This is a genomic window from Bradyrhizobium sp. LTSP885, from assembly GCF_000938305.1.
Taxonomy (GTDB): domain Bacteria; phylum Pseudomonadota; class Alphaproteobacteria; order Rhizobiales; family Xanthobacteraceae; genus Bradyrhizobium.
Genome location: NZ_JYMT01000014.1, coordinates 1 through 56862, shown reverse-complemented (window position 1 = coordinate 56862; position 56862 = coordinate 1). Strand labels below are relative to the sequence as shown.

The 56862-nt window shown below is 64.1% G+C and carries 46 protein-coding genes; 26 read left to right on the top strand and 20 right to left on the bottom strand.

The genetic code is table 11. The annotated features are described in order from the left end of the window. Positions 1-19 precede the first annotated feature (19 nt). Positions 20-1123, top strand: a complete 1104-nt coding sequence (locus tag UP09_RS09325) for an IS4 family transposase (RefSeq protein ID WP_044535962.1) — start codon at positions 20-22, stop codon at positions 1121-1123. Between the two features lie 902 nt (positions 1124-2025). Here the strand turns inward: UP09_RS09325 and UP09_RS09320 are convergent. The 3 genes from UP09_RS09320 to UP09_RS09310 all read right to left on the bottom strand — a co-directional run bounded on the left by UP09_RS09320 (position 2026) and on the right by UP09_RS09310 (position 6171). Further along, a complete protein-coding gene (locus tag UP09_RS09320) occupies positions 2026-4014 on the bottom strand; it encodes a carbohydrate porin (RefSeq protein ID WP_044537840.1) in 1989 nt (662 codons plus the stop codon). A 283-nt stretch (positions 4015-4297) separates the two neighbouring features. Then, the gene (locus UP09_RS09315; protein ID WP_044537839.1) at positions 4298-4531 is read right to left on the bottom strand and encodes a hypothetical protein; all 234 of its coding nucleotides are present in this window, start codon (positions 4529-4531) and stop codon (positions 4298-4300) included. Continuing rightward, a complete protein-coding gene (locus UP09_RS09310) occupies positions 4528-6171 on the bottom strand; it encodes an NRAMP family divalent metal transporter (protein ID WP_044537838.1) in 1644 nt (547 codons plus the stop codon). Before UP09_RS09310 ends, UP09_RS09315 begins: the two co-directional genes overlap by 4 nt. A 794-nt stretch (positions 6172-6965) precedes the next feature. Here UP09_RS09310 and UP09_RS09300 point away from each other — a divergent pair. Next, positions 6966-7235 carry a metal-sensing transcriptional repressor gene (locus UP09_RS09300; protein ID WP_044537836.1) on the top strand — a complete coding sequence of 90 codons (270 nt, stop codon included), beginning with the start codon at positions 6966-6968 and terminating at the stop codon, positions 7233-7235. 177 nt (positions 7236-7412) lie between these two features. Here the strand turns inward: UP09_RS09300 and UP09_RS09295 are convergent, their stop codons facing one another. Both UP09_RS09295 and UP09_RS09290 read right to left on the bottom strand, forming a co-directional pair. Next, entirely contained in the window at positions 7413-7688 is a 276-nt protein-coding gene (locus tag UP09_RS09295; protein WP_044537835.1) for a hypothetical protein, read from the bottom strand. Positions 7689-7836: 148 nt separating this feature from the next. After that, positions 7837-8658, bottom strand: a complete 822-nt coding sequence (locus tag UP09_RS09290; protein WP_044537834.1) for a creatininase family protein — start codon at positions 8656-8658, stop codon at positions 7837-7839. 127 nt (positions 8659-8785) lie between these two features. Between UP09_RS09290 and UP09_RS09285 the strand changes: the two genes are divergently transcribed. From UP09_RS09285 to UP09_RS09250, 8 genes are all read left to right on the top strand, one after another. After that, the gene (locus UP09_RS09285) at positions 8786-9844 is read left to right on the top strand and encodes an ABC transporter substrate-binding protein (RefSeq protein WP_044537833.1); all 1059 of its coding nucleotides are present in this window, start codon (positions 8786-8788) and stop codon (positions 9842-9844) included. Positions 9845-9861: 17 nt separating this feature from the next. Continuing rightward, on the top strand, positions 9862-10674 hold the full coding sequence (locus UP09_RS09280) for an ABC transporter ATP-binding protein (RefSeq protein ID WP_044537832.1): 813 nt from the start codon (positions 9862-9864) through the stop codon (positions 10672-10674). After that, a complete protein-coding gene (locus tag UP09_RS09275; protein ID WP_044537831.1) occupies positions 10671-11459 on the top strand; it encodes an ABC transporter permease in 789 nt (262 codons plus the stop codon). The genes UP09_RS09280 and UP09_RS09275 overlap by 4 nt, the downstream gene beginning before the upstream one ends. Further along, a complete protein-coding gene (locus tag UP09_RS09270; protein ID WP_044537830.1) occupies positions 11459-12442 on the top strand; it encodes a 2-hydroxyacid dehydrogenase in 984 nt (327 codons plus the stop codon). The genes UP09_RS09275 and UP09_RS09270 overlap by 1 nt, the downstream gene beginning before the upstream one ends. Continuing rightward, the gene (locus tag UP09_RS09265; protein WP_044537829.1) at positions 12442-13137 is read left to right on the top strand and encodes an AprI/Inh family metalloprotease inhibitor; all 696 of its coding nucleotides are present in this window, start codon (positions 12442-12444) and stop codon (positions 13135-13137) included. The genes UP09_RS09270 and UP09_RS09265 overlap by 1 nt, the downstream gene beginning before the upstream one ends. 283 nt (positions 13138-13420) lie before the next feature. Further along, positions 13421-13792, top strand: coding sequence for a YciI family protein (locus UP09_RS09260; RefSeq protein WP_044537828.1), 372 nt, complete (start codon positions 13421-13423; stop codon positions 13790-13792). Positions 13793-13808: 16 nt separating this feature from the next. Next, positions 13809-14159: a YciI family protein gene (locus UP09_RS09255; RefSeq protein WP_044537827.1), complete on the top strand. Its 351-nt coding sequence runs from the start codon at positions 13809-13811 to the stop codon at positions 14157-14159. A gap of 16 nt (positions 14160-14175) precedes the next feature. Then, a complete protein-coding gene (locus UP09_RS09250; RefSeq protein ID WP_044537826.1) occupies positions 14176-15480 on the top strand; it encodes an RNA polymerase sigma factor in 1305 nt (434 codons plus the stop codon). 352 nt (positions 15481-15832) lie between these two features. Here UP09_RS09250 and UP09_RS09245 read toward each other — a convergent pair whose 3' ends face one another. Beyond that, entirely contained in the window at positions 15833-17512 is a 1680-nt protein-coding gene (locus UP09_RS09245) for a methyl-accepting chemotaxis protein (protein ID WP_044537825.1), read from the bottom strand. An 886-nt stretch (positions 17513-18398) separates the two neighbouring features. Here UP09_RS09245 and UP09_RS38755 point away from each other — a divergent pair. Next, positions 18399-18527: a hypothetical protein gene (locus UP09_RS38755; RefSeq protein ID WP_283806000.1), complete on the top strand. Its 129-nt coding sequence runs from the start codon at positions 18399-18401 to the stop codon at positions 18525-18527. Here the strand turns inward: UP09_RS38755 and UP09_RS09240 are convergent. Genes UP09_RS09240 through UP09_RS09225 form a run of 4 tightly spaced genes read right to left on the bottom strand, consistent with a single transcriptional unit; the run spans position 18524 to position 22120 of the window. Further along, positions 18524-19279 (bottom strand): GntR family transcriptional regulator, encoded by a 756-nt coding sequence (locus UP09_RS09240; protein WP_044537824.1) that lies wholly within the window; start codon positions 19277-19279, stop codon positions 18524-18526. The two genes, UP09_RS38755 and UP09_RS09240, sit on opposite strands and share 4 nt — an antisense overlap. 6 nt (positions 19280-19285) lie before the next feature. Further along, positions 19286-20254, bottom strand: coding sequence for a Gfo/Idh/MocA family protein (locus UP09_RS09235; RefSeq protein WP_044537823.1), 969 nt, complete (start codon positions 20252-20254; stop codon positions 19286-19288). After that, the gene (locus UP09_RS09230; protein ID WP_044537822.1) at positions 20251-21138 is read right to left on the bottom strand and encodes an NAD(P)-dependent oxidoreductase; all 888 of its coding nucleotides are present in this window, start codon (positions 21136-21138) and stop codon (positions 20251-20253) included. The genes UP09_RS09235 and UP09_RS09230 overlap by 4 nt, the downstream gene beginning before the upstream one ends. Positions 21139-21160: 22 nt before the next feature. Further along, a complete protein-coding gene (locus UP09_RS09225) occupies positions 21161-22120 on the bottom strand; it encodes a Bug family tripartite tricarboxylate transporter substrate binding protein (protein ID WP_044537821.1) in 960 nt (319 codons plus the stop codon). Positions 22121-22257: 137 nt separating this feature from the next. Between UP09_RS09225 and UP09_RS09220 the strand changes: the two genes are divergently transcribed. The 3 genes from UP09_RS09220 to UP09_RS09210 all read left to right on the top strand — a co-directional run bounded on the left by UP09_RS09220 (position 22258) and on the right by UP09_RS09210 (position 25440). Next, a complete protein-coding gene (locus tag UP09_RS09220; protein WP_052833044.1) occupies positions 22258-22647 on the top strand; it encodes a carboxymuconolactone decarboxylase family protein in 390 nt (129 codons plus the stop codon). Between the two features lie 61 nt (positions 22648-22708). Beyond that, complete coding sequence (pcaB, locus tag UP09_RS09215) at positions 22709-24070, top strand: 3-carboxy-cis,cis-muconate cycloisomerase (protein WP_044537820.1); 1362 nt, start codon at positions 22709-22711, stop codon at positions 24068-24070. 113 nt (positions 24071-24183) lie between these two features. Continuing rightward, the gene (locus UP09_RS09210) at positions 24184-25440 is read left to right on the top strand and encodes an aminopeptidase (RefSeq protein WP_044537846.1); all 1257 of its coding nucleotides are present in this window, start codon (positions 24184-24186) and stop codon (positions 25438-25440) included. A gap of 3 nt (positions 25441-25443) precedes the next feature. Here UP09_RS09210 and UP09_RS09205 read toward each other — a convergent pair whose 3' ends face one another. The 6 genes from UP09_RS09205 to UP09_RS09180 all read right to left on the bottom strand — a co-directional run bounded on the left by UP09_RS09205 (position 25444) and on the right by UP09_RS09180 (position 31471). Continuing rightward, positions 25444-26376, bottom strand: a complete 933-nt coding sequence (locus tag UP09_RS09205; RefSeq protein ID WP_044537819.1) for a GNAT family N-acetyltransferase — start codon at positions 26374-26376, stop codon at positions 25444-25446. Between the two features lie 11 nt (positions 26377-26387). Continuing rightward, entirely contained in the window at positions 26388-27437 is a 1050-nt protein-coding gene (locus tag UP09_RS09200) for an amidohydrolase family protein (protein WP_044537818.1), read from the bottom strand. 83 nt (positions 27438-27520) lie between these two features. After that, a complete protein-coding gene (locus UP09_RS09195) occupies positions 27521-28912 on the bottom strand; it encodes an MFS transporter (RefSeq protein WP_044537817.1) in 1392 nt (463 codons plus the stop codon). Between the two features lie 27 nt (positions 28913-28939). Then, a complete protein-coding gene (locus UP09_RS09190) occupies positions 28940-29398 on the bottom strand; it encodes a MerR family transcriptional regulator (RefSeq protein ID WP_197082650.1) in 459 nt (152 codons plus the stop codon). Continuing rightward, positions 29398-30393 (bottom strand): aldo/keto reductase, encoded by a 996-nt coding sequence (locus UP09_RS09185; RefSeq protein ID WP_044537815.1) that lies wholly within the window; start codon positions 30391-30393, stop codon positions 29398-29400. Before UP09_RS09185 ends, UP09_RS09190 begins: the two co-directional genes overlap by 1 nt. A gap of 157 nt (positions 30394-30550) precedes the next feature. Beyond that, a complete protein-coding gene (locus tag UP09_RS09180) occupies positions 30551-31471 on the bottom strand; it encodes an EamA family transporter (RefSeq protein ID WP_044537814.1) in 921 nt (306 codons plus the stop codon). A gap of 90 nt (positions 31472-31561) precedes the next feature. Here UP09_RS09180 and UP09_RS09175 point away from each other — a divergent pair, with 90 nt between their 5' ends. Then, the gene (locus UP09_RS09175; protein ID WP_052833043.1) at positions 31562-32182 is read left to right on the top strand and encodes a CGNR zinc finger domain-containing protein; all 621 of its coding nucleotides are present in this window, start codon (positions 31562-31564) and stop codon (positions 32180-32182) included. Positions 32183-32194: 12 nt separating this feature from the next. Here the strand turns inward: UP09_RS09175 and UP09_RS09170 are convergent, their stop codons facing one another. Further along, positions 32195-33010, bottom strand: a complete 816-nt coding sequence (locus tag UP09_RS09170; RefSeq protein ID WP_044537844.1) for an MBL fold metallo-hydrolase — start codon at positions 33008-33010, stop codon at positions 32195-32197. A 167-nt stretch (positions 33011-33177) separates the two neighbouring features. On the opposite strand from UP09_RS09170, the gene UP09_RS09165 reads away from it, so the two are divergent. Together UP09_RS09165 and UP09_RS09160 are read left to right on the top strand one after the other, a co-directional pair. After that, a complete protein-coding gene (locus UP09_RS09165; RefSeq protein WP_044537813.1) occupies positions 33178-34116 on the top strand; it encodes an alpha/beta fold hydrolase in 939 nt (312 codons plus the stop codon). 4 nt (positions 34117-34120) lie between these two features. After that, on the top strand, positions 34121-35140 hold the full coding sequence (locus tag UP09_RS09160) for an alpha/beta fold hydrolase (RefSeq protein ID WP_082070072.1): 1020 nt from the start codon (positions 34121-34123) through the stop codon (positions 35138-35140). A gap of 7 nt (positions 35141-35147) precedes the next feature. Here UP09_RS09160 and UP09_RS09155 read toward each other — a convergent pair whose 3' ends face one another. Then, positions 35148-36668, bottom strand: a complete 1521-nt coding sequence (locus UP09_RS09155; protein WP_044537812.1) for a hypothetical protein — start codon at positions 36666-36668, stop codon at positions 35148-35150. Further along, entirely contained in the window at positions 36665-37417 is a 753-nt protein-coding gene (locus tag UP09_RS09150; protein WP_044537811.1) for an ABC transporter ATP-binding protein, read from the bottom strand. Before UP09_RS09150 ends, UP09_RS09155 begins: the two co-directional genes overlap by 4 nt. Before the next feature lie 295 nt (positions 37418-37712). On the opposite strand from UP09_RS09150, the gene UP09_RS09145 reads away from it, so the two are divergent. The 6 genes from UP09_RS09145 (at position 37713) to UP09_RS09120 (ending at position 44542) form a co-directional block, all read left to right on the top strand. Further along, the gene (locus UP09_RS09145; RefSeq protein WP_044537842.1) at positions 37713-38588 is read left to right on the top strand and encodes a branched-chain amino acid ABC transporter permease; all 876 of its coding nucleotides are present in this window, start codon (positions 37713-37715) and stop codon (positions 38586-38588) included. Positions 38589-38597: 9 nt separating this feature from the next. Further along, positions 38598-39749, top strand: coding sequence for a branched-chain amino acid ABC transporter permease (locus UP09_RS09140; RefSeq protein ID WP_044537810.1), 1152 nt, complete (start codon positions 38598-38600; stop codon positions 39747-39749). Further along, the gene (locus UP09_RS09135) at positions 39746-40504 is read left to right on the top strand and encodes an ABC transporter ATP-binding protein (protein WP_044537809.1); all 759 of its coding nucleotides are present in this window, start codon (positions 39746-39748) and stop codon (positions 40502-40504) included. Before UP09_RS09140 ends, UP09_RS09135 begins: the two co-directional genes overlap by 4 nt. Before the next feature lie 10 nt (positions 40505-40514). Then, positions 40515-41294 (top strand): ABC transporter ATP-binding protein, encoded by a 780-nt coding sequence (locus UP09_RS09130; RefSeq protein ID WP_044537841.1) that lies wholly within the window; start codon positions 40515-40517, stop codon positions 41292-41294. Positions 41295-41410: 116 nt separating this feature from the next. Continuing rightward, on the top strand, positions 41411-43249 hold the full coding sequence (locus UP09_RS09125) for an AMP-dependent synthetase/ligase (RefSeq protein ID WP_044537808.1): 1839 nt from the start codon (positions 41411-41413) through the stop codon (positions 43247-43249). A 93-nt stretch (positions 43250-43342) separates the two neighbouring features. Beyond that, entirely contained in the window at positions 43343-44542 is a 1200-nt protein-coding gene (locus UP09_RS09120) for an ABC transporter substrate-binding protein (RefSeq protein WP_044537807.1), read from the top strand. A 143-nt stretch (positions 44543-44685) separates the two neighbouring features. On the opposite strand, the gene UP09_RS09115 is transcribed toward UP09_RS09120, so the two are convergent. Beyond that, the gene (locus UP09_RS09115; protein WP_044537805.1) at positions 44686-45435 is read right to left on the bottom strand and encodes a transglutaminase-like cysteine peptidase; all 750 of its coding nucleotides are present in this window, start codon (positions 45433-45435) and stop codon (positions 44686-44688) included. A 657-nt stretch (positions 45436-46092) separates the two neighbouring features. Between UP09_RS09115 and UP09_RS09110 the strand changes: the two genes are divergently transcribed. From UP09_RS09110 to UP09_RS09100, 3 genes are all read left to right on the top strand, one after another. After that, positions 46093-53118: a cadherin-like domain-containing protein gene (locus UP09_RS09110; protein WP_156164535.1), complete on the top strand. Its 7026-nt coding sequence runs from the start codon at positions 46093-46095 to the stop codon at positions 53116-53118. An 84-nt stretch (positions 53119-53202) separates the two neighbouring features. Continuing rightward, on the top strand, positions 53203-55437 hold the full coding sequence (locus UP09_RS09105; RefSeq protein WP_044537803.1) for a CHASE2 domain-containing protein: 2235 nt from the start codon (positions 53203-53205) through the stop codon (positions 55435-55437). A gap of 182 nt (positions 55438-55619) precedes the next feature. Next, positions 55620-56723, top strand: a complete 1104-nt coding sequence (locus tag UP09_RS09100; protein ID WP_044535962.1) for an IS4 family transposase — start codon at positions 55620-55622, stop codon at positions 56721-56723. The last annotated feature ends 139 nt before the right edge of the window (positions 56724-56862 follow it).

The window sequence follows — 56862 nt, the reverse complement described above, 5'->3', positions numbered from 1 at the left end:
CGTGTGATTCCAAGAAGAGATGAGAAACGAATCGCTTGTGAACGAAGACTGGGCGCGTGTTGTTTCGCGGCTGGGCGGAGCTGAGGCTCTGGAGGCTGGCGCGCGGGAGACGAAGGCGTTTGTTCGCCCGCGCGAGATCAGCAATGCAGTCGATCTGCTGCGGCTGATCCTTGCGTATTGCCTGGGCACGAGAGGTCTGCGGTTGACGGCGGCATGGGCGACTTCGGTGGGCCTTGTCGATATCTCCAACGTGGCTCTGTTATACCGGCTGCGTCAGTCCGGGGATTGGCTTGCACAGCTGATAGGCCGGGCACTTGCGAGCGGTGCGCCGAAGGCAAGCCGCGGTCGACTGATCCGCATCGTTGACGCCACGACGGTCCCAAAAGCTGGAACCGGCGGCAGGCAGAAGAATGCGGTGTGGCGCATCCACAGTGCGTTCGATCTTCCGCAAGAACGTTTTGGTCACTTCGAGCTGACCGACGAACGCGCGGGCGAGACGCTGGACCGGATCCCGCTGATTGCCGGCGAGATCCGTCTTGCCGACCGCGCCTATCTGCAGCCGGAGCGCATGGCGTATCTGGTCGAGGCCGGTGCGGACTTCGTGATCCGCTCGGGCTGGAAGAGCGCTTGTTGGCTGGATCGCAAAGGCAATCTGATCGATCTCGTCGCCGAACTGCGCAAGGCCGCGGCACGCGGCATCATCGACCGGCCGATCTGGGTAAAACGCAAGTCTGGTGGAGCACCGCTTGCTGTGCGTTTGGTTGCCGTCAAGAAACCTGCAGATGCGGCTCAGGCTGCACGGCGCAAGGCACGCAGGACGGCTCAGAAGGGAGGCCATCGTCTCTCCAGGCAAACGCTTGATGCTGCGGATTGGGTGATCCTGGTGACCTCGCTCAAGCCCGAGGACTTCACAACCGCTGATCTGCTTGCCCTTTACCGGCTGCGATGGCGGATCGAACTCGGCTTCAAGCGGCTGAAGAGCCTGATTGGCTTGAAAGGACCTCCAGGAACTGACGAGCGGTCTGCCAGACCCCATATCCTCGCTCACCTGCTGATCATTCTTCTGCTCGAGCCGCTTGTCGACGAACTCGAGGACTCTCCCCGCTTGGCCGAAGCCGCCTAACCAGACCTGCAGCATGGCGCCTGCTCCGTCAGCTCATCGCCTCCCTGCTCCAAGCCATCATTCCCCAGCCCACAATCGCGCGTCTGCGCAGAGCCAGCCTCGCTCTCCAACGACATCTGCGCGAGCCTCCCAGACGTAAACGCCGCTATCAGGCCATGATCAAACTATCTTAGCGCCTATGGGCTTTCGCCGGGACCCAACCACAGGACGTTGGGATTTCACTCGCTGTGGCCGAAGCCACCGCAACAACCGACGCAAGCCGTATCGATGTCTGGAGTTTCGAACGAATAGGCGGTGGAACCGTCCCTGCAATCGTTAACGAAGTCTCGCATCGTCCCTGTAAGCAACTGAAATTGCTTCATAAAATGGCTCAGTTGTAGTTAACAACTTTTAGGCAACTCCTTCCCCCTAGAGTCGGTGCGTTGCAGCTTACTGCTTCCGCAGTAAGCGTCACGCCGCGTTGCGTTCCTACGGTTGACGGGCCGAAGCATGTCCTAGGCTCACCTTAGCGCGGGCGATCGCGGCGCTCTAACTGCCCGATGGACCTCATGTCGGGTTAGGAGGCTGACTTGACTAGAAAGACTCTTTCTAGGCGGCTTTACACACAGCGGCGCGGAATTGATTTTGGTCCGCAGAAAATCCTAAGGGAAACGGGACATGTCGTAAGCGCTGTAGGGAAATGGCCTGGCATCGTAATCATATTGACGACACTCGCACTATGGTTCGGCGTCAGTGTTGTTAGCGTCCTCGCACTATCACATGGAGTGACATCGCTTCGGGATACGGTCGCGACCGTCATGCAAGAGCCTGTAGCCCGGATGAAGCGAAGCGAAATCCGGGTTCGCTCGCATGAGTGAAAACCCGGATTGCGCTGCGCTCCATCCGGGCTACGCTCCTCGCCGCTAAAACTCGCCGTGCACCCGCCCCGAGATGACGTGCGCCGGGCCGCGGTCGGCGTTGTAGGCGGGATTGGCGATGAACTGGTAATCCGCGGTCAGCGTCAGGTTCTTGTTCACTTGGTACGCGTAATAGGTCTCGAAGATGCCTTCGTTGCGGTAGTTGAGCGCGCCGTCGCCGATCAAGAGACCAAGGCCGCCGGCGGCGAGGAAATCGCGATGCGCGGCGGATAGCCCGTTGATCGCGCCGCCGACGCCGATCGTGTCGTTCGGCCGTCCCCAGTAGCTGCCCTTCACAGACACGCCGCCCGAGACGCTGCGGTCGATGTCGGTGAACGACAGGATTTCGGTCTGTCCGTCGTTCCAGCTCAGGCGACCGAACAATCCGACGTCGGTTGCGATCTGCTGCTCGGCATTGATGTAGAAGCCGTATTTCAGATTGTCCTTGCGGATGCCGGCCATCACGGCGTTGATGTCGAGCGCCGGATCCGCGCCTTCGATCGCCAGCGCCTGATTGTAATTGCCGGTGTTGCCGCGATTGCCGAATACGCCGACGCGCAATTTGCCGGGCTGGTCGAAGATCGCATAGCGGCCCTCGAACTCCACCACGGCGCCACCGGTGCTGAACACCAGCGTGTCGCTGTTCGGCGCATTCGGCACCTGGAACAGGCCGGCACGCACCGCCCAGTCCTTGCGGTTCAACTCGACCACCGCGCCGCGCGTATAGCCGGGCAGGTCGGCGGGGAAGTCGTAGGCCGCGGACGACCACATCGCCCAGTTCATGAAGTCGGCGCGCGGATCCTTGGCGTAGGAATTGCCGTCGAAGAAATCACCGACCGCGAAACGGCCGACGACGACGGTGAGGCGATCGATGTCACGCTTGCCCGCCAGTTGGTTGGCGCCATCGGCCACGTCCTCCTGCTCGCCGCCGAAGCCGAAGGTCTGCTTGAAGTAGTAGCGCTGCGGCCGGATCTTCGGATACTCCGCGCCGGCCTTCTGGGCTTCGCCGTTGGGGAAGCCGGCGATGCCGAGCGTGCCGTTGAGGCCAAAGCCCTGCGCGGTCTCGGCGTTGAAGTAGAACTCGCCGCCCTCCCAGAGCCGCACGCCGAGGAACGCCGTCGTGGTCCAGGTCTGCTGCACCTGGCCCCCGCCCGGAAGGCTGTCGGTGCCGGCATAGGGCGAACGAAACGCCGGGTAGCCTTGTCCGATGAACGTGGTCTGTCCGTGCAGGTTCCAGTCGTTGGACTCCGGCGGGACGCTTTGCGTCGGCGTCGCCGACCATGGCGCATCGCCCAACTGATAGTTCAGGCCGAATTTCAGCAGATGGATGCGCGGGTCGATGGTGACGCCGGGCATGCCGAAGTCGGCCAGGCCCATCGTCCGGCGCGACAGGTCGATGTAGTCGTATTCGAGCTTGGCGGTCCAATGGCCGCCCACCGCGAACTCGGCGCCGGCGCCAGCCGTCCACCCGGTTTGATACTGGCCCGGCTCCGACAGGACGTTGCCGGTCGCGTCGTTGACCCTGACCTCGCTGTGTCCCCAGGCGAAGCCGCCGGTGAGATAGGGCATCCAGGTGCCAAAGGCATAGCCGATGCGGCCGCGTACCGTGCCGACATAGTCGATCGATGCGTTGAAGGGCGCCAGCGCACGCCGCGGCAGGTCGACGGGGCTTGTGAAGGTCGCGTCGGCCTCGACACCGAGCACGAAGCGGTTGGCGAACTGCCTGTTATAGCCGGCCTGGAAGCCGCCGATCCCGCCTGTGATGGTCGACGGAAGGAAGACGCTCTGCTCGGGAAGCGGATTGGTGCCGGGGCCGAGGCTGCCGTCGCCGTAGCCGATATGACCGCCGATGTAAAAGCCGGTCCAGCCGTAGACCGCGCTGGTGGCAGGAGACTTGACGGCGATATCGGCCGCTGCTGCCGGCGTGCCGAATGCGGCCGCGCCGAGCGCGGCGCCGGCGGCGATCTGGACCCGGAAAAGGCGGACGCAGGTCATGACGCGGCGTTGTCCGGCGAGGTGGCGATACCGCCTGCCATCACTGCAGATTTGGCGGCCGCTTGCCACCCAAGATTTGAAGTCATCGCCCGCCGTCCCCGGTCTGATCTGGGTAGGTCCACTCGAAGTCAGATCAGCAACCACCGCCTCCAATTTCGTATTGCAAATAATTCGCAATAGCAATTGAACGCCGCCCCTTACCTCCTCGATTTGCACGCAACTATGACAACCGTGCAACAGCACCGGCCGCTTGGCTTCGGCGACCCGGCCGATTGCCTTCCGATCACTCAATCCGATCACCGTCGTCATCCTTCTTCGCCCTTTCGGGCTCCGGTCCTGATTTTGTCCCCAGTGCGACCGCCGCACCGGCGCGTTCGAAAAATCCTGCCGCCGCCAGCGCCGCCCGCAGCTCGGTGCCCGAGATGATGCGCCGCTGATACAGCGCGGTCGCGCTGCGCAGGATGACGCAGGCCAGCCTGAGCAGCAGGATCGCGCCCGATCGCCGGCCTCTGGTCACGCCCCCACCGTCGCCAACTGGACGATGCGGAGCAGCACGAGGCCGGCGGCGACGATCAGATAACCGCGCAGCACGATCATCCATATCCGGCTCAGCGGGCTGAGGCGCGCCGGCGGAAGCTGGCTAAGCGGAGGCATCCGCCATGTGTCGCGATCGAGCTGCGGCCGGGTGCGCGTGAAACGGAAGGCTGCGTTCCGGCGCGACGACATCCCGGTGAGCTTGACAGCCGCCGTGACCGCCAGAGCCAGCCCGCTGCCGCCTGCGAGGATGCCGATGATCCATTGCTCGCTGAGATCGGGGAACAGCACCGCGGCGGTCAGGATCACCGAGAGCATCACCAGTGCCGCGACCACCGCGCCGGTGAACAGGTTCAGCCCGACCGAGTTGACCCAAGGGCCGAGGATGTGGCGGTCGTTGCAGAGCAGCAGCAGGAACACGGTCGCGCTCGGCAACAGCACGCCGGCCAGCGTCTGCACCGCGTTGGTCAAGAGCCCAAGCGGCGTGCCCGGTGTCAGCACCAGCACGGCAGCGAGCACGATCAGGCCGCAATAGACGGCGTAGAAGCCCTTCGCATCCCACGGCTTGCGATGCAGCGAGTGCTTGACCGCAAACACGTCGCCGATCGCGTAGGCCGTCGCCAGCGAGACCGCCGCCGCGCCGATGATGCAGGCATCGAGCAGCGCGAGGGCAAACAGCACCGCCGGAAGCCGGCCGGCATATGTCTCGAGGCCCTTGGCGGTCCCCAGCGCGTCGGTGTAGTTGCCGAATTCGGGCCGTCCGCCGAAGATTTCCGCGCAGAAAGCGATCATCGCGACAGCACCGACGACGACAAGGACGATTCCGAAGCAGAGATCCAGCCGCTCGTAACGGATGAAGCGCGGCGTGATCCGCTTGTCGACGATGTAGCTCTGCTGGAAGAACAATTGCCATGGCGCCACCGTGGTGCCGACGATGGCGACGATCAGCAGCATGACCTCGCTCAGCTTGGCATCCTTCGGCATCTTCGGCACCAGGAAGTCGGTGGCGATCTGGCCGATCGGTGGATGCACCATCAGGATGATGGGCACCAGCAACAGGCTGCCGGCGACCAGCACGATGCCGAAGCGTTCGAAGCGGCGGAAATTGCCGGTCGACACCGCGATCATGACGATCGCAGCGGAGGCCAGCACGCCCCAGAACTGCGACAGGCCGAGATAGTTGAGCGCGAGCGTGATGCCGATGAATTCGGTCACGATCGTCAGCGCGTTCAACAGCAGGAGGTCGATGACGCTGAAGGCGCCCCAGAACTTGCCGAAGCGTTCGAAGATCAGCCGGGCGTGGCCGACGCCGGTGACCGCGCCGAGCCGCACCACCATCTCCTGGTTGACGTAGAGCACCGGGATCAGGAGCATCAGCGTCCACAGCAAGGTGGTGCCGTAGTTCTGTCCGGCCTGGGTGTAGGTGCCGAACGCGCCGGCATCGTTGTCGCCGACCATGACGATCAGGCCGGGGCCGACGATCGCCAGCAGGGTCTTCAGCCGCGCGAGGAATGTCGTGCGCGGCGCGATATCATCTTGCGCGATGCTGCCGAGTGCGCCGTGGATGTCGCCGGCATGGGCCGTATCAAGAATGGCCGTTGGGGTGGTGTTGGTCTCGGTCATGTCAGCGTCTCCTCGCCGCCCGTCGGGCACGGCGCGAGGAACGCGGGACGCGCTTTATGCGCTCACGCGACCTCCGCTGCCGTGAGCAGCGGCATTTCCAGATGTCATGTCGGTTTGGAGTCCCGTTGCTGTGCCGCGATGGCGCGCAACGGGACAACTAGGTCCTTCGTCCATGATCGCCTCCTAAGCGCGCGCCGCGGTCATCACGGCCCGACGCATGGTGATCGACCGCGGGCCGACAAGCCGGCCCGCGCGTCGCTGTTGATCGGGGTTATTGTCCTCGACGGACCACCGGCATTCCAGGCGGCCGTCGATCAGGATCCAATGACAGGCCGGGGTTGGACGCCGGCGGCGGCCCTCCGGGCGGCGAAAGCCCGGGAGGTTGTCATTGCAATGCGTGGCCGCGACAGTCGACGGCGTCATACACCGCGGCTTGAACGGCCGGAATTTTGCGAGTTTCGTGACATCGCTCACCTCCACGTCCGCTGGTCGCGGCAGGCCGGTGAGGATCGGATGGTCAGCCGAAGTGCTGCCGCCCATCCACGCGGCAACAGCCTGCGCGATCAGTGCTGATATCCTGCGGCGGCAGGAGTCCCGTCATCGTCGGGGTACTGTCGCCTGAGTTGCTACTGCCCATTTGCCTTCTTCTGGCGCGTGGCCGGGGCGAAAGCCCCGGTGTGGAACGGAATGTTCCGACGATCGGGCACTACGCCCGGCTCAGAATGCTGTCAAGTTGATTCCGCTATCCTCCCGGGAGGATCGCGATTATCCTCCCGGGAGGATAGGAGAACCGTATGTCCGACGACCACCCGCATGCTGCGATCGCCCGTCGCCTGAAGCGTGCCAACGGCCATCTCGAGACCATCGTCGAGATGATCGAGCAGGGGCGTCCGTGCGCCCAGATCGCCCAGCAATTGCAGGCCGTGGAGAGCGCGATCGAGAGCGCCAAGAAGGCGCTGATCCACGATCACATCGGCCACAGCCTGGAAGATACGCTTCGAGCCTCAGGCTCGAAGGGCCGGGCGGTGCTGCGGGACTTCAGGCTGATCGCAAAATATCTGTGATCGCAGAGCGTTTTCGAGCGAAGTGGATACCGGTTCGCGTGAAGAAAACGCGTCAAAACGAGAGTCTCGGAAAAGGTTGACCCGCCCGGGGGGACGACCGGGCGGGTCGGTGTGCGACACGGGGTGGATGAGGCCCCGCGCCGTACGCAGTATCCGCAGCCTTAAGATGTCACCTGATCAATAGCAGGAGCGCACGCGGCCGATGTAGTTGCCGTAGGCGTCGAACTGGCGAACCCAGCCGCAGCGGCGATAGCCGTCATTGTAGTAGCCGTCATTGTAGCTGTTCTGGGCGGCGATCGCGCTGCCGACGACGGCGGCGCCGACGATGCCCGCGCCGATGCCCCAACCCAGGCCGAACGGCTTGGCATCAGCTTGCGAGGTGGTGGACGCGATGGTGCCGGTCACGGCGAGCGCGGTGAGGGCGATGGCGGCAATCCTGGACTTGATCGACATTGAGAAACTCCATCCTGTGTGGGCGCGGCGCCGGTGTGGTCCGCATGCCCGTTGGACGGGGGCTGCTCAATTCCGGTTCGAAGCGGGTCCAGGAAATACGGTTTCGTGAATTGTTTCGTCGTGGCCGCCGAACGCAACAATTCAGGGTCTATCGATGGCCCAGAAATGTTTCGGGATCGACGCGGTCGAGCTCGTCGAGCAGCTCGCAGAAGGCGCGCGCGCCGTGCTCGAGCAGCGCCTCGCCCTTGTCGGCCGAGGCCTTGGTCGCATCGCCGATCGCGCCGCTCGGATGGAGGTCCTGGGCCTGCCAGGCGAATGGCGCCGGCCGCTGCGTCGACAGCCAGCGGTGTTTTTTCTCGATCGCGACGCTCGCCGGTCGAAAATCCGCGATCGCATCCCGCCGGACATGCTGCGGATATTTCGCCAGCATGATCGAGGTTTCGACGGCGCCGCCATGGATGCCGTGGCGCAGCTCCTCGGCGTCGAACAATCCGTCCGGAACGCCAAACCGCGACCAGCTCGTGGTGACGACAAGCATCCCCTGCTGTGCGCGCAAATCCTGTGCCACCAGCGACATCGCGGCCGAGTTGCCGCCATGGCTGGTCACGATCACGAGCTTCTTCACGCCGGCGAGCGCCACGCTTTCGCCGAGCGACATCCAGCTCCGCAGTGCAATCTCCGTCGGCAGCGTCAGCGTGCCGGGAAAGTCGACATGCTCGGTCGAGATGCCGACCGGTTGCAGCGGCAGAAAGGTCACCGGCACTGTGGCGGCGAGCCGTTCGCGGACCTGTGCGAGGTACGCCTCGCCGATCATGACGTCGGTTCCGAGTGGCAGATGCGGCCCGTGCTGTTCGGTCGCGGCCAGCGGCAGCACCGCGATCCAGCGCGTAGCCGCACCCAGGTCCGCATCTTGGGCGATGTCGGGCCAGTGGATGGCGGTCCAGTCACGGGGTGGAAGTTGAGAAGTCATCAAGCCAGACGTTTCAATACAGGCGTTTCATTGGATGAATTTGCAGGGTAGTTTGTTGGTCCATTTCGAGGGCGTTCCACGTCCCCCAGCTTCCATCATGGGCCAGAATGATCGACGGAGTCCAACCATGAACCGGGCCTTTTTGCCGCGAGCGTTAACCACAGGCCTGCTGGCCGTCGCTATGTCCGCCTTGATATCCGCCTTGGCAGCCCTGGCTGCCTTGGCGCCCGCGCCCGCGCACGCGCAGACCCTGGACAAGGTCTCGTTCGGGACCAATTGGGTCGCCGAAGCCGAGCATGGCGGGTTCTTCCAGGCGGTCGCCGACGGCACCTACAAGCAATACGGCCTCGACGTGTCAATCGTGCCCGGCGGCCCCAACGAGAACAACCGCATGCTGCTGATCGCGGGCAAGCTCGACTTCTTCATGAGCGCGAACTCGCTGCAGACCTTCGACGCCGTCACCAACAACGTGCCGCTGGTCGCGGTCGCCGCCATGTTCCAGAAGGACCCGCAGGTCTTCCTGACCCACCCCGAGGTCAAGGTCACCAAGATCGAGGACTTGAAGCCACTGACGCTGCTGGTCTCGAAAGAGGGCATCGTCACCTATTTCCAATGGATGAAATCCAAATACGGCTTCAGCGAGAGCAAGGTGAAGCCGTACACCTTCAACGCGCAGCCCTTCATCGTGAACAAGGATATCGCGATGGAAGGTTACGTCACCTCGGAGCCTTACGCGGTGGAGAAGGCAGCCGGCTTCAAGCCGAATGTCGTCCTGATCGCCGATTACGGCTTCAACGCCTATTCGACCCTGATCGAAACCCGCCGCGATCTCGTCGACAAGAAGCCGGACCTCGTGCAGCGCTTCGTCGATGCCTCTGTTGTCGGCTGGTATCATTATCTCTACGGCGACAACTCGGCCGGCAATGCGATGATCAAGAAGCTCAATCCCGACATGACCGACGAACTGCTGGCCTATTCGGTCACCAAGATGAAGGAATACGGCATCGTCGATTCCGGCGACACCGCCAAGAACGGCATCGGCGCCATGACCGATGAACGGATGGCGAACTTCTTCGACAAGATGGTGAGCGCCGGCGTGGTCAAGAGCACCATCGATTATCGGCAGGGATATACGCTGCGCTTCGTCAACAAGGCGGTCGGCGTCGAGCTCAGGCCGAAGAACTGACGGCCGGGACGCGCGTGATGGCGGAGCCTGCGTTGCCGGGAGCCGAGGCGGATGCCGCCGGCCTCGCCGTCCGCCTGCGCGGCGTCACCAAGATCTATGACAACGGCGTGACGGCGCTCGGGCCGCTCGACCTCGAGGTGAGGCGTGGCGAGTTCGTCTCGCTGCTCGGGCCGTCGGGCTGCGGGAAATCGACCGCGCTGCGGTTGATCGCAGGCCTATCAGCGCCGAGCGCCGGCTCGGTCGACGTGTCCCGCCATGGTGCACGGCAGCACGGCAGCCACGGAATCGGCTTCGTGTTCCAGGAGCCGACGCTGATGCCGTGGGCCAGCGTGCGCGACAATGTCCGCCTGCCGCTGAAGCTCGCGCATACGCCTGCGCGTGACGCCGACGCACGTATCGGCGATGCGCTCGATCAGGTCGGGCTCACGGAATTCGCCAAGGCCTATCCGCGCGAATTGTCCGGCGGCATGAAGATGCGGGTGTCGCTGGCGCGCGCGCTGGTCACTGACCCCGACATCCTGCTGATGGACGAACCGTTCGCCGCGCTGGACGAGATCACGCGTTTCCGCCTCAACAATGATCTGTTGTCGCTGTGGCGCAATCTGAACAAGACCGTGATCTTCGTGACCCATTCGGTGTTCGAGTCGGTCTATCTCTCGCAGCGCGTGATCGTGATGACCGCGCGCCCGGGCCGGATCGGTGCCGAGTTTCGCATCACCGCATCGGAGCCGCGCGGCGAGGAATTCCGCACCTCGGCGCAATACGCAGCCCACTGCCGCGAGGTCTCGACCGCGCTGGCGCCGTCCTATGCAGGGCAGGCGGGCGCATGAGGTCTCCGCAAGACATCGTCCGCATCCTGCTCCCCGTCGTGGTGTTTGCCGCCGGGCTCCTGGTCTGGGAACTGACCGTCCGGGCCTATGGCATCCAGCCCTATGTGCTGCCGAGCCCGCTATTGGTGCTGAAGACGCTGGTCGCGGATTGGCCGATCCTTGCGCAATCGCTCGGCGTCACGCTCTTGACCACGCTCGAGGGCTTTGTGGCGGCCGCGATCGGCGGCGTCGCGCTGGCGCTGCTGTTCAACCAGTCGAAATGGCTGGAATACTCACTGTTCCCCTACGCGGTCATCCTGCAGGTCACGCCCGTGATCGCGATCGCGCCGTTGCTTTTGATTTATCTGCAGCAGCAGACCGCCGTCATTGTCTGCGCCTGGATCGTCGCGTTCTTCCCGGTGCTCTCGAACACGACGCTCGGGCTCAGCTCGGTCGATCGCAATCTGGCCGGTCTGTTCCAGCTCTATGGCGCATCACGGCTGCAGTCGCTGTTGTTCCTGAAGCTGCCTGCCGCGCTGCCCTATATCCTTGGCGGATTGCGCATCGCCGGCGGGCTGTCGCTGATCGGCGCCGTGGTCGCTGAGATCGCGGCTGGCAGTGCCGGCGCCGGCTCGGGCCTTGCCTTCCGGATCGCGGAATCCGGCTACCGCCTCAATATTCCCCGCATGTTCGCAGCGCTGCTGCTGCTCTCGCTGGCCGGGATTGTCATCTATGGGGTGCTGGCGCTAATTTCGCACCTCATGTTACGACGCTGGCACGAAAGTGCGTTTGGAAAGGAAAGCTGATGGCCCCGATTTCTTCCGAAAAGATCGATCTGCTGGTTTACGGACCGATCCGGCCAATTATCGAGAACGGCTTTCCCGATCAATACGTTCTGCACCGGGCGGAAAGCCGTGGCGACCTCGAACGCCTGACGCCTGAAATCCTCGGCAAGATCCGCGGCATCGCCGTCACCTACCACACGATGGCGACCGACAAGACCGCGCTGGCGCAATTCCCCAAGCTCGAGATCGTTGCGAGCTTCGGCGTTGGCTACGACCACGTCGATTCCGCCTACGCGCGCGATCACAATATCGTGGTGACCAACACGCCCGACGTGCTGACCGAGGAGGTCGCCGACGTCGCGATGGGGCTCCTGATCGCGACCTTGCGCGAATTCGTCAAGGCCGACCGTTACGTGCGCTCCGGCCTGTGGCAGACCCAGAACTATCCGCTCAGCGTCGGCTCGCTGCGCGACCGCAAGGTCGGCATCGTCGGCATGGGCCGGATCGGCCAGGCGATCGGGCGGCGGCTGGAAGCCTCGCGCGTTCCGGTGTCGTACCACTCGCGCAATCCATCCAAGGACGTCTCCTACAAGCATTATCCCGATCTGATCGAGATGGCGAAGGCGGTCGATACCTTGATCGTCATCGTGCCGGGCGGCGCCTCGACGGCGAAGATGATCAACGCCGAGGTGTTCAAGGCGCTTGGGCCCCGCGGCGTGCTGATCAATGTCGCGCGCGGCTCCGTGGTCGATGAGCCGGCGCTGGTCGCGGCGCTGAAGTCGGGCACGATTCTGGCCGCCGGCCTCGACGTGTTCGCGGCCGAGCCGAACGTGCCGGACGAATTGAAGGCGATGCAGAATGTCGTGCTGCTGCCGCATATCGGTTCGGCGTCCGTGGTGACGCGCAACGCGATGGATCAGCTCGTGGTCGACAACATCAGGACCTGGTTCGCCGGCAAGCCGCCGCTGACGCCGGTCGCAGAAACCCCGGTGAAGGACCGCTGATGCAATTGTCCCGCTGCATCGTCGCACTTGCGCTGCTGCTCGCCGGCGGCCTGCCGGCGGTGGCGCAGGACGTCAGGACGTTGCAGAAGGACATGATCGGGCAGTGGGAGCTCGCCACCACCGACCGCAGCAAGACCTGCGTCGTGACGCTGAAGGGCGATGCGACGCCGCAGGGTTTCAAGCTCGAGCTCGAGCCGTCTTGCGCCACAGCCTTGCCCTACACCAAGGACATCGCGGCCTGGAGCATCAAGGGCCTCGGCGACATCGTGCGGCTGCAGAACGCCGGAGGCGACGCGGTGATCGACTTCACCGAGGTCGAGAGCGGCATCTTCGAGGGGCTGCGCACCAATGAGGGCGTCTACATCCTGCAAAACCTCGCTGCGGCCCGCTCGCTCGCCAAGTCGATGGACCAGATGATCGGCGACTGGTCGATGGTCCGCGGCAACGGCCAGGTGATCTGCGGCCTGACGCTGACCAACACCGACGCCGGCAACGACAATTTCCAGGTCTTCCTGAAGCCGAAATGCGACCCCGCGATCGCAGCCTTCAACCCGGCGCTGTGGCGGCTCGAGCACGGCCAAATGCTGCTGATGTCCGCCAAGGGCGAGACCTGGCAGTTCGAGGCCGACGACAACGCCCAGTGGCGCCGGGTTCCGGATAGCGCCGATCCGCTGATGATGCTGCGGGATCAGTAGGGGTGGTCCCGTAGCCCCCGCCAAAAAGCCGGTGTCGTCCCTGCGAAAGCAGGGACCCATAGCCACGATTGCCAATTGGTCTTGCACCGCTGTGGCCACAGCCCGCTTCAACAACTCGACCCTGTGGTTATGGGTCCCTGCTTTCGCAGGGACGACGATGGGGAGGGGACGCCTAAATAATCCCCTCGCGCCTGTCGATCCGGCAATTCCCGGATCGTCGTCTCCCATAGCGAGCCGATTTTGCGGCTATGATCGCCGCAGCTCGCCCAAACAGGAGCTTTTCATGCGTTTTATGTCGATTGTCACCTCGCCGCAGCCGGCGGCGCAGCCGACCCCGGCGCTGCTGGAGGCCATGCACAAGCTCGCCGACCGCGAGATCAAGGCCGGCCGCATGGTCGATACCGGAGGCCTGATGCCGCTCGCGACCGGCGCGCAGGTGCGCGTTGCCGACGGCAATCTCAGCGTCGTCGACGGCCCCTTTGTCGAGGCCAAGGAAGTGATCGGCGGCTACGCGATCTTCGAGCTGCGCAGCAAGGAAGAGGCGGTGGCGCTCGCGGTCGAGTTCATGCAGCTCCACAAGGACCACATGCCAGGCTGGGTAGGCACCTGCGAGGTTCGCGCGTTCGCCGGCTTCGCCGGTCAGTTTCCGGAATAGCAAGGGAGGACAGATAATGCGCTTCATGTATGTCCTGGTGGCCGAGAAACCGATGATGCCGAATCCTGCATTGCGGGAGGCGATCCAGAAGATGGCCGAGCGTGAGGTCCAGGCCGGCCGCATGCTCGACACCGGTGCGTTGCTGCCGCGCACCGCCGGTGCCGAGGTGCGGATCAAGGATGGCAAGCTCAGTGTCATCGACGGTCCGTTCCTGGAAACCAAGGAAGTCGTCGGCGGCTACGCCGTCTTCGAGCTGAAGGACAAGGAGGAGGCGGTGGCGCGCGCGGTCGAGTTCATGCAGCTCCATATCGACCACCAGCCGGATTGGGACCTGTCATGCGAGGTTCGCCCTTTTATCGGCCCCTGACCGGCGCATTCGCCGCATGCCGGTGGCGGCCGTGACGGACGACGACGTCCAGCGCACCATCCTCGGTGTCTGGCGCATCGAGCAGCCGCGGCTGATCACCAGCCTGTCGCGGATGCTGCGCGACGTGCCGCTCGCCGAGGATCTGACCCAGGAAGCCCTGATCGCGGCGCTGGAGCACTGGCCGGTCGCTGGCGTGCCGGACAAGCCGGGCGCCTGGCTGATGGCGACCGCCAAGCGGCGCGCGCTCGACCATTTGCGCCGCAACCGCATGCTCAGCCAGAAGCACGGCATGCTGGCGCACGATCTGGCGCAGGAGCAGCAGACCATGCCCGATTTCGATTCCGCGCTCGACGACGACATTGGCGACGAATTGCTGCGGCTGATCTTCACCGCCTGCCATCCGCGCCTGTCGCGCGAGGCCCGCGCGGCGCTGGCGCTCCGGATGATCTGCGGCCTCACCACCGAGGAGATTGCCCGCGCATTCCTGGTCGCCGAGGCGACCATCGCCCAGCGCATCGTGCGCGCCAAGCGCACGCTGTCGGACTCCGGCCTCGCCTACGAGACGCCGCGCGGCGAGGAGCTGTCGGAGCGGCTCGCCTCGGTGCTCGAGGTCGTCTATCTCATCTTCAACGAGGGCTATACCGCGGCGCGCGGCGACGAATGGCTGCGGCCGCAGCTCTGCAACGAGGCGCTCCGGATGGGCCGGGTGCTGACCTCGATCGCATCGCAGGAGCCGGAGGCGCACGGGCTGCTCGCGCTGATGGAGCTCAACGGCTCGCGGATCGCGGCGCGCACCGATGCCGATGGCGAGCCGATCCTGCTGATGGACCAGAACCGCGCGCTGTGGGACCTCCTGCAGATCCGCCGCGGGCAACTGGCGCTGGCGCGCGCCTGTGAGCTCGGCGGTGGCGGTGGATTCTACGCGCTGCAGGCCGCGATCGTCGCCTGCCACGCTGGCGCCGAGACGGCTGACGCGACCGACTGGCCGCGCATCGCTGCGCTCTATGGCGATCTTGCCGCGCTGGTGCATTCGCCCGTGATCGAGCTCAATCGCGCGGTCGCAATCGGCATGGCAGAAGGCCCGCAGGCCGCGCTCGCGATCGTCGACGGCCTCGCGGATGAGCCGGCGCTGAAATCCTATCATCTGCTGCCAAGCGTGCGCGGCGATCTGCTGCAGAAACTCAGTCGTTTTGACGAAGCGCGCGCCGCATTCGAGGACGCCGCCGCGCTTGCCGGCAACACGCGCGAGCGCGATCTGCTGCTGCGTCGCGCGGCCGTGGCCGCACGCGCTGTATCACGCGACGTGAGCACGCATAAGTGAGGTGAGCACGCAGCTCAGGCACCTTCTCCCCTTGTGGGAGAGGGTGGGGAGAGGGGTGGCCCCGGGCGAGATGATCGAAGGAAGTGCCCTCTACTCAAGAAGAGGGCAACGAAATGCAAAGCTCGGGCAAATCATGTCGCGAGAATGCGGACGTATGACTCACAAATCGCGCAACAAATTCGCTGTCGTCCCGGGCTTGACCCGGGACCCATAACCACAAATGCGAATTGTCTTGCGACGCTGGAGCCCCATCTCACTTCAACAACGCAACCCGGTGGTTATGGGTCCCGCCCTTCGCCGGGACGACATTGTGGGTGTGGCGCGTCGCGTGCCAATTCGTGCGCATTCCGCCTCACGCCGCGCGAATCTTGGCGAGGAAGCTGTCGACCTTGTCACGCAGCATCGCGGCCTGCGCGTTGAGCCCTTCCGCGGAGGTCCGCACCTGGCCGGCGGCGGTGCCGGTCTCGCCGGCGGCGCGGGTGACGATGCCGATATTACCGGACACTTCGCTGGTGCCGCGTGCGGCTTCCTGGACGTTACGCGCGATCTCCCGCGTCGCCGAGCCCTGCTCCTCGACGGCGGACGCGATCGCGACCGTGATCTCGTTGATGCCGCCGATCGTGCCGCCGATATGCTCGATCGCCTGCACCGCCTCGGTAGTGGCTTCCTGCATCGCCGCGACCTGGGCCGAGATTTCCTCGGTCGCCTTGGCGGTCTGGCTCGCCAGCGACTTCACCTCGCTCGCCACCACGGCAAAGCCGCGTCCGGCCTCGCCGGCGCGCGCGGCCTCGATCGTGGCGTTCAGCGCCAGCAAATTGGTCTGGCTTGCGATGTCGCTGATCAAATTGATCACATCGCCGATCTTCTGCGCGGCGGCGGACAGGCCCTGCACCGTGGTGTTGGTGCGGTTGGCCTCCTCGACCGCCTTGTGGGCGATCGCGGTCGATTGCGCGACCTGGCGGCCGATCTCGGAGACCGACGACGACAGTTCCTCGGTCGCCGCGGCTACCGTCTGCACATTGGCGGAGGCTTGCTGCGCCACCGCGGCCACCGAGGTGGCCTGCTGGCTTGCGGTGTCGGCCGCATCGGACATGCTGCTGGAGGTCGTGCGCAGCTCGACGGCTGCACCCGCCAGCGCATCGAGCGAGGCACGCACGCCGTTCTCGAAATCGTCGGCCATCCGGCCGAGCAGGCCGTGCTTGTCGGCTTCAGTGCGCTTCTTCATCGCGTCCTGCTCGCCGCGCAGCCGCACCGCCTCGATCATGCTGTCCTTGAACACCTGGACCGATTGCGCCATGGCGCCGACTTCGTCGCGGCGGTCCTGCGCCGGGATCACGGTCGCGGTATCGCCGGCGGCGATCTTGCGCATCGCCGCGGTCATGCCGGTGATCGGTCGAACGATACTGCGTCCGAGCAAGAGGCACATCGCGACCACCAGCAGCAGGGCGCCGGCGACCAGCGCGCCGATCCACTCGGCCTGGGTCCAGAAGATTGCGTCGATGTCGTCGAGATAGATGCCGCCGCCGATGGTCCAGCCATAGGGCTTGAACTCGACCGCATAGGAGATCTTCGGCATCGGTTCGGTGCCGCCGGGCTTCTGGAAACGGTAATTCACGAAGCCGCCGCCCTGGCCCGCGAGCTCGATCTGCCGCTTGGTGAACAGCACGCCGTCCGGGTCAGGCGAGTTGTAGAGATTCTGGCCCTCGACTTTGGGATTGGGATGCGACTGCACCAGGCCCTGCGAACTGAATGCATAGAAATAATCGCCCATGCCGAAGCGCAGCGTGCGCAACAGCGTCCGGCTGCGCTCGAAGGCTTCCGCGTCGGACAGCCCGGCGGCCTTCGAGGCCTGGTAGTTGAGGTCGACGGCTTGCCGGGCGAGCTGCACGACGTCCTGCAGCTTGGCCTTGCGGTCCTCGAGCAGGCTGTTGCGCAGCGTGGCCAACCCGACGCAAGCGACCGCGACGATGCCGAGCACCGCCACGCCGACCATGATCATGAGCTTGGACGAGATTCGCAGATTGCCGAGCATGGGATGCCTTCTTCGGGAACACGGCAGCCGCAGCGGGCGCCGATGATTCCGAAAGGCTTAACCGCAATTGATAAAAGCCACCCTAATGCTGATAGCCCGAGGCCGCGATCGGTGCACGCCAAGAGGCGCGGCGGCCATTGCGAACCGTCGCGTCATTCAGCAGAACTACGGAGGTTGAAGTCGCGGTCTGCGACCAAAGACTTAGAAACCGCGCATCTGATTCGCGGGCGGAGTCACGGCCACGGCCCTAGTTGGGCGCCTTCGTCCCGGTCCCGAGATCAAGGCCAAGTTGGAGCGCGCGTTCCCGGCGTTCTTCCGCCAACAGGCTCAATTCCCGTTCCAATGATCGCGCAACCTGCTCCTGTGATTCCTTGGAACTGCGGCGCTGGGCGCCGCGCGGTTTGGCAGGGGAGGCAGTCACGGGGGAAACCTTGTCATCGAACCGTCACAGCGCGTCTTGGCACGGCCGGACTCGAGGCGACAATCAAAAAGAATTCAGTGGGTCCGCCGGAACGTTTTCGAGCGAAGTGGATACCGGTTCGCGCTCGGAAAACTCGTCAAACCAGGAATCCAGAGCCCCGCTCCGATTTCATCGGAACGGAAACGGCTCTGGGGAATGATCGATGTGCATCTGATTCAGATTTAGGCAAAAAATTCTCCCGGTGCTGCCTCAAAAGGATCAAAAAATTCGCAGGCGCCGCGATCTCATCAATTTGGCTAAGAGAGCCGGTTCCGACGAAATCATTTCCGGATTCGCACGAAGGCGTCCTGAAACCGACAAGGTCTAACCTTAGTCGATCTTGCGAAGGACACGTGGCTGATGACACCCTGACCATGCCGGTCGTGAGGGTCGTCCGGTTAGCCACATCTTGGGGTGATGTTGGAAATGAAGAAGCCGAATGCTGTGCCTTACGTCTGGGCGGCTGCGCTGATCGCGGTCGCGATTTGGGGCGTGTCCGGCACCCCGCAGATGGCGCATACATCCGCCAACACGCATCTGGCTCGCGCGCATTAGAGCCGCGGGCGCTGCGAGCGCTGCATGTCCATCGTATAGGTGTAGCGCCCTTCGGGGTGCGTGGTGATGGTGACCTCGAACAGCTCCTCGCGCTGGCCGTAGTAGCGGCGCACCACGGTCAACGCCGGCGAGCCGGTCTTGACACCGAGCGCCTTCGCGATCGGCGCCGGCATGCCCCGCACGAATATCTCCATCTGCGCGTGCTCGGTGACCTGGCCGTACATCTTGGTGATCTGCTCGTGTACCGGGGTGCGACCGTGGTCGCTCCGCTTCACGACGTCGGCGAATTTGCGCAGCACGTAGATCTCGGTCCAGCCGAGCGGTGCTGCGAACTGATCCGAGCGGCGGACCGCCTCGATCAGGAACCAGCTCTTGCCGGGTTCGCATTTCAAGTGCGCTGCGAGCTTGCGGTCGGCGACGATGTCGCCACTCTGCACCACGTCGCGATAGGTCTCGTTGGAATAGCGCAGCCACTCGCCGAGCGATTTGACGCTGTGGGTGAACAGCACCGGCGGCTCGGCGGCGATCACCACCGAGCCGAGGCCGGCACGGCGCACGATCAGGCCCTGCTCGATCAGGATGCGCAGCGCCTCGCGCACGGTCTGGCGGCTCGCCTTGTAGCTCGCCATCAGCTCGGTTTCGGTCGGCAGCAGATTACCGACCGCGTAGGTGCCGAGCCGGATGTCCTTTTGCAGCCTGGCGGCGATGTCGCGGTAGCGGGACGATCTGGCCTTGCCCGGAGTATCAGCCATGCGAGGTCACTGGCATGCCACCGGATACCCTGTCAGCATCGACTGCAGCGCCGCCTCGAAGGCGGCCAAGGTGGCCAACACGTCCGCTTCCGGCACCGGGAACGGCTGTCTGCCCTCGACCGCGTCGGCAAAGGCCGACAGTTCCGCCGCGAGCGCGTCGCGTGCCGGATAGCGCGTCGTCGCGGGCAGCGCGCCGGACTTGCGCAGCACCATGGTCACCTCGTCGAGCACCTCAGCCGATCCCTTCGTCCCGAACACATGCACCCGCCAATAGAACGGTGTTGCGCGCACCGTCGCAAGGGTTGCACTGACGCCATTCACAAATTCAATTGCGAGTATTGCTGTATCGAGTGGCGGCGGGCCGGCCTCGCGTGCATTCAACCGGGCATAGACCTGGCGCGCCGGACCGAGCAGGCTGACGAAGCCGTCGAGCACATGCAGGCCGGCGCCGGTCAGCCCGCCGCCCGGCGATTCCTCGGGCGACAGCCGCCAGCCCTGGGTGATGCCCTGGGAGTTCTCGTTGCTGTTGTGGCCCTCGACATGCAGGATGGTGCCGAGTTCGCCGCTTGCGACGATCGCGCGCAGCGCCCGCATCGCGGGCCAGAATCGCCTATTGTGCCCGACCGCAAGCACCACGCCGGCCTTGCGGCAGGCCGCGAACATCTCGGCTGCATCGTCGCGCCCGAGCGCGAGCGGCTTCTCGCAGAATACCTGCTTGCCGGCAGCGGCCGCCGCGATCACCTGAGCCTTGTGCAGCGAATGCGGTGTCGCCAGCAGCACGGCGTCGATATCGTCGTCGGCGAGGACGGCATCCAGGGACGTCGCGGGGCTGAGGCCATGCGCCGCGCAAAAATCCTCGGCGTGCGCGATGTCGGGTTCCACCGCGCTTGCGATCCTCAGCCGTGGTTCGTGGCGCGCTGCCTCGACCAGCGCGCGGCCCCAGCGTCCGAGGCCTGCGATCGCACAGTTGATCATCCACGTCCCCCGCTTTGGCCGCGCTTGGCACGGATGGCCTCGATCACGGCGGCGCTGTCGCTGTCCGGGCCTTCCAGCGCGATCGCCGCGCGCAGCAACTCAGCCTGCGCCGCCGTCATCGGCAAAGGCAAGCCACGTTGGTTGGCCTCGCGCAGGATCAATTCGGCATCTTTCAGGGTCTGCGCGATGTGCGATTGTGGCGAGAAATCCCGCGCCAGCATCCTCTCGCCCTTGCTGTCCATCACGGCCGAATATGCCGCCGACTGTCGTGCAGTCGCAAGGAAGCTCGCGCCGTCGAGGCCGAGGCTCTCCGCAAAGACGATGCCCTCGGCCAGCGCGGCGCGGTTGTTCTGCAGGATCAAATTGATCGCAAGCTTGGTGCGGCTGGCATTGCCGATCGCACCGACATGGATCCGCTGCGGACACAGGATATCGAGCGTCTCCGCAGCTGTTGCGATGATGTCTGCGTCGCCCGCGACCAGTGCGGTGGCGGTTCCCGCGCGCGCTTCCACGCTGGTGCCAGAGATCGGTGCCTCGACAAAGGCGAGGTGCGACCGGGCGGCGAATTCGGCGATGGCCGCGATCTCGCCGGGCGCGCATGTCGTGGTGCAGATCACCAGCGGCGGCGGCTTCGCGTTCGCAATATCGGGCAGCAACGCCTTGACCTCGGCGCCGTCATACACCGCGACGACGATGATGCGGCATCGCGCCGCGACGTCAGCCGCGAAAGCCGCGAATTCGGTGCCGCTGGCTTTCAATGCGTCGTTCTTGGCCGCATCGATATCGAAGCCGATCACCGCGACTCCGGCGTCAACCAGGCGCGCGGACAGCGCTGATCCCATCAACCCCAGGCCAATCATTCCGATCGGTGTCTTGCGGTCCATGGCGCGGCCTCGCCAGTCCCGGTTACTGCGGCTCAATGCCGGCCGCCTTCACCTCCGCCGACCAGCGCATGACCTCGCTCTTGACGAAGGCGCCGAACTCGGCCGGTGCCAGCGGTGCCACGATCACCCCGACGTCGGCAAACGTCGCGCGGGTCTTCGGCATCGAGAGGTATTTCGCGCACTCGGCATAGATCTTGTTGACGATCGGTTCCGGCGTGCCGGCCGGCGCAAACAGCCCGTACCAGATTGTGGCCTCGAAGCCGGGCAGCGCTTCCGACAGCGCCGGCAGGTTGGGGAGGAGCTCATTGCGGGTCGCCGAGGTCACGCCGATGCCGCGCAGCGTGCCGCCCTGAATCTGCGGGATCGCGACCGAGAAGTCACCGAAGGTCAGGTCGATGACGCCGGCCATCACGTCGGTCATCGCCTGCGGCACGCCGCGATAGGATGCGGCGACCAACGATACCCCGCCGCGCGACTGCAATTGTGCGACCGAGATCTGCGACGCGCCCGAACCGTAACCCGCGGTCAGGTTGGGATGCGCCTTGGCGTAATCGAGGAACTGCGGCAGGTCCTTGGCGGTAGATGCCGGGTTGACCAGCAGCACCATCGCCGTCGTGGTAGTGCGGATGACCGGCGCGAAATCCTTCACCGGGTCATAGGGCAGCTTCTTGAACGTCGCGACGTTGCTGGCCTGCGTGGTGTTGGTGCCCATCAGCAGCGTGTAGCCGTCGGGCGCGCTGCGCGCGACTTCCAGGGCGCCGATGCTGCCGAGTGCGCCGGCGCGGTTCTCGACCACCACGGTCTGGCCGAACGCGTCCTGCAGATGCTGGGCGACCAGCCGCGCGACGTTGTCGGGACCGGCGCCGGGCGGGAAGGGCACGATGATCTTGATCGGCCGCTGCGGGAAATCGTCGGCAGCGGCGGGCAGCGTGGCGAGGCCGGAGAGCAACAGGGCAACAAGCAAGCCCAGGCGCAAATTCATCCCGATCCCTCCCGTGGCGATTTTGATCAGATTTATACGGACAAATGGATCGAGGACGCAAGCGAAGGATCGTTATCTGGATTGAGGCCGAGACAATTTGTCCGTATAAATATTCGAAACAAGGAGCCAGACACCAGATGGTGGATGTCAGCGATCTCCACGCGCGCGGCCTGCGCCGGCGTCAGAAGATGTTCGGCGAGGCCGATGTCGCCAAGCGAATGGCGGCCGCCGGCGATTTCGGTGCCCCCCTTCAGAACATCATCAACGCCTATGTCTATGGCGACGTCTGGGAGCGCAGCGGCCTCACCGACCCGATCCGCAGCCTCGTCATGCTCGGCATCACCGCGGCGAGCGGCAAGTCCGCCGAATTCAAGGTACACGCCAAGGGCGCGATGGCCAATGGCTGCACCGCCGCGCAGGTGCAGGACGTGCTGCTGCTGGTCGCGATGTATTGCGGCGTCCCGGCCGCGATCGAAACCAGCAAGATCGCGGCGGAGGTGTTCGGCGAGGTACCTGCGGAAGGGTAGGGCATCCGCGCGGGTCGTGATAGGGACGTTGCCGTGCTGTGACCGGCAACAGGATGCGCTCATGTCCGCCTTCCCGACCTCGACCACCGTTTTCGATTCCGTGCTGTTCCGCGACGCCTTCGGCACGCGCGAGATGCGCGAGGTATTTTCCGACCTGCGGCTGATATCGCGCTATGCCGAAGTTGAGGTCGCGCTGGCAAAGGCCGAAGCCCGCTGCGGCGTCATTCCGGCCGAGGCGGCCGAGGAAATCGCAAAACGCACCGACGTCGCTGCGCTCGATTTCGATCTGCTGCGGCAGGAAACCGACAACGTCGGCTATCCGATCCTGCCGCTGGTGCACCAGATGGCGAAGCAATGCGGCGAGGCCGGCCGTTACGTGCATTGGGGCGCCACCACGCAGGACATTATGGACACCGCCGTGGTGCTGCAATTGCGCGACGGCCTCAAGATCATCGAAGACGATCTCGCCGCGCTGCGCGGCATCCTCGCCGATCTCGCCAAGCGTCACCGCAACACGCCGATGGCTGGCCGCACCCATCTGCAGCAGGCGCTGCCTGTGACCTTCGGCTACAAGGTTGCGATCTGGCTTGCGATGTTCGACCGTCATGCGGAACGGCTGGCCGAGCTCAAGCCGAGGGTGCTGGTCGGCCAGTTCGCCGGCGCCGCCGGCACGCTGGCCTCGCTCGGCGACAACGGATTCGAGGTGCAGCAGGCGCTGTGCGAGGAGCTTGGCCTCGGCGTTCCCGTCTCGACCTGGCATGTCGCGCGCGACGGGTTCGCGGAAACGGTGAACTTCCTTGCGCTGGTCACGGGCTCGCTCGGCAAGATCGCGTTCGACATCATGATCATGGCGTCGACCGAGTTTGGCGAAGTGTATGAGCCGTTCGTGAAAGGACGCGGGGCGTCGTCGACCATGCCGCAGAAGCGCAATCCGATTTCGGCGGAGCTGATGCTCGCGGCCTCGAAGGCGGTGCGCCAGCATGCCGGCCTGATGCTGGATGCGATGGTGCAGGATTTCGAGCGCGCCACCGGCCCGTGGCACGCCGAATGGATGGCGATCCCCGAGAGCTTTGTGCTGAGCGCAGGCGCGCTGCACCAGGCGAAATTCGCGCTCGGCGGCCTCATCGTCGATGAGAAGAGAATGGCCGTCAATCTCGACATCAGCCGCGGGCTGATCGTCGCCGAGGCCGTGATGATGGGCCTTGCGCCGGCGATCGGCCGGCAGGAGGCGCATGATGTCGTCTACGACGCCTGCCGCGTCGCCAATGACAAGGGCCTGACGCTGGCCGAGGCACTGGCGGCGGATGCGCGCGTGGCTGATCGCATCGATCGCGCGACGATCGACCGGCTCACCGTGCCGAAGAATTATCTCGGGCTCGCGCCTCAAATGGTCGATCGGGTGCTGGCGTCAGTAAAGCGGTAAATTCGGGCCGTCCGCTCGCCTTGGCGTGATTGGCGGTGACAGCGGGAACCTTGCGAATAAGGATCGAATTGGACTACGAATCGTCAACCTCAACCGACATCGCTGGATGCTTCATGACCGCACATCAACGCAACCTTTCCGCCTCGATCGATCCCGTAAAACTCGATCGGCTCGCCGAAGTCGCGGTGAAAGTCGGATTGGGGCTGCAGCCGGGGCAGGATCTGCTGTTGACCGCGCCCGCGGTGGCGATGCCGCTGGTGCGGCGGATCGCGGAACATGCGTACAAGGCCGGCGCCGGGCTGGTGACCCCGTTCTATTCGGACGAGGAGGTCACGCTGGCACGTTATCGTTACGCCAATGATGCGAGCTTCGATCGCGCCGCGAGCTGGCTCTATGAGGGCATGGCGAAGGCGTTCGGCGCCAACACGGCGCGGCTCGCCGTCGTCGGCGACAATCCGATGCTGTTGTCGGGTGAGGACCCGGCCAAGGTGGCGCGCGCCAGCAAGGCCAATTCAATCGCCTACCAGCCGGCGCTGGAGAAGATCGTCACGTTTGAGACCAACTGGAACATCATCGCCTATCCGAGCGCGTCATGGGCGAAGCAGGTGTTCCCTGATGATGCCGACGACGTTGCGGTTGCCAAGCTTGCGGACGCGATCTTCGCGGCCTCGCGGGTCGATCAGGACGGCGCCGTCGACGCCTGGGACAAACACAATGCAAAACTGCGCGAGCGTACAGAATGGCTGAACGGCCAGCGCTTCCACGCGCTGAAATATTCCGGCCCCGGCATGGACCTCACGATCGGGCTTGCCGACGGCCATGAATGGGAAGGCGGCGCGTCGACCGCCAGGAACGGCATCGTCTGCAATGCCAACATCCCGACCGAGGAGGTCTTCACCACGCCGCATTGCCGGCGCGTCAGCGGCCATGTCGTCAGCTCGAAGCCGCTGTCCTACCAGGGAACCTTGATCGACAATATTTCCGTCAAGTTCGAGGACGGCCGCATCGTCGAGGCAAAAGCCTCGCGTGGCGAGGAGGTGCTGAACAAGGTGCTCGACACCGACGAGGGCGCGCGCCGGCTCGGCGAGGTCGCGCTGGTGCCGCATTCCTCGCCGATCTCCAAGAGCGGACTGTTGTTCTTCAATACGCTGTTCGACGAGAACGCCGCCTCGCACATCGCGCTCGGCCAGTGCTACTCGAAATGCTTCGTCAACGGCGACAAACTGACGCCGCAGCAGATCGCCGAGCAGGGCGGCAACAAGAGCCTGATCCATATCGATTGGATGATCGGCTCCGCCCACACCGATATCGACGGCATCCATGCCGACGGCCGCAGCGTGCCGGTGTTCCGGAAGGGCGAATGGGCGTAAGCGTTAGTGAAAGCGCCGGTTGCGCGAGGCGATCAGTTCGCCCCGCGTGGCGCTGAAGCGGCAGGTTTCATGCTGCGGCCGGAAACCGAGCCGGCGATAGATCTTCAGAGCGGCTGGATTCCGGCTCGAGACGTTCAGCCAGCAGGGATGCTCGACGGAAACGTCGTGGGCGGTCAGCACGTGGTAAATCAGCACCTGGCCGAGCCCGCGCCCCTGCCGCTCGGGATCGACGGCGGCCGACTCGATCCACATCGAATTCTGCTCCGGCTCGGTCAGGCAGAAGCCCGACGCCTGTCCCTCCTCCGAGGCGATCCAGACTTCGCTGTCCGTCAGCACCTGCGCCATCTCCTCCGGTGAATACAGGCGGAACGCGGCGTCGGAGGCAAAGGCCGCATTGTGGATGCGCGCGACCTCGGCCGCGCAGGTCGTTACATCGCTGACCCGCTCGATGGTGGCACGGGCGGCGGCAAGTGTGCGAGCCGGCTGCAGCGGCTCGACGCACTTCATTCCGATCTCGGATTCGATATGAACAAAGCGGAATGCGGTCACGAAGGCCATTCCGGCCGGCCAGTCGGGGCTGACCTTCGTCTGCACGGCCAGATCAGCATCGGTGTCGATCACCAGCACGTCATCAAGCAGCGCAAGACCGATCCGGCGACGCCGCACCTCGGGCGCCACGACGATCTTGAGGAACCGGGAATGGTGCGCGCCCTGATCGCGCAGCGAGGATTCGGCAAGGCCAATGATCCGGCCGTTCCGCTCGGCAACGCGAAAGTCGCGCCCGCCGCGGTTCTGCGGCAGCTTCAGGAACTGGTTCCATTGCGGCAGCGTGACCGGACCGAGCCGCGGTTCGACCGCGCCCGCCCTGGCGTAAAGTGCAACAACCGCTTCCGCATCAGCCTCTTGAAGCGGCCGGATGGTGATGCCGTCATCCATGAGTCGCAAGATTACCCGATATCGAGCCGATAAACATCCTGTGCCGTCTTCGAAAATAACGCGGTCTTCTCGACTTCGCTATATTGTGAAGCTAGCCGTTTGAAGGCGTTGAAGATCACCTGATAGCTGCACTGACCCTTATCAGGTGGGAAGTTGCTTTCGAACATGCAACGGGTGGGGCCGAAAGCCTCGATGCAGGTTTCGACATAAGGCCGCCATGCGGCCGCGAGTTCCTCCGACGACGGCGGCTTCGGCCGGAGATGGAAATCGTAGCCGAGCAGGCACATCGCCAGACCGCCGAGCTTGACCACGACATTTGGACATCTGGCTATTTCCTGGATCGACGCCTTCCAGACCGGAAACGTCTCGTCGCGCTTGCCGGCGAACCGGCCGGTGCCGACCGGGCCGCCGCAATGGTCCAGCACAATCCTGGTGTCGGGGTAGGCACTGGCGAGGTCGGTGAGCTCGCCAATCTGCGGATGGAACAGCCAGGCATCGAAGCTGAGGCCAAGTGGCCCCAGGCAGGCGAAGCCCTTGCGGAAGGTGGTATCGAGCAAGATGCCCTTCGGCCGGTTCGCATACATGTGGGCCACATTGGGGTCCTCGTCCCAGGCTGAGGAGTGGCGGATGCCGCGGAACCGGCCATTGCCGGCTGATATCTCCGCCTCCAGCACCGCCTTGGCCTGATCGCCGATCAGGAGATTGACGTGGCTGACGATGCCGGCGCAGATCGCCGCCTTGCCGTAGCCGCCGCTGGCCGACATTGCGGCGACGCCATTGGCGAACTCGACCTCGCCCACGGGGCGAAATGCCTCCGGGCCGTCGGCGCGATACATCGACCGGCAATCGACATAGACGGTCGCGACGATGTTGTGGCCGGAGGCGATGTCGTCACGCATCTCCTCGATCAGATAGCGCAATCCGCCGCGGTCCCAGAGATGATGATGCGGGTCGACGATCGGCCTGATAGGATCGATGATCTCCTCGGTATATTGAGCAAGCCAGTCTTCACGCGGATTGGCGAAAAGCCCGCTCGCGGACGCGGGCAGAGTGCTGGCCATGGATGATGCTCCCTGTTCTTGCTCTTGTCGGCCGCCGATCCGATGCCGGCTCGGCGGAGGATAGCGAGACGCGCATCAATGCGTCAAATGCGCGCCGGCCCTCGCGCCTCCTGTCGTGTCACCATCCAGGCCACGCCGGCGCCTGCGAACTGAACCAGGCTGCCCGCAATCATCGACACCAACAGCCCGTCCTGACCACCGCCGGTTGCGGCGTAGCACGCGCCGAGGATCGCAACCCCAATCGTCGCACCACTGATGCGGGCGACGTTGATGAGCGCCGCTGCCGTGCCGGCGCGCGCGGCGCTGACGTGGCCGACGGCCATCGCCGAGAGCGGTCCCGACCCGAGGCCGAGACCGAGGCCGGTCACGGCCAATCCGAGTTCAGCTAGAGTGAGGTTCGGTTGCAGCCCGCCGAGGCCAATCAGCAGGAGGCCGATGCCCATCAACGTCACGCCGCCCGATGTGACCACGCGGATGCCGAGCTTCTCCGACAGCGCGCCTGACAAGGGCGAGACCAGAACGAACACCAGCGACATCGGCAGCAGGGCTGCGGCGCTTGCCGCGGCGTCAAGCCGGCCGCTCGACTGCCACGCCAGCGGCAGCACGAAGACCATCCCGTATCCACCAAACGTCATGCCCATGGTGGCGATCATGGCGCCGCGGAATTGGCGGACCGTCAAGATGTCGGGCGATACCAGCGCCTCGGAGCCCTTCCTCCGCTCAACCACGATGAACAGCACCGCCGACAGCACGGCAACGATCAGGGCCGCGGTCATTGCGCGAGGCGCCGATTGCGCGCTGATAGCGGCATAAGTGAAGCTCCCAAGCGCCAGCGCGCCGAGGACCTGCGCTGCGGCGTCGAATGGGCGCCGCCGTGGATCCGATGATTCCGGGATCGCGTATCCGGCCATGATCACGGCCAGCAGGCCGAACGGCACGACGACCAGGAAGATGCTGCGCCAGCCGAACCAGGGAATCAGCATCCCGCCGAGACTCGGCCCCAGCGCCATGGCGACGCCGTTGCATGCGGCCCAGACGCCGAGTGCGCGTGCGCGCTCGCCCGGTTGATCCCAGACCACCCGAATGATCGCAAGCGAGGCCGGAATCATCAGCGCGCCGCCGACGCCGGTGAGCGCGCGTCCACAGATCAGGACCAGCGCCGACGGCGCGGCCGCGCATATCAACGATGCGAAGGTGAAGATCAGCGCGCCGGCCATCAGGATCCGGCGTCTGCCATAGATGTCGGCGAGCATCCCGCCCGTCAGCAGCGACACCGCATAGACTAGATTGTAGCTGTCCACGATCCATTGCAATTCGTCGACACCAGCGTCGAAATGATCGCCGATCGCGCGCGCGCCGAGATTGACGATGAATGTATCGAGATGCGCGATCATGACGGTCAGGCAGAGCGTCAGCAGCGTGAACCGTTGCGATGCGCGCATGGCAAAGGGTTTACGCCGAAGCATATTGTTCATCGCGTATCCTGTTCTGGGATTAGGCGCTCAGGCCTTGGTCGCAGTCCGCTTGGCGCGGGCGCGCTGCTGCGGCGAGACCATGGGCCGCGTGCCTCCCGCGACCCATTCGTCGTAGAACTCGATCTTGGCATCGACCAGCGTGAGCGCCTCGGTCCATTTGGCGATCATGGCCTGGACGCGGAGCTGGTGTTGGGCAAGCAGTGCGCGGCGCTTGCGCAAGGTCGCGCTGCCCTGTTTCACCAGCGCGGTGTATTCCCGCAATTGCTTGATCGACATGCCGGTCAGGCGCAGCCGTTCCATCAGGTCGAGCCAGCCGATGTGATAGTCGCTGTAAACCCTGCGGCGGCCGCGGTCTCTGGTAACGCCGGGCATCAGGCCCTGCGCCTCGTACCAGCGGATGGTGTGCACGCTCCGCCCGGAGCGGCGCGCGATGTCGCCGATGTGGAGCGCGCTCGGCATCGCCTGCGGGGGTGTTCGGGCGTCCATCACAGATAGACCGCCTTCATCGCACCGGCCGGATAGCGCTCACCTGCCACCGCGCCAGGCGGGATCGCCGCCGACATCCGCGCGAGGTCTTCAGGCGAAAGCGTCACCTTGAGCGCGCCGATATTCTCGTCCAGCCGGCCGCGCTGCTTGGTGCCTGGGATCGGCACGATATCCTCTCCCTGCGCCAGCAGCCAGGCGAGCACGAGCTGCGATGGCGTGCAGCCCTTGTCGCGGGCGATCGCCTCGATGCCGCCGACCAGATCGCGGTTGCGGGCAAAATTGTCCCCGGCAAAGCGCGGATGGTCGCCGCGGCGATCGCCTGCGACATCGGCCAGCGACTGGATCTGCCCGGTCAGGAAGCCGCGGCCGAGCGGCGAATAGGCGACGAAGGCGATGCCAAGCGCCCGCGTCGTCTGCAAGGTCTCCTCGGCCTCGCTGCGGTAGAGCAGGGAATATTCGGTCTGCACCGCCGCCAGCTTGTGGACCTTGTGCGCGCGGCGGATGGTTTCGGGCCGCGCTTCGCAGAGGCCGAGATAGCGGACCTTGCCTTGCTCGACGAGGCGCGCCATCGCGCCGACAGTGTCCTCGATCGGCACGTTCGGATCGATGCGGTGCTGGTAATAGAGGTCGATGGTCTCGATGCCGAGCCGTTTCAGGCTCGCCTCACAGGCCTGTTGGACGTAGGCCGGCTTGCCATCCACGCCCTGCCCGGTGGCGGTCTTCACCTGGCCGAACTTGGTGGCGATCACGACGTGGTCGCGCAGGCCCTTCAGCGAGCGGCCCAGCAATTCCTCGTTGTGGCCCCAGCCATACATGTCGGCACTGTCGAGGAAGTCGATACCCTGATCGATGGCAAAGCGGATGAAGTCGGGCGTCGCCGTATCGTCATTGGCGCCATAGACGCCTGATAGCGACATGCAGCCCAGCCCGATCGCAGAAACCTGCGGGCCGTCATTGCCGAGCTTGCGGTGCGGGAGCTTGCTGATGGTCGTCATGGGATTGGTCCTCGTTACGGGTGGTCGCCGGACAGCCCAAGTCAACATGCTAGAGCATACTCTAGGTCAAGCGCGAAAACGGCCCGCTGACGAAATCGTGTGGGCGTTGGGTCGCGGGATGGCCCGTCGGCAGGGGCCCCCGATGGGAGCCTGGCCGTCAACTGGACCGCATGAGCGGCCGCTCCGGTGGCGACGAGCGAGCCTGTTCCGCGCGCGAAGTGATGACGATCGAGACGATTACGAGAGCTGCACCGAACAACATCGAAATCGAAAACGGCTCGCCCAGCACCAGCGTACCCAGCAGCACCGCGATGATCGGGTTGATGAAGATGTAGGTCGAAACCATTGATGTCGAGACGTTGTCGAGCAGCCAGCGATAGGCCGTGAAACCGATCACGCTTCCGGCGACGACCAGATAGGCTGTGGCCGCGAGCGACAGCGCCGAAACGTTGCGCAGTGAAAATCCGTGCAGCTCACCCGACGCAAGGCTGATCGCAAGCAGCACCACACCCCCGATCGATAATTGCATGCCCGAGGACAAGGTTGACGAATCATGGTTCGACGTTCGCCGCGACAGCACGGTGCCGGCCGCCCAGGAGAGCGCGGCACCGAGCAGCAGGATGATCGGGGTGATGTTGAGGTGACCCTGTCCGGCATCCTGCCAGGCCAGGATTGCGACACCGGCAAGACCGGGGAGCAGCCCGGCGAGCATCATAGCCTTGGGACGCTGCGTCTGCGGGTAGAGAAAATCGATGAGCAGGATCCAGAACGGGATCGTGGCCAGCATGATCGCCGCGATGCCGGACGGAACCGATTGCTGGGCATAGGCGAGAACGCCGTGGCAGCCGACGAAAAACAGCACGCCGCAGATCGATGCAGTGAGCCAGTTCCATCGCGACGGGCGCATCAGGCCCCGGCCGTTCAGCCCGATCAGGATCAGGCCGCCGCCGAGCGAACGTATCCCCATCAGAAGGAATGGCGGGATCGTCTTCAGGCCGAGCGCGATCGCGAGGTAGGTGGAACCCCAGAGCAGATAGATGGCGGCGAACGCGCCGACGATCAAAAGGCGCTTGGACATCGCAAGCTCCCGCGTTAGGTTTGTAACCCCTTAAGGGGTTATCCAACTTAACCCGTTAACAGGTTGCCCGTTCCTGAGGAACCGCCGATCATGCCGCCTACCGTCTCGCCCGAGGTGTTGGCTCGCGAAGAACTCAGCATCAAGTTCGTCAACACCGTCGCCTGGCGCCTGCGCGACCCGGTTGAAGACCGGATCGCCACGCCGGACGCCGCGCTGAAATGGCTTGCCGACGCGGAGCTCGCGGATCGCCGGATTGTGGCGCAGGTCAAGGCGCGATGGAAATCCTCGCCTCGCGAGGGTGAGGATTTCCTCCAGGCGATGCATGGCCTCCGCGAAGCGATCTACAAGGTCTTTGTCGCCCGCATCGGCGGCGGCAGGATCGATCCGGCGGCGCTGGCCGACCTTAATCGCTGTCTCGCAGCGTCGCTGGGCGGGCTTGCGCTTGGTCCCGCCGGCGAGGCCCTGCGGTGGCAACCGACCGCGGAGACAATTGCGCCCGTGATGCTGCTGAAGCCGATTGCATGGTCGGCGGTGAGCCTTCTGACCGGTCCGCGTGCGCAAAAGGTCAAGCAGTGTCAGGACGCACGTGGCTGCGGGTGGTTGTTCGTCGACGAGAGCCGTGCGCAGAACAGGCGATGGTGCTCGATGGGCGACTGCGGCAATCTGGCCAAATCGCGCCGGCACTCCCAGCGCACGCAGGCGGAAGACTGAAGGCGTCGCGTCTCACACACCGTCCAGGATGATCACCGTCGGCATTGCCGGCAGCGTGTCCCGTGAAATCTTCAGCGTGCGCTCGCCGCCGCGACGGTCGATCTCGAACTGCTGGCCGATCAGGCGCATGAATTCGTCGAGCGGCGTGGCGAAGCGGTGCATTGGCAGCACCACGGCGGCGCGCAGCCGCTTGGTGATCTCGGAGACGCCGTCGAGCGACATCGTATAGGTGCCGTCGATCGGCACCATCACGATGTCGAGCCGGCCGATCGCCGCGAACTGGCTGTCGTCGAGCTTGACGTGGAGGTGGCCGAGATGGCCGATGCAAAGGCCGGCGACCTCGAAAATGAAGATCGAATTGCCATCCTCGATCATCTCGCCGCCGGTACCTTCGCCCCAATAGCGACGGATATCGGTGGTGACGTTGCGGATATAGACATCGCCGATCCGCTCCGCGTAGTGCGCGGCCTGCCCCTTTTCGCCCCAGCCGTGCAGCACGTGAGGAATCCCGGGATCGGGGAACAGCGTGTAGTGGGTGTCGTGCGCCCGGTTCATGGTGACGATGTCGGGCAGCCGTCCGATCTGGTAGGCGCCACTGTAATCGGTCGCGATCCGGATGCCGCCCGGCGTGTCGATGTAGTAGGTCGAATGGCCCGCATAGGTGATCGCAACCTCGTCAGCCTTTGCCGCCACGCGTCGGAGGCTGACCGGTGCGGCACGCGGCGGCGCATTCGCCATCGCCAGGCATTCGCTGCGCTGGGCGTCCTGCGCCGCGGCGTGGGTGGCGAGTGACCCCAACAGGGCAAGCGCGGCGAGCAATCTCATCATGACATGTTCCGTCCGTAGCGCCGCCGCGAGACTATCGCCGAATTGGCCCGCCGTCATGATGACGCCGACGCATCGCTCCATGGCGTGGACCGCAATGCGATCCAGGCGATTAATCCGACGGGAAGCGCTACCATGCCGCGCAAGCCATCGAGATCCGGGAGACCATCGTGACTGACAAAGCCTCCGTCTTACGCGCGCCTTCGACAAAGCGGCTGGAGCCGCTGCGTCACGTCGATGCCGGCGTGCTCAATATCGCCTATTACGAGGCCGGTCCCGCCGACGGCCCGGTTGCGATGCTGATGCATGGCTTTCCCTATGACATCCATTCCTATGTGGACGTCGCGCCCTTGCTGGCGGCGCAGGGCTGCCGTGTTATCGTGCCTTATCTGCGCGGCTACGGGCCGACGACATTTCGCGACAAGGCGACGCCGCGCTCGGGTGAACAGGCGGCGATCGGTGCCGATATGATGGCGCTGATGGATGCACTCGGCATCACGCGCGCGGTGTTCGTCGGCTACGATTGGGGTGGCCGGGCCGCTTCGATCGGGGCAGCGCTCTGGCCGGAACGCTGCATCGGGCTCGTCTGCACCAACGGTTACATGATCCAGGATATCGGGCATGCGATGGCGCCGGCGCGGCCGGAGCGCGAGGTGCCGCTCTGGTATCAATATTACTTTCAGATCGAGCGCGGGCGCGCCGGGCTCGCCGCCAACCGGCACGGCATCGCCAAATTATTGTGGTCGCAATGGTCGCCGAGGTGGCAATTCGACGACGCCTGCTTCGAACGTACCGCGGTCGCGTTTGACAACCCCGACTATGTCGATGTGGTGATCCACAGCTATCGCCACCGTTTCGGCCTCGCCAACGGTGATCCGCAATATGCCGAGGTGCAGCGAAAGCTCGTCACACTGCCGGTAATTGCGGTCCCCACCATCACGCTCGACGGTGCCGAGGACGGCGTCACGGCCGCCACCGACGGCAGCGCCAGCGCGGCGAAGTACAGCGCTCGCCAAGCTTATCGGGTGATTCCGCACGCCGGCCACAATTTGCCGCAGGAAGAACCGGAAGCTTTTGCTGCGGCGGTGATGAAACTGATCAAGGCTTGAGGCGATGCCGGACTCTGTCGATCGCAAGCGTCGCCTTATCGTTGCCGCGGCCTTGTCGGGCCTGGCCGGCAAGGCGATTGCGCAAGCCGGCTCGCCCGAAAAGTCCGCCCACGCAGCGTCGTCGGCACGGCTTGAGCCGCTCCGTCGTGTCGACGCCGGGGTCCTGAATGTCGCCTTTCACGAAGCCGGTCCCGCGGATGGACCGGCCGTGATCCTGCTGCATGGATTTCCCTACGACATTCATTCCTTCGTCGATGTCGCGCCGCAACTGGCCTCACAGGGGTGCCGCGTCATTGTTCCCCATCTGCGGGGCTTCGGCGACACGCGCTTTCGCGATGCATCCACGTTGCGCTCAGGCGAGCAGGCGGCACTCGGCGCCGACGTGGTTGCGCTGCTGGATGCGCTCGGCATCAGGCGCGCCGTGCTGGCGGGGCACAATTGGGGTGGCCGCGCGGCGTGCGTCGCGGCGGCGTTATGGCCGGAGCGTTGCGTGGGTCTCGTGACCGTGAACAGCTATCTGATCCAGGACCTGTCGCGCGCGATGACGCCGATCGAGCCGGGTTTTGAAGTCGCGCTCTGGTACGAATATTACTTCCAGATCGAGCGCGGCCGTGCCGGCCTTGCCGCCAACCGCCGCGAGATCGCGCGGATTCTGTGGGAGGACTGGTCGCCCGACTGGGATTTTGATGACGAAACCTTCGATCGCAGCGCCGCGGCGCAGGACAACCCTGACTATGTCGACGTGGTGATCCACAGCTACCGTCATCGCTTCGGCCTTGCCGCCGGCGATCCGCAATATACCGATCTGCAGCGGCGGCTGGCCGCGATGCCTGCGATATCAGTGCCGGCGGTCACGCTGGATGGCGATTCCGACGGCGTGCTTCCGGCCAGCGACGGCCGCGCCAGCGCGTCGAAATTCACCGGTCGCCGCATCCATCACATCGTGCCGGGCGTCGGACACAATGTGCCGCAGGAAGCACCGGAGGTCTTTGTCGCGGCGGTGATGGAGGTGATGAAAGGGTAGGGCGGATTTACGTCCGTTTCGGGCTGATCTTCCATGTTGCGAACAGGATCGCCGCCGTCAACACGCCGCTGACGATGGCGGCAACGGGAATCGTCAGCGCCAGCGCCGATGTCGCGGCCCAGCCGATCGAGCAGAAGGCCTCTGCGAAGGTCGCGACGCGCGACGAGGTCTGGCGCCGGCGGAACTGGCTGCGCTTCGCCTGTGCACGGAACCAGAGCTGGATCGCGGCGGCGGACGCGGTCGCAACGAGCACTGCGATCGCGGTCACTGCGGCCTGCGGGGGCGAGGCGAACGCCAGCGCGACCACCAGCGGTGTGAAGACGGCGGTGATCGCGATCAACACCACCTCGATCTTGGTGCGGATGACGCGGGACGGCGGCAGCGGCGCGGTCGCCACCAGATCGGCGGCGTCCTCGCCCGAGATCGTCAGCCAGGCGAGCCCGCCGGCCAACTGGCCCGCGGCCATTACGATCACGGGCGTGATCAGCACGATCGCGGTCGACGAGTCGGAAAAGCTCCGCCACAGCATCAGCGCCGGCGGCACCAGATACAGCATCTGCATCAGGCTCTGCGACAGCAGCCAGGGATCCCGGCGCAGCAGCAGGAATTCCTTCCAGCGCAGCGCCTGTTGCCGCGAGCCTGATCGGAACGCATGGGCGCGCCCGCGGGTCGCCGCAGCCGGATTGGCCGCGACGCTCACGACCGTGTCGGCGAACCGCGGCGCGAATGCGGCCATGACCACGCCGAGCATCATCAGCCCGCCAGCGACCAGCAGCAGCATCACTTCGATATCCCCCAGCGCGGCACGTGCCGGCCACCAGACGATGCTGTCGATGGCGGGAGCCAGGCGCGCCGCGGTGTTCGAGGTCAGCACGGCGAAGCGCGACAGGGTGCCGTAAGACAGGATCGCAACGATCTGCAGCGCGATCACAAAGCCCGCACCGATGATGGCGGAGACGATCTGCGCCACGAGACGCGTCCGGCTCGGTCCGATCAGGCGGAACAGGAATACGGTGATGGCGATCGCGGCCGCTGCGCCGGACAGGCCGATCGCGACCACAACACCGAAACCGGCGAGCCAGCGCGGCCCGCCGAGGATCACCAGCACGTCGATGAACGGCGTCGACAGCAACAGCGCCATAGAGGTCACCGACAGCGCAATCGCGGCAATGCGGACCGAAAAGATATTGGTGAGTTGCACCGGCGACGACATGATCAGGTCGAGATCGGCGCGGGCATAGAACACGCGCGTCACGGATTCGATCGCCTGCGACAGGATCAGTGCCCAGGACAGGAAGATCGTCGCGGTCAGCACGATCAGCGATGACGGATCGAGCGGGAACCGCAAATCGGCGAAGCGGCCGACCACGGCATAGGCCGGCAGATGCATGATCGCGGCGAAGATCAGCAGTCCGATCACCGCGCGGTTGCGGCGGCGCCGGCCGCCGGTCATCATTGCCAGCCATTCGCGCCAGGCCAGGCGAAATTCGTGGCGGGCGAACCAGGAGAGATGCGCGACCGAGTTCACGCGGCGGCCGCTTCGGTGTCGACCAGCGCGATGAACATGTCCTCGAGGCTGGTGTCGTTGCGGCCGTTCTGCTGGCGCAGCTCGGCCAGCGTGCCTTCGGCAATGAGTTTTCCGGCCGCGATCACGCCGATCCGGTCGGCCATGCGTTCGGCGACCTCAAGAATATGTGTGGTCATGATCACGGTGCAGCCCGCGCGCACGCGATCCTGCAGCAGTCCCTTGACGTGACGCGCCGATAACGCGTCGAGGCCGGTCAGGGGTTCGTCGAGAATGATCAGGCGGGGATCGTGAACCAGCGCGCCGGCGAGCGCCACCTTCTGGCGCATGCCCTTGGAGAATCCCTCGCAGCGCTCGTTGAGATGCGGCTCGAGCCCGAGTGACACCAGCAGATCGTGCGCCGACGTCTCAGAGACCTTGGAATCGACGCCCCACAGGCCGGCGACGAATTCGAGATACTCCAGCGGTGTCAGCTTGTCGTAGATCATCGGCTCGTCCGACACCCAGGCCACTACCTGCTTGGCGGCAACCGGATCGCGGAGCGCATCGATGCCGAAGACCGAAACCGAGCCGGCATCGGGCCGCAGCAGGCCTGCCACCATGCGCAGCGTCGTGGTCTTGCCGGCACCGTTCGGCCCGAGCAGCGCGTAATACTCGCCGACATGCACAGTGAGATCGAGCGCGTCGACCGCCGGGCGGTCAAAACGCTTCGTTAACCCTCGCACCTCGAGTGCGGATCGTTCAGTTGTCATGATGTCGTGGCGATCCCGGATTTCACTCTTCGGTTGCGCACAGTGGGACAAAACCGTTTCGGTGCGGTGAATCGTGTCAGGCAAATCGAAAGCGATATCCGTATTAGTCCGTGCTGCGGCATTTCTCCGCAATTGTGATAACGCCCGGCAACCAGCGCTTTGTTGACAGCGATTGGGCCTTTGGGCTCAATTGGAACCGGACATAGGCGGCTTTCAGCGTTTCCGGCACAAGGGCGCGAAGGCGGGATGCACCAAGGCGGTCGGCACGAGCCGCCGGTGCATCGGGGAGGGAACGATGCTGGACTTTGTTCAGCAGCTCGTCAGCGGCGTTGCGCTTGGCTGCGTTTACGGCCTGATCGCGCTTGGTTTTGTGCTGGTCTACAAGGCAACCGAGGTCGTCAATTTCGCCCAGGGCGACCTGATGATGCTGGGCGGCTTCTTTGCCTTCACGTTCATTGGTATCCTCGGGCTGAATTACTGGGTCGGCTTTGCCGGCGCCGTCATATGCATGGCGCTGTTCGGGATGCTGGCCGAGCGGCTGGTGGTGCGGCCGATCCTCGGCTATCCGCAGTTTTCCATCATCATGGCGACCATCGGGCTCGGCTATTTCCTGCGCTCGGTCGCCGGCATGATCTGGGGCACCGACGACTTCAAGATCGAGACGCCGTTCAGCCAGGGCGTGTTGCGGATCGGCAGCCTCGTGCTGGCTTATGACAAGCTCTCGGTGATCGCGGCGACCATCATCCTGTGCGCGCTGCTCTATCTGTTCTTCAACCGCACCACGCTCGGCACCGCGATGCGCGCGAGTTCCGAGAACATGCTCGCTGCCTACTACATGGGCATCCCGGTCAAGCGCGTGGTGTCGATCGTCTGGGCGATCTCGGCGGCGGTTGCGACTTGCGCCGGCGTCCTGCTGGCGCCGATCACCTTCATCCATTCCAACGTCGGGCTGGTGCTGGGGCTGAAGGCGTTTCCGGCCGCAGTGCTCGGTGGCTTCGGCTCGATCCCCGGCGCCGTGGTCGGCGGTGTCCTGATCGGTGTGATCGAGAGCATGGCCGGGTTCTATCTGCCGCAGGGATGGAAGGACGTCGCGCCCTACATCGTACTGCTCGCGGTGCTGCTGCTCAAACCCGAAGGCCTGTTCGGCCTTCATGCGCGCAAGAAGGTTTGAGGAGGACGCATGCGGTTTCTCTTCAAGACCGACTATGACGACGACATCAGGCTGTTCCCGCATTCGGGCTATGTCGTCTCCTATGGCCTGCTGCTGGCGGTGCTGCTGATCGCGCCCTATTTGCTCTCCAGCTATTTGATGAGCCAACTCGTCTTCGTCTGCATCTATGCGATCGTCGGCGTCGGGCTGATGATCCTGACCGGCTTCACGGGACAGGCCTCGCTCGGTCACGCCGCCTTTCTCGCCATCGGCGCCTACACCGCGGCATATCTGCAGCAGTTCAACGTGCCGTTCCCGGTCTACTTCCTCGCGGCCGGGCTGCTGACCGGCGTGGTCGGCGCGCTGGTCGGATTCCCGGCGCTGCGGCTGCAGGGCATCTATCTCGTGATCGCGACGATCTCGTTTGCCTTCATCGTCGAGGAGATCCTGGCACGCTGGGAAAGCGTGACCCATGGCAATGAGGGGATGCGGGTCAAGACCATTCAGTTGCTCGGTACGACCGTGTCGCGCGACGGCCCGATCTTCTATTATATCTGCCTCGCGGTGCTGGTGCTCACCATCGTCGGCACGCTCAATCTGTTGCGTTCGCCGACCGGCCGCGCCTTTGTCGCGATCCGCGACAGCGAGACCGCGGCGCGCAGCATGGGCATCAACGTCTCGCTGTACAAGGTGAAGTCGTTCGCAATCTCGGCGGCCATTACCGGTTTCGCCGGCGTGCTGTTCGCCCACAAGCTGTCCTTTATCTCGCCGGAGATGTTCACGTTGCAGCTCTCGATCGAGTTCATCATCGTGATCCTGATCGGCGGCACCTTCAGCCTGCATGGCGCGGTGCTGGGGGCGATCTTCCTGGTGATGATCGATCCATTCCTGACCTACCTGAAGGACGACATGCCCGGTGTGATATCAGGCGCGGCTGCGACGCTCGGCGCCGGCCCGGAGCGCGCCGGTCATATCCAGGATGCGGTCGCAGCCTTTGCCTCCGCCAACGGTCTCAAGGGCGCGATCTACGGCATCATCATCGTGGCGTTCGTGCTGTTCGAACCGCTGGGACTCTATGGCCGCTGGCTCAAGATCAAATTGTTCTTCCAGCTCTTCCCGCTCTACAAGCGCGCGACCTTCAAGCGGCAGAAGATCTATGTGAAATCGGAGCGGAACCGATGAGTTATTTCCGCGCCGAGAATTTGTCGCTGCATTTCGGCGGCCTGAAAGCGGTCGATGCCGTCAGCTTCGCGGTCGAGAAGGGCGAGATCCTCTCGATCATCGGGCCCAATGGCGCGGGAAAAAGCTCGATCTTCAACCTGATATCGCGCATTTATTCGCCGACCTCGGGCAGGATCTTTTTCGAGGACCAGGACATCACGCGGGAGCCTGCCTACGATATTGCGCGGCTCGGCATCGCCCGCACCTTCCAGAACATCGAGCTGTTCGAGAACGCGACCGTGCTGAGCAATCTCCTGGTCGGCCGCCATCGCCATTCCACCACGCAGCTCTGGCAGGAATTGCTGTTCCTGCCGAGCGTCCGGGCGACCGAGAAGCTGCATCGCCGCCGGGTCGAGCAGGTGATCGAGTTCCTCGATCTCGAACCGTACCGCGACAAACTGATCTCGGGTCTGCCCTACGGCGTTCGCAAGGTGATCGAGCTGGCGCGTGCGCTGTGCTCGGAGCCAAAGCTGATTTTGCTCGACGAGCCGTCGTCGGGCCTCAATGTCGAGGAGACCGACGACATGTCGTTCTGGATCCGCGACATGAAGAGCGAGCTCGGCATCACCGTGCTGATGGTCGAGCACGACATGACGCTCGTCAACCGCGTCTCTGATCGCGTGATCGCGCTGAATTACGGCCGTGTGCTGGCGATGGGCTCGCCGTCCGAGGTGCAGCACCATCCCGACGTCGTTGCAGCGTATCTCGGCGCATGAGGATGATGGCATGAGCATATCAGACATCATCCTCAAGCTCAGCAACATCGAGAGCTATTACGGGCCGATCATGGCCATCCGCGGCATCAGCCTCGAGGTGCCGCGCGGCCGGATCGTGACGCTTTTGGGCGCCAACGGCGCCGGCAAGACGACGGTGCTGAAGACGATCTCCGGCATCCTCGATCCGCAGAAGGGCACGATCGAATTTCTGGGTAAGCCGATCCAGCGCATGGAGGCCGACAAGATCGTGCGGCTGGGCCTGAGCCATGTGCCGGAGGGACGCGAGGTGTTTCCGTTCCTGTCGGTGCGCGAGAACCTGATGATGGGCGCCTATCCGCGGAAGGACCGCGACGCTGTGGCTGATGACCTCGAACGCGTCTATGGCTATTTTCCGCGGCTGAAGGAACGGATCGATCAACCGGCCGGGCAGCTTTCGGGCGGCGAGCAGCAGATGCTTGCGATCGGGCGCGCGCTGATGAACCGCCCGACGCTGCTGCTGCTCGACGAGCCGTCGCTCGGTCTGTCGCCGATCCTGGTGAAGGAGATTTTCACCATCATCCGCCGCGTCAATGAGGAGCAGGGCATGTCGATCCTGTTGGTCGAGCAGAATGCCAAGATCGCGCTGGAGACCGCGCATTACGGCTATGTGCTGGAGATCGGCCGCGTCGTCATGAACGACACCTGCGAGCGGCTGATGAGTTCACCGGATATCCAGGAGTTCTATCTCGGCGCCAAGGAAGCCGGCGCGCGGGGCGAGCGGCGCTGGAAAAAGAAGAAGACGTGGCGCTGAGGAAGACTTGGCGTTGAAGAAAACTTGGCGTTAGGAGCGACTTGGAGCTAGGTTTCAGGCCTGTTTCGCGAACAAGACCGGCAACGCGAGGCAGGCGGCACAGGAAGGAAGCGCGCATGGCAAGACCAGCGGTGCTGACGGTCGCCGACACGATCGCGACAAGTTTTCTGCGCGCCGTAGAAACGCGTGGCGACAGGCCCGCGATCCGCGAGAAGACGTTCGGCATCTGGCAGCCGACCAGCTGGCGCCAATGGCTGCAAATTTCGAAAGACGTCGCCTACGGCCTGCATGCGATCGGGTTCCGCCCCGGTGACGTCGCCTCGATCATCGCCAACGCGGTGCCGGAGTGGGTCTATGCCGACATAGGCATCCTGTGCGCCGGCGGCGTATCTTCCGGCATCTATCCGACCGATTCGGCCGCGCAGGTCGAATACCTCATCAACGATTCCCGCACGAAAATCGTGTTCGCCGAGGATGAGGAGCAGCTCGACAAGCTGCTCGCCTGCCGCGCGCGTTGTCCGACGCTGGAAAACATCGTCGTGTTCGACATGGAGGGCCTGAGCGGCTTCTCGGATCCGACCGTGCTGTCGCTTGCCGAATTCATGGCGCTCGGCCGCAATCATGCGCAAGGCAACGCGGCGCTGTGGGACGAGATGACCGGCAGCCGCACGGCCTCCGATCTCGCGATCCTGGTCTATACCTCAGGCACCACAGGCCCGCCCAAGGGCGCGATGCACTCCAATCGTAGCGTGACGCATCAGATGCGCCACGCCAACGATCTCTATCCGTCGACCGACAGCGAGGAGCGGCTGGTGTTCCTGCCGCTCTGCCATGTCGCCGAGCGGGTCGGCGGTTACTACACCTCGCTGGCGCTCGGCTCGGTGATGAACTTTGCCGAGAGTCCGGAGACGGTGCCGGACAATCTGCGCGAGGTGCAGCCGACCGCGTTCCTTGCGGTGCCCAGGATCTGGGAGAAGTTCTACTCGGGCATCACCATCGCGCTGAAGGACGCGACCCCGTTCCAGAATTGGATGTACGCCCGCGCGCTCGCGGTCGGCCATCGCATGACCGAATGCCGGCTCGAGGGCGAGACGCCGCCGCTGTCGCTGCGGATCGCCAACCGCGTCGCCTACTGGCTGGTGTTCCGCAACATCCGCCGCATGCTCGGGCTCGATCGCTGCCGGATCGCCTTCACCGGCGCCGCGCCGATCTCGCCGGACCTGATCCGCTGGTATCTCGCGCTCGGCATCGACATGCGCGAGGTCTACGGCCAAACCGAGAATTGCGGCGTCGCCACCCTGATGCCGGTCGACCGCATCAAGCTCGGTTCGGTCGGCAAGGCAGCACCCTGGGGCGAGGTGATGATCTGTCCGAAGGGCGAAATCCTGATCAAGGGCGATTTCCTGTTCATGGGCTATCTCAACCAGCCGGAGCGGACCGCCGAGACGATCGACGCGAAGGGCTGGCTGCACACCGGCGACGTCGGCGCGATCGACAATGAAGGCTATGTCAAGATCACCGACCGGATGAAGGACATCATCATCACCTCCGGCGGCAAGAACATCACGCCGTCGGAGATCGAGAACCAGCTCAAATTCTCGCCCTATGTCTCGGATGCGGTCGTGGTCGGTGACAAGCGGCCGTATCTCACCTGCCTGATCATGATCGATCAGGAGAATGTCGAGAAATACGCCCAGGATCACGACATCCCCTTCACCAATTACGCCAGCCTGTGCCGCGCCAGGGAGATTCAGGATCTGATCGAGCGCGAGGTCGAAACGGTCAACGTCAACTTCGCGCGCGTCGAGACCATCAAGCGGTTCTATCTGATCGAGCGCCAGCTCACGCCGGAAGATGAGGAGCTGACGCCGACCATGAAGCTGAAGCGGAATTTCGTGAACAAGCGCTACGCGGCCGAGATTGACGCCATGTATGGCGAGCGGGCGGTCGCCTAAGCGCTCGCTCTTCGCGCAATGAACGGAAAATGGCGAAGGCCTGAGAAGGCCCGACCCTTCGCTCAACAAGGGCCACTGGAGGAGGAGACTGCAATGTCGAAATCGCTGAAGGTGCTGGGCCTTGCGGTCAGCGCGCTGGCGCTGACCTGTCTGCCGGCCGCCGCCCAAACCAAGGTCACCAACGAAGGCGTCTCGCCGACCGAGATCGTGATCGGGACCCATCAGGATCTGTCAGGACCGATCAAGGTCTGGGGTGTTCCGGTCTCCAACGGCATGAAGATGGCGGTGGAGGAGATCAATGCCAGCGGCGGCATCAACGGCCGCAAGCTCCGGATGATCCTCGAAGACAATGGCTACGACCCGAAAAAGGGCGTGCTGGCAACGCAGAAAATGGTCGAGCGCGACAAGATCTTCGTGATGATCGGCTCGATGGGGTCGGCGCCGACGCTTGCCGCCCAGGACATCCTGTTCGATGCCGGCGTGCTGCAGCTTTTCCCGCTGACCGCGGCCGAATTCACCTTCAAGTTCGATCCCAACAAGCCGCAGGAGCGGCTGAAGTTCAACAACCTCCTGCCTTATGTCGAGAGCACGCGGGCCGCGCTCAAATACATGGTCGATTGGAAGAACTTCAAGAAGCCCTGCATCATGCATCAGGACGATGAGTACGGCAAAAACGTGCTCGACGGCTTCACCCAGCAGCTCGAGGCGATGAAGCTGCAGCCGGCCTCGGTCACGAGCTACAAGCGCGGCGCTTCAGACTTCTCGGCGCAGGTCGCCAAGATGAAATCCGATGGCTGCGATCTCGTCGTGCTGGGTACAGTCATCCGCGAGACCATCGGCGCGATGAACGAGGCGAGGAAGCTTGGCTGGGACGTGACCTTCCTCGGCGCCACCCCGACCAACGTGCTCGAGGTGCCTGCGCTGGGCAAGGAAGCGGTGGAAGGGCTCTATGCTGCGAGCGGCTTCGAGATTCCGTATGAGGACACCGCGAAGGGCAAAGTGAAGGACTGGCTCGCCAACTACAAGAAGATGTTCAACACCGACGCCAACACCCAGGCGATCATCGGCTACAACGCCGTGACGACCTTCGCCTTCTATGCGCAGAAGGCGGGCAAGGAGCTGACGGGCCAGAAGATGCTCGACGCGCTGGAGTCGGGTGACAAGTTCCTCGACATTTTCAACTCGCCGCCGACCAGGTTTTCCAAGACCGATCATCTCGCCAACACCATCACCCAGGTGCAGCAGATCAAGAGCGGCCGCTGGGTTCTGGTGAAGGACAATCTGATGTTCTGAGCCGCTCTCACGGCCACGCAGTCATTGCGAGCGGCGGGTCGCGCGCATGAGTAATGACAAGCCAAGCGAAGCAATCTCTTGTTGCAACGAGCGACCGAAAGAGATTGCCCAGTCGCGGCCGTTGCTTGCAGCGACCTGTTGCGTCAATCAGCCTGAGCGACGGACAGGCGGACCGTCGCTGATATCGCTGGCGCGTATGCATATTTCATCGCGCCTTGCTGGCCCATCACGAAGGTTGGCCGATAGTTGCGCACATCGGAATCCTCCACCATTGCCATGCGGCGATTGTCGAGGGTAAGCCAGTGACCGTCGAGTCGGACGGTGGCGACCGCGTGGTCCTCGCCGAGCCGCGTGTCGCGCGCGATCACGAGGCGAAGGTCGTCGGCGGAGATGCCGGCAAGGCGCAGTGCTGCAAGCTTGGCGATCGCATAATCCTCACAGTCGCCGGCGTGATGGTTGAAGGTCGCGAGCGGTGAGGCCCAGACGTCGATCGCTCCATATTGCACGATGTCGCTGGCGGGGTGGATGGCGAGGTTGACCGCGCGGTTGATCTCGCCGAGCCGAGCGCGGCCGTCGCGGGCCCGCGCGGTATCTACGATGGCAAGCAACTGCAGGGCGGCGGGCGAGGCGCAACGCTCGCGGTCGCCGTCACAAAGCGCGAGCTGCACCATGTCGTCGTCGAGGCGGCTCTGCAGGCCGAGCCATTTGTCGTGCACCCCGCCGCCGTCGAGGATGGCGGTTGCTATGCCGAACGGCTCGGCGGATTGTTTGATCAGCACCGCGCCGGCCGGCGAGAGCAGGTTGGCCGCCAGGACGCTGGCGGGCGCAACCAAGGGCAGGCCGCAGGCAAGCAGGAGCGCACGCAGCGTGCGCGCGTAACAGAACATCCCCATCTGACACCCCCTGTCCGGGCGTCGGCAGGTGAAATTCACCCGCACGTGACCGGATCATTTGATGCGACAGGATCGGCCGGATTGCTTCCGAACTGCTTAAGGGGCCCCGCAGAACGGCGAAAGTCACGCAGCAGGCTGAAGGCCATCTCGCCGATTCTTCGAAAAGTTTATCGATTTCGTGATCGGGGGCGGCCGAACCTTTTGCCGAAAGGGAAGCCTTATCCTTGATTGGTGGTTAACCGGTCGACGTGCGCAGCTTTTGCGCGATCTGTTAGCCAGATCATAGTCTTGAACGGGAAATTGGGGTCAAATGGTCCCAAGAGCTCGGAATGAGCGAGAATGAATGCATGCGATCAAGACTAAAATCTTCCCGCGTACAGGTAGAATGACAGCTCTACCTCACAATACTTCAAAAGAACTTGTAACGGCAGCGAGAGGCGCGAATAAAACAATGGAATCCATTGATAATTGCATCGATCTAGCGACACGAAGTCTTCGCGAATACGCTGCCTATCAGCTGAGCACATCGTTTGCGTGCTTTCGCCTGAGGAACCGCGATGGTATGAGGGGACGGTAAGGAATACCTAATTTCGATTAACTATTTATGGTGGCGCATTGAATTACGCCGGTAAATTCGGATCGAGCGGGCTCGACTCCTTGAGTCATAGCCGCGTCGATCTCGATTCACTGGCCCATCAGGGCCACGCGGAAGGCGTCACGATTCCCGACGCTCATCTGCTGTTTTCCGGCGACTACCACAAATCCGGTCAGGACCTCGTCATCTCCGATGAGACGCACCGCGTTGTGGTGCCGAATTACTTCCACGGCGACAAGCGTCCGGGGCTGTTCTCGCCTGACGGCGCGCCGATGGACCCCCGGGTCGTCGATGCGCTGACCGGCCACACGGAATACGCGCAAGCCGGCGCCGCCGCCCCCGCCAAGCTGATCGGGCATGTCGCCAAGATGTCGGGCAGCGCCAGCATCGTCCGCAACGGTGTCACGGTCGATCTGCAAAACGGCGATGCGGTCTACCAGACCGACGTGGTGCAGACCGGCAGCAACTCGACCCTCGGCCTTGTGCTGAACGACGGCACGACCTTCAACCTCAGCGCCAATGCGCGGCTGATGCTGAATGACCTGACCTACGACGCGACCAGCACGCACAACACGTCGTTGTTCACTTTGGTGCAGGGCGCAGCGACCTTCGTCGCCGGCCAGGTCGCCAAGACCGGCGACATGAAGGTCGGCACACCGGTCGCCACCATGGGTATTCGCGGCACCGCGGTGACGCTGGATATCGATTCGACCGACGGCAAGGTGTCGATCTCGGTCATCGATCAGCACGACAACGTGCTCCACTCCGTCGAGGTGTTCGACTCCCAGGGCAATCTGGTCGGCATGGTCACAAGCAGCGGCGGCTCGCTGACGCTGACGCCGACTGCGAGCTTCAACGTGATCGCGCAGATGAGCGACAAGACGCCCGCGCAGGTCGCCGCGGAGTTCAACGCCTTCCAGGGAGCGCTGAATACCTACGACCTGCAGAAGGCGATTGATCCGAACCTGCCGCAGCATACTGACAATGCCAATCCGCAGACCAGGTACGCGAGTGTCGGAAGCAGCTCGCCATACGCGGTGACCCAGCAGCCGTCGACCGACAATGGCGGCAGTCCGAACCAGAACGGCGGCTCCGGGACGCCGACGGACCCCCACTTATTCACCGATGGCGGAATTCCGACAGGGACAACGCCGGGCCCGCCGACCTTTGTGGTGACGCCGGCCGGGACCGGAGTGCCGCTGCCGTCGATCCCCTTCCCGGTGACACCATCACCGGTGGCCCCGATTACCACAGGGGCGATCGATCATACCGGCCCGGTGATGAGCGCCTCGGGCAACGTCGTGTACGACCCCGACGGCGTCATCTATTTCTACGACCGCGCGACCGGCACCACGACGCAGGTGACGCCGGCCAATGACGGCTTCACCTATTCCGGCCAGACGATCAGCTCGGATGGCCGCTACGTCGTCTATCAGGGCACTGACGGCACCCACACTTATGTCTTCGTCTGGGGTACCGATCCATCCGATCCGGCGCACTTTCACAAGCAGATCGAGATCGCGGCCGGTTCTTCGCCCGCCGTCAGCGGCGACGGCAGCACGATCCTGGTGCAACTGGCCAACGGCGGAATCGGCATCCTCGACCTGCAAGGCAATTCCAAGGGCACGATTACGCCGGCCGTGGTCGGCGCCACCGGCGCGCTTCTGAAGCCGGCGATCAGTGCCGACGGCCACATCATCGCGTTCTGGAGCGCGGACTCGGCACTTGGCGGCTCCGGTCATCTCTTTACCTACAATGTGTCGACTGGCGTAGTCAGCGAGATCGCGAGCACGTCGACCGGTGCCGGCACCACCGCGGCCTCCATCAGCGCCGACGGCCACTATGTGGTCTATCAGTCCCAAGCCGCGTCCGGTCACACCGAGATCAGCATGTATGATCTCACCACCGGCCATGTCGTGTTCACGACCGCGAATGCCTCCGAGACGCTGGCCGGCGACAGCCACAATCCGGTCATCAGCCCGGACGGCCATTTCATCATCTTCACCAGCACGGCGCAGCTCACGCCGGACGACACAAACAATTACGCCGACACCTATGTCGTCAACGTCACCGATCCTGCGCATCCTGTCTTCAAGCTGGTCAGCGCCGGCAGCAACGCGTCGTCCGACGGCGGTGTCGCGATCAGCGCGGGCGGTCTCTATTTCGCCTTCGCGAGCAACTCGTCCTTCTCGGGCGGCCCGTCAGGGGCCAACAACGTCTACTTCGTCGATCCGACGTCGGGCCACGGCGCGATCATCCAGGAAACGGCGAGTTCGCCGGATCATCTGACGGCGTCTGGCGAGATCCAGATCACCGGTGGCACCACCGGGGTTTCGCTCAGCGTCACGGACGCGTCCGGCAATCCGACCGATCTCCTGACTGCGGCCTTCGACAGCAACGGGAACGTGCAGTGGAGTTTCAGCGAGGCGAAGTCCGATTTCGCCGCGCTGCATTATGGCGACGACCTCGCCAAGGTCTTCAACATCGTGCTGAGCTACAACGGCGGCACCACGACCGTCCCTGTTACGGTGGCGGTGCAAGACCTTGTGCAGCCCGTCGTTGTGCCTGCCGACGTGGCGCCGGTCGCGCATCCAGTGACGCTCGCGGATGCCCATGGAGACGGTTCCTATACGATCACGCCGGACACGCTGCTGAAGGCGGTTGCCGATATCGACAGTCCGTCGCTGTCGATCACCAACGTCTCGATCAAGGCGGGCGGCGGCACGTTGGTGCACAATGAGGACGGCAGTTGGACCTACACGCCGGCGGCCGGGTTCCACGGAGAAGTCGTCTTCAACTACACGGCCTCCGATGGCACGCTGACCGCGGCCTCGACGGCAAGTCTCAGTGTTGTGAACGATCCCGCGACGATTACCGGGCAAGCAAACGGCAGCGTGGTTGAGGATACCTCGGTCACGGCGAGCGGGACGCTGACGGTGCACGACATCGATGCCGGCGAAGCCGCATTCATGCCGGTCGCGAGCGCGGCACTCACCGGCGCCTACGGCAACTTCACTTTCGATGCGACGACCGGCGCCTGGACTTATACGCTGGATCACGCACGCGCGGATGGCCTGTCAGGCGGACAGGTGGTCCACGAGCAGTTGACCGTCGCCTCCGTGGACGGCACTGCGCAGCAGGTCATCGACGTCACCGTGACCGGCAGCGATGACGCGCCGGTCGCAAGCCCCGTGACGCTCGCGGATGCCCATGGAGACGGTTCCTATACCATCGCGCCTGACACGCTGCTGAAGGCCGTTGCCGATATCGACAGTTCGTCGTTGTCGATCACGGACGTCTCGATCAAGACCGGCGGCGGCACGCTGGTGCACAATGGTGACGGCAGCTGGACCTACACGCCGGCGGCCGGCTTCCATGGTGAGGTCGTATTCGACTACACGGCCTCCGACGGCACGCTGACGGCGACCTCGACGGCAAGTCTCAGTGTTCAGAACGATCCCGCGACGATCACGGGTCAGGCGTCCGGCAACGTGGTGGAGGATACCTCCGTTACGGCGAACGGGACGCTGACGGTGCACGACATCGATGCCGGCGAAGCCGCGTTCAAGCCGGTCGCGAGCGCGGCACTCGCCGGCGCCTACGGTAATTTCACTTTCGATTCGGCGGACGGCGCATGGACCTATACGCTGGATCACGCACGCGCGAATGGTCTGTCGGACGGACAGGTGGTCCACGACCAGTTGACCGTCGCCTCCGTGGACGGCACTGCGCAGCAGGTCATCGACGTCACCGTGACCGGCAGCAATGACGCACCCGTCATCACCGAGGGGACGGTCGCGACGGGATCGATCACGCTTGTCACCGGGGACGGCGGCCACAGCACGGTGAGCGCAGGGGTTGCGTCGGAGCTCGCGACGTCCGGACTGATCAGCAACCTGCCGAACGGGACCGGATTTGGCCCGCTGGCGACGGGCTCGAACGACGCCGCCAGCAACCTGCCGAGCGGGACGGGATTTGGCACGCTGGCGATGGGCCCGAACGACGACGGCTCCAGCGGCGCCGTCGACATCACCTCTGTGTTCGGCTCTGATGGCATCAACTTCTTCGGCCACCACTACACCTCGCTCTACATCAACAACAACGGCAACATCACCTTCTCCTCGCCGCTGAGCGCGTACACGCCGGAGGCGATCGGCGCAGGCTTCGACAGCCCGATCATGGCGCCGTTCTGGGCGGACGTCGACACGCGCGGCCACGGTCAGGTCTTCTACGACCTCGACCAGGCCGACGGCATCATGACCATCACCTGGGACGACGTCGGTTACTATTCGGAGGCCACCGACAAGCTGAATTCGTTCCAGGTCGTGCTGATCAACGAGGGCGGCGGCAATTTCGACATCGAGTACCGCTACGGCCAGATCCAGTGGACCACCGGCAGCGCCAGCGGCGGGTCTGATGGTCTTGGCGGAACGCCGGCGCGGATCGGCTATACCTCAGGCGACGGTTCGCATTACTACGAGGTGCCGCAGTCCGGAAACCAGAATGCGTTGCTGACCCTGCCTCAGACTGCCGGCAACACCGGGATCGACGGCGTCGATGTTTTCAATGTCCATAACGGCGAGGTCGACCCGACGACGTTGACCACGAACGGGACGATCGATTTCGCTGATCCCGATCTCCTGGACACGCACACGATCCAGAGCGTGACGTATACCGGCAGCGGCACCGCGCTCGGAACCCTGACGCTTGCCCAGGTCTCGGACACCACCGGCAGCGGAACCGGCGGTGAATTCACCTGGACCTACGACGCCAGTTCCGCGGCCGTCCGCAGCGCGCTCGACGGCATCGCGTCGCATAGCAAGATCGAGACCTTCGACGTCGTGATCAGCGACGGCCATGGCGGCACCGTCACCCAGACGGTGTCGGTGACGCTCACGGAGCCGGTCGCGACTCCGACGCTGACGATCACGGTGCTGACGTCCGACGGCCTGGATTTCCAGAACGACAGTCCGCTGAAGGAGATGGGCGCAGGAACGGTGCAGTCCGGCGGCAGTTCGACGACGTTCACAGTGGTCGATCCGGCCAGTCACCACGAGTTCGTGGTCGACGGCACCAGCTTCACATACGCCGATGGCGCGGTGACCGGCGGCATCATCACCTCGTTCCACGAGTTCGCGACCGGCGATACGCCGGTGGCGCTGGCGGATTTCTCCGGCCTATCGGTCGACGCTCCGGCCTGGATGAGCGCTGTCCAACAGGCCGCGGCCGGCGACAAGACGGCCGTGGAAGCCTTGACCAGCAACTACTCCTACATTTTCAACGGCGGCGCAGGGGCCGACAATTTCGGCTCCGCGGGCCATGCCGATACGCTGACTGGCACCGGCCAGGATGTCTTCGACGGAGGCGGCGCTCCCGCCGGCAGCCACGACACGCTGACCGGCGGCGCCGGCAGCACATTCATGTTTGGAGCGGGCTATGGCGCGCTGACGATCACGAATTTCGATCAGGCCAACGGCACATTTGATCCGAACCAAGCCGATCACATCCAGCTGAACGGGCTTTCAGCGCCGCTGAGCGTCAGCTACGCCGACGGCAATGCCCTTCTGGATTTTGGCAATGGCGACGTCATTACGCTGCTCAATGTCAGCCAGACGCAATATCAAAATCTTAGCGGCTCGGAGTTCACGAGCGGCGGTAACGGCGGTGGCGGCAATAGCAATGGCGGGCCGGTGATCGCCGGTGCCGGCAATACCGTCACCTTTGCGGGAACGCCGGTCCTGCTGGATCCGTCGGTCACCGTCACTGACGACACCGGCACGGTCAGCAGCGTCAATGTCTGGATTTCGTCCGGCGTCCAAAACGGCGATACGCTCTCGATCAACGGGAGCCTCGATGGCGATCTCGTCTATTCGGACGGCACGATCCACTACCATTTCGACGACGCCATACATTCCGATCAAACTTCGATTTTCCTGTCGGGGATCGCAGGCACGCCGTCGTCCAGCGATTTCGACGCCGCGCTGCAATTGATCCAGTTCGCCCCCGGAGCCATCGACGGCGCCCGCACGGTGACATGGGCGGCGTACGACAATGTCCTCCACAGCCCCACCGTGACCACGACCGTTGAAGTCGGTCCGGTCCTCAACAGTTTTGTGCTGACCGTCGGCGAGGGCGGCACGACGGTGCTGTCCAGCAGCGATTTCAACGTCAGCGATCCCGGTTACGCGAACCTCACCTATACGGTGAGCGACGTCGCCGGCGGGCATTTCGAGGTTTTCAACGGCGACAATTGGGTATCGGCGCCATCAGGCGGCTTTACCACGGCGCAGATCGCAGCCCACGATGTCGAATTCGTCCAGAACGGCACCGCCACCGTGCCGAGCTTCCTGATGCATGTCAGCGACCCGGGCAACGCCAGCCCGGACATCCCGGCGATGGTTTCGTTGGAAATCGCCGGCGAAAATTCCGAGACCATCACGTTCGCCGGCAGCAGCGGCACGCTGCAACTCGATGACCCCCAGAGCTTCAGCGGCAAGATCGCCGGGATCACGGGAAGCGGCAATGTGCTTGATATCAACGGTTTCTCGGCCGGCACGACGACAGCCTTCACGGGTAGCAACAGCTATGACGGCGAATCCAACACGACGACGTTGACGGTAGCGGACTCGTCCGACGGCAAAACCGAGACGTTCAAACTGGCCGGAGATTTGTCGGGCTCGAGCTGGACGGTTTCCGACGACCATCGCGGCGGCGTCGACATCGTCGACCCACCGGCAGGCGGCGCAGTCGCGGCGGTAGGCGGCACGGCCGCGGCTAATCCCGGGCCGACGACCAGCCAGACGATCGTTGCCGATGCCTCGAACCAGACGCTGACCGGCACCGGCGCGAGCAATAATTTTGCGTTCGATTTCACCGGTATCGGCCACGACACGGTGACAAACTTCCATCCGGCCGCCGACACGCTGCAGTTCGGTGGCGGAATATTTGCAAATGCGCAGGCAGCCTTGAACGCGGCGCAGGATGACGGTCACGGCAACACGGTCATTACCCTGGATGCCAGCGATGCGATTATCCTGTCGGGGGTTGCCAAGGCGCAGTTACACGCCGCCGACTTCCATTTCGCCTAAACGTCTGCCCGACGCATGCGGCGCTCGCGGGCCTCGCAGAAACAAGAACGTGATCAAGCCGCCGCGCCATGATACCTGAATGACATGAGACGGCTGAGGGCGATACGACGATGGTTCGCGCGGCGCTTCGGCTACGCGCGACTGGCGTGCGTGGGGCTGCTGATCGGCGTTGCCGCGCTCCGCGTCTGGGATCCGCCGCCGGTTCAGGAGATGCGCATCAGGACGTTCGACACCTTCCAGGTGCTCGAACCCCGCAAGAAGACCATGCGGCCTGTCACCATCGTGGATATCGACGAGAGGAGCCTCGCTGATCCCCGGTTGGGACAGTGGCCGTGGCCACGGACGCGGATCGCCGACATCGTCACCAATCTCACCAGGCTCGGCGCCGTCGTGATCGCATTCGACGAGGTGTTCTCCGAGCCGGACCGCCTCAACCCGGATATCGCGGCCGATACGTTCGGCAATCTCGACGAGGAGATGCGCACGCGGCTGCGACAGTTACCGAGCAATGACAGCATCCTTGCCGAGGCCATCCGCAACTCGCGCGTGGTGCTCGGTGAATCCGGAGGCATCAACGTCCGCGCCGATCTCAACGAGAAACTTCCTGTGACCGGCCTTGCAACGCTCGGTGAGGACCCGCAGCCCTTCATGTACCAATTCCCCGGACTGCTGCGCAATGTGCCGGTGCTGGAGGAAGCCGCGGCCGGACGCGGCCTGTTCACGATCCGGCCGGAGCGCGACGGCATCGTCCGGCGCGTGCCGATGATCATGCTGGCGCAGGGTGTGATGATGCCGTCGTTGAGTTTCGAAATCCTCAGGGTCGCGAGCGGCTCGGACACCATTTTGATCAAGACCGACCAGGCCGGCATCCAGAGCATCGGCGTCAAGGGCTTTGCGATCCCGACCGACCGCAACGGCCAGCTCTGGGTTCGTTATGCGCGTCTCGATCCTTCGATCTATGTCTCGGCCATCGACGTACTGCAAGGGCGCGTAGCGCCGGACAAGATCGCCGGCAAGCTTGTGCTGATCGGGACATCGTCGGTCGGGCTCAACGACATCAAGACAACGCCGGTGGCGGCGGCGATGCCCGGGGTCGAGGTCCATGCCCAGGTGCTGGAGAGCGTGCTGACCGGCGATGTGATTTCACAGCCGGGCTACGGCATCGGCATTGAATTCTTTGCCGCGCTGATCATGGGGCTGCTGGTCCTCGCCTTCGCGCCGAAGTTCGGGCCGGTGACGCTGGTTGCGGTCGGCGGCCTGTTCGCGTCGGTGCTGCTCGGCATCTCCTGGTACTTCTACAGCCAGCACCGACTGCTGATCGATTTCACCTATCCGCTGATGTCGACCACGGCGATCTATCTGACGCTGATCTTCTCCAGCTTTGTGCGCGAGCAGCAGCAGCGCCGGCAGATCCGGTCGCAGTTCGTGCAGTACATGTCTCCGGCGCTGGTCGAGCAACTTGCGCATTCGCCGGAACGGCTCGTGCTCGGCGGCGAGGAGCGCGAGATGACCATCATGTTCTCGGACATGCGCGGCTTCACCTCGATCTCGGAGACCTACAAAAGCGATCCGCAGGGCCTCACGGCGCTGATGAATCGTTTTCTGACACCGCTCTCCAATGCGATCCTGTCCCGCAAGGGCACTATCGATAAATATATGGGCGACGCCATCATGGCGTTCTGGAATGCGCCGCTCGACGACAGGGATCACCACCTTAATGCGTGCGAGGCCGCGCTCGACATGCTGGAGCGCGTTGACGAATTGAATCAGGAGCGCGCAGAAGAAGCGGAGGAGGGCGGCCACGTCTATGTGCCGCTCAATATCGGCGTCGGGCTCAACACCGGCACCTGCGTGGTCGGCAATATGGGATCCGACGTGCGTTTCGACTATTCGGTGTTCGGCGACAGCGTCAATCTGGCGTCACGCCTGGAGGGGCAGTCCAAGGAGTACGGCTTCCCGATCATCGTGGGGTCGAAGACTGCGCTCGCGGTGAAGGAGAAGTTCGCGATCCTCGAACTCGACTTCATCATGGTGAAGGGCAAGAAGGAGCCGGAGGTGATCTATGCGATCGCCGGCCGCGAGGACGTCGCAAGCTCCGGCCGTTTCCAGCGGCTGCGCAACCTGACGATCGAGATGCTCGCCTGCTATCGCAGCCGCGACTGGGACGGCGCGCTCGCCGCGATCGAGCGCGGCCGCAAGACCGACGAGGCGCATTCGCTGCAATATCTCTACACCCTCTACGAGGCGCGCATCCGCGCTTTCCAGAAGGAGCCGCCGCCCGACGACTGGAACGGCGCGTTTGCGCTGTTGACGAAGTAGCTGTCGTCGTCCCGGCCAAGCGAAGCGCGAGCCGGGACCCATAACCACGAGTGTCCGTGTTGCAAAATGCTGGGGCCACAGCTCTGCCAACCACGCGCAACGGTGGTTATGGGTCCCGGCTTTCGCCCATAGGCGCTAAAATAGGATTTGCGCGTTGGATTTACGTGTGATTCCAAGAAGAGATGAGAAACGAATCGCTTGTGAACGAAGACTGGGCGCGTGTTGTTTCGCGGCTGGGCGGAGCTGAGGCTCTGGAGGCTGGCGCGCGGGAGACGAAGGCGTTTGTTCGCCCGCGCGAGATCAGCAATGCAGTCGATCTGCTGCGGCTGATCCTTGCGTATTGCCTGGGCACGAGAGGTCTGCGGTTGACGGCGGCATGGGCGACTTCGGTGGGCCTTGTCGATATCTCCAACGTGGCTCTGTTATACCGGCTGCGTCAGTCCGGGGATTGGCTTGCACAGCTGATAGGCCGGGCACTTGCGAGCGGTGCGCCGAAGGCAAGCCGCGGTCGACTGATCCGCATCGTTGACGCCACGACGGTCCCAAAAGCTGGAACCGGCGGCAGGCAGAAGAATGCGGTGTGGCGCATCCACAGTGCGTTCGATCTTCCGCAAGAACGTTTTGGTCACTTCGAGCTGACCGACGAACGCGCGGGCGAGACGCTGGACCGGATCCCGCTGATTGCCGGCGAGATCCGTCTTGCCGACCGCGCCTATCTGCAGCCGGAGCGCATGGCGTATCTGGTCGAGGCCGGTGCGGACTTCGTGATCCGCTCGGGCTGGAAGAGCGCTTGTTGGCTGGATCGCAAAGGCAATCTGATCGATCTCGTCGCCGAACTGCGCAAGGCCGCGGCACGCGGCATCATCGACCGGCCGATCTGGGTAAAACGCAAGTCTGGTGGAGCACCGCTTGCTGTGCGTTTGGTTGCCGTCAAGAAACCTGCAGATGCGGCTCAGGCTGCACGGCGCAAGGCACGCAGGACGGCTCAGAAGGGAGGCCATCGTCTCTCCAGGCAAACGCTTGATGCTGCGGATTGGGTGATCCTGGTGACCTCGCTCAAGCCCGAGGACTTCACAACCGCTGATCTGCTTGCCCTTTACCGGCTGCGATGGCGGATCGAACTCGGCTTCAAGCGGCTGAAGAGCCTGATTGGCTTGAAAGGACCTCCAGGAACTGACGAGCGGTCTGCCAGACCCCATATCCTCGCTCACCTGCTGATCATTCTTCTGCTCGAGCCGCTTGTCGACGAACTCGAGGACTCTCCCCGCTTGGCCGAAGCCGCCTAACCAGACCTGCAGCATGGCGCCTGCTCCGTCAGCTCATCGCCTCCCTGCTCCAAGCCATCATTCCCCAGCCCACAATCGCGCGTCTGCGCAGAGCCAGCCTCGCTCTCCAACGACATCTGCGCGAGCCTCCCAGACGTAA

What these genes read in the sequence shown, in the direction of transcription:
- UP09_RS09320 (WP_044537840.1), bottom strand. Translation starts at nt 4,014, where the DNA reads ATGACCTGCGTCCGCCTTTTCCGGGTCCAGATCGCCGCCGGCGCCGCG.
- UP09_RS09100 (WP_044535962.1), top strand. Translation starts at nt 55,620, where the DNA reads ATGAGAAACGAATCGCTTGTGAACGAAGACTGGGCGCGTGTTGTTTCG.
- UP09_RS09120 (WP_044537807.1), top strand. Translation starts at nt 43,343, where the DNA reads ATGTCGAAATCGCTGAAGGTGCTGGGCCTTGCGGTCAGCGCGCTGGCG.
- UP09_RS09280 (WP_044537832.1), top strand. Translation starts at nt 9,862, where the DNA reads ATGGCGGAGCCTGCGTTGCCGGGAGCCGAGGCGGATGCCGCCGGCCTC.
- UP09_RS09125 (WP_044537808.1), top strand. Translation starts at nt 41,411, where the DNA reads ATGGCAAGACCAGCGGTGCTGACGGTCGCCGACACGATCGCGACAAGT.
- UP09_RS09180 (WP_044537814.1), bottom strand. Translation starts at nt 31,471, where the DNA reads ATGTCCAAGCGCCTTTTGATCGTCGGCGCGTTCGCCGCCATCTATCTG.
- UP09_RS09190 (WP_197082650.1), bottom strand. Translation starts at nt 29,398, where the DNA reads ATGGACGCCCGAACACCCCCGCAGGCGATGCCGAGCGCGCTCCACATC.
- UP09_RS09240 (WP_044537824.1), bottom strand. Translation starts at nt 19,279, where the DNA reads ATGGCTGATACTCCGGGCAAGGCCAGATCGTCCCGCTACCGCGACATC.
- UP09_RS09245 (WP_044537825.1), bottom strand. Translation starts at nt 17,512, where the DNA reads ATGCTCGGCAATCTGCGAATCTCGTCCAAGCTCATGATCATGGTCGGC.
- UP09_RS09185 (WP_044537815.1), bottom strand. Translation starts at nt 30,393, where the DNA reads ATGACGACCATCAGCAAGCTCCCGCACCGCAAGCTCGGCAATGACGGC.
- UP09_RS09275 (WP_044537831.1), top strand. Translation starts at nt 10,671, where the DNA reads ATGAGGTCTCCGCAAGACATCGTCCGCATCCTGCTCCCCGTCGTGGTG.
- UP09_RS09295 (WP_044537835.1), bottom strand. Translation starts at nt 7,688, where the DNA reads ATGTCGATCAAGTCCAGGATTGCCGCCATCGCCCTCACCGCGCTCGCC.
- UP09_RS09255 (WP_044537827.1), top strand. Translation starts at nt 13,809, where the DNA reads ATGCGCTTCATGTATGTCCTGGTGGCCGAGAAACCGATGATGCCGAAT.
- UP09_RS09235 (WP_044537823.1), bottom strand. Translation starts at nt 20,254, where the DNA reads ATGATCAACTGTGCGATCGCAGGCCTCGGACGCTGGGGCCGCGCGCTG.
- UP09_RS09115 (WP_044537805.1), bottom strand. Translation starts at nt 45,435, where the DNA reads ATGGGGATGTTCTGTTACGCGCGCACGCTGCGTGCGCTCCTGCTTGCC.
- UP09_RS09175 (WP_052833043.1), top strand. Translation starts at nt 31,562, where the DNA reads ATGCCGCCTACCGTCTCGCCCGAGGTGTTGGCTCGCGAAGAACTCAGC.
- UP09_RS09200 (WP_044537818.1), bottom strand. Translation starts at nt 27,437, where the DNA reads ATGGCCAGCACTCTGCCCGCGTCCGCGAGCGGGCTTTTCGCCAATCCG.
- UP09_RS09170 (WP_044537844.1), bottom strand. Translation starts at nt 33,010, where the DNA reads ATGATGAGATTGCTCGCCGCGCTTGCCCTGTTGGGGTCACTCGCCACC.
- UP09_RS09140 (WP_044537810.1), top strand. Translation starts at nt 38,598, where the DNA reads ATGCGGTTTCTCTTCAAGACCGACTATGACGACGACATCAGGCTGTTC.
- UP09_RS09285 (WP_044537833.1), top strand. Translation starts at nt 8,786, where the DNA reads ATGAACCGGGCCTTTTTGCCGCGAGCGTTAACCACAGGCCTGCTGGCC.
- UP09_RS09105 (WP_044537803.1), top strand. Translation starts at nt 53,203, where the DNA reads ATGAGACGGCTGAGGGCGATACGACGATGGTTCGCGCGGCGCTTCGGC.
- UP09_RS09145 (WP_044537842.1), top strand. Translation starts at nt 37,713, where the DNA reads ATGCTGGACTTTGTTCAGCAGCTCGTCAGCGGCGTTGCGCTTGGCTGC.
- UP09_RS09210 (WP_044537846.1), top strand. Translation starts at nt 24,184, where the DNA reads ATGACCGCACATCAACGCAACCTTTCCGCCTCGATCGATCCCGTAAAA.
- UP09_RS09230 (WP_044537822.1), bottom strand. Translation starts at nt 21,138, where the DNA reads ATGGACCGCAAGACACCGATCGGAATGATTGGCCTGGGGTTGATGGGA.
- UP09_RS38755 (WP_283806000.1), top strand. Translation starts at nt 18,399, where the DNA reads ATGAAGAAGCCGAATGCTGTGCCTTACGTCTGGGCGGCTGCGCTGATC.
- UP09_RS09265 (WP_044537829.1), top strand. Translation starts at nt 12,442, where the DNA reads ATGCAATTGTCCCGCTGCATCGTCGCACTTGCGCTGCTGCTCGCCGGC.
- UP09_RS09220 (WP_052833044.1), top strand. Translation starts at nt 22,258, where the DNA reads ATGGTGGATGTCAGCGATCTCCACGCGCGCGGCCTGCGCCGGCGTCAG.
- pcaB (WP_044537820.1), top strand. Translation starts at nt 22,709, where the DNA reads ATGTCCGCCTTCCCGACCTCGACCACCGTTTTCGATTCCGTGCTGTTC.
- UP09_RS09310 (WP_044537838.1), bottom strand. Translation starts at nt 6,171, where the DNA reads ATGACCGAGACCAACACCACCCCAACGGCCATTCTTGATACGGCCCAT.
- UP09_RS09225 (WP_044537821.1), bottom strand. Translation starts at nt 22,120, where the DNA reads ATGAATTTGCGCCTGGGCTTGCTTGTTGCCCTGTTGCTCTCCGGCCTC.
- UP09_RS09150 (WP_044537811.1), bottom strand. Translation starts at nt 37,417, where the DNA reads ATGACAACTGAACGATCCGCACTCGAGGTGCGAGGGTTAACGAAGCGT.
- UP09_RS09260 (WP_044537828.1), top strand. Translation starts at nt 13,421, where the DNA reads ATGCGTTTTATGTCGATTGTCACCTCGCCGCAGCCGGCGGCGCAGCCG.
- UP09_RS09130 (WP_044537841.1), top strand. Translation starts at nt 40,515, where the DNA reads ATGAGCATATCAGACATCATCCTCAAGCTCAGCAACATCGAGAGCTAT.
- UP09_RS09250 (WP_044537826.1), top strand. Translation starts at nt 14,176, where the DNA reads ATGCCGGTGGCGGCCGTGACGGACGACGACGTCCAGCGCACCATCCTC.
- UP09_RS09300 (WP_044537836.1), top strand. Translation starts at nt 6,966, where the DNA reads ATGTCCGACGACCACCCGCATGCTGCGATCGCCCGTCGCCTGAAGCGT.
- UP09_RS09195 (WP_044537817.1), bottom strand. Translation starts at nt 28,912, where the DNA reads ATGAACAATATGCTTCGGCGTAAACCCTTTGCCATGCGCGCATCGCAA.
- UP09_RS09135 (WP_044537809.1), top strand. Translation starts at nt 39,746, where the DNA reads ATGAGTTATTTCCGCGCCGAGAATTTGTCGCTGCATTTCGGCGGCCTG.
- UP09_RS09270 (WP_044537830.1), top strand. Translation starts at nt 11,459, where the DNA reads ATGGCCCCGATTTCTTCCGAAAAGATCGATCTGCTGGTTTACGGACCG.
- UP09_RS09205 (WP_044537819.1), bottom strand. Translation starts at nt 26,376, where the DNA reads ATGGATGACGGCATCACCATCCGGCCGCTTCAAGAGGCTGATGCGGAA.
- UP09_RS09290 (WP_044537834.1), bottom strand. Translation starts at nt 8,658, where the DNA reads ATGACTTCTCAACTTCCACCCCGTGACTGGACCGCCATCCACTGGCCC.
- UP09_RS09160 (WP_082070072.1), top strand. Translation starts at nt 34,121, where the DNA reads ATGCCGGACTCTGTCGATCGCAAGCGTCGCCTTATCGTTGCCGCGGCC.
- UP09_RS09325 (WP_044535962.1), top strand. Translation starts at nt 20, where the DNA reads ATGAGAAACGAATCGCTTGTGAACGAAGACTGGGCGCGTGTTGTTTCG.